The 57,671-nt window shown below is 67.9% G+C and carries 45 protein-coding genes and 1 pseudogene (1 of these 46 running past the window's edge); 27 read left to right on the top strand and 19 right to left on the bottom strand.

The features are described from left to right. The 4 genes from ACP7A3_RS16310 to ACP7A3_RS16295 form a co-directional block, all read right to left on the bottom strand. A protein-coding gene (locus tag ACP7A3_RS16310) for a TonB-dependent receptor family protein (protein WP_426256626.1) crosses the window boundary here: on the bottom strand, positions 1-1,377 show its 5' portion. Its footprint begins 984 nt before the window's first position; only the first 1,377 of its 2,361 coding nucleotides appear in the window; the start codon lies at positions 1,375-1,377; its stop codon lies beyond the left edge, outside the window. A gap of 131 nt (positions 1,378-1,508) precedes the next feature. Next, positions 1,509-1,910: a DUF2946 family protein gene (locus tag ACP7A3_RS16305; protein WP_426256625.1), complete on the bottom strand. Its 402-nt coding sequence runs from the start codon at positions 1,908-1,910 to the stop codon at positions 1,509-1,511. A gap of 72 nt (positions 1,911-1,982) precedes the next feature. Further along, on the bottom strand, positions 1,983-3,182 hold the full coding sequence (locus ACP7A3_RS16300; protein WP_426256624.1) for an FAD-dependent oxidoreductase: 1,200 nt from the start codon (positions 3,180-3,182) through the stop codon (positions 1,983-1,985). Positions 3,183-3,250: 68 nt separating this feature from the next. Continuing rightward, positions 3,251-4,129: a polysaccharide deacetylase family protein gene (locus ACP7A3_RS16295; protein WP_147036123.1), complete on the bottom strand. Its 879-nt coding sequence runs from the start codon at positions 4,127-4,129 to the stop codon at positions 3,251-3,253. A gap of 112 nt (positions 4,130-4,241) precedes the next feature. On the opposite strand from ACP7A3_RS16295, the gene ACP7A3_RS16290 reads away from it, so the two are divergent. The 11 genes from ACP7A3_RS16290 to ACP7A3_RS16240 all read left to right on the top strand — a co-directional run bounded on the left by ACP7A3_RS16290 (position 4,242) and on the right by ACP7A3_RS16240 (position 15,586). Further along, positions 4,242-4,790: a TspO/MBR family protein gene (locus ACP7A3_RS16290; protein ID WP_426256623.1), complete on the top strand. Its 549-nt coding sequence runs from the start codon at positions 4,242-4,244 to the stop codon at positions 4,788-4,790. 47 nt (positions 4,791-4,837) lie between these two features. Continuing rightward, positions 4,838-5,140: a DCC1-like thiol-disulfide oxidoreductase family protein gene (locus tag ACP7A3_RS16285; RefSeq protein ID WP_413243576.1), complete on the top strand. Its 303-nt coding sequence runs from the start codon at positions 4,838-4,840 to the stop codon at positions 5,138-5,140. Then, positions 5,137-5,631, top strand: a complete 495-nt coding sequence (locus ACP7A3_RS16280) for a DUF427 domain-containing protein (RefSeq protein WP_426256622.1) — start codon at positions 5,137-5,139, stop codon at positions 5,629-5,631. The genes ACP7A3_RS16285 and ACP7A3_RS16280 overlap by 4 nt, the downstream gene beginning before the upstream one ends. A 66-nt stretch (positions 5,632-5,697) precedes the next feature. After that, positions 5,698-6,705 carry an adenosine deaminase gene (locus tag ACP7A3_RS16275; RefSeq protein ID WP_426256621.1) on the top strand — a complete coding sequence of 336 codons (1,008 nt, stop codon included), beginning with the start codon at positions 5,698-5,700 and terminating at the stop codon, positions 6,703-6,705. Between the two features lie 154 nt (positions 6,706-6,859). Beyond that, positions 6,860-7,708 carry a TorF family putative porin gene (locus ACP7A3_RS16270; RefSeq protein WP_426256620.1) on the top strand — a complete coding sequence of 283 codons (849 nt, stop codon included), beginning with the start codon at positions 6,860-6,862 and terminating at the stop codon, positions 7,706-7,708. Between the two features lie 110 nt (positions 7,709-7,818). Further along, positions 7,819-7,908, top strand: coding sequence for a K(+)-transporting ATPase subunit F (kdpF, locus tag ACP7A3_RS16265; RefSeq protein WP_017978036.1), 90 nt, complete (start codon positions 7,819-7,821; stop codon positions 7,906-7,908). Between the two features lie 13 nt (positions 7,909-7,921). After that, a complete protein-coding gene (gene kdpA, locus ACP7A3_RS16260) occupies positions 7,922-9,625 on the top strand; it encodes a potassium-transporting ATPase subunit KdpA (RefSeq protein WP_331360466.1) in 1,704 nt (567 codons plus the stop codon). 14 nt (positions 9,626-9,639) lie between these two features. Next, positions 9,640-11,673, top strand: coding sequence for a potassium-transporting ATPase subunit KdpB (gene kdpB / locus ACP7A3_RS16255; RefSeq protein ID WP_017978038.1), 2,034 nt, complete (start codon positions 9,640-9,642; stop codon positions 11,671-11,673). A 12-nt stretch (positions 11,674-11,685) separates the two neighbouring features. Then, the gene (kdpC, locus tag ACP7A3_RS16250) at positions 11,686-12,255 is read left to right on the top strand and encodes a potassium-transporting ATPase subunit KdpC (protein ID WP_426256619.1); all 570 of its coding nucleotides are present in this window, start codon (positions 11,686-11,688) and stop codon (positions 12,253-12,255) included. Further along, positions 12,255-14,918, top strand: coding sequence for a DUF4118 domain-containing protein (locus ACP7A3_RS16245; protein WP_426256618.1), 2,664 nt, complete (start codon positions 12,255-12,257; stop codon positions 14,916-14,918). Before kdpC ends, ACP7A3_RS16245 begins: the two co-directional genes overlap by 1 nt. After that, entirely contained in the window at positions 14,918-15,586 is a 669-nt protein-coding gene (locus ACP7A3_RS16240) for a response regulator transcription factor (RefSeq protein WP_426256617.1), read from the top strand. The genes ACP7A3_RS16245 and ACP7A3_RS16240 overlap by 1 nt, the downstream gene beginning before the upstream one ends. A gap of 114 nt (positions 15,587-15,700) precedes the next feature. Here the strand turns inward: ACP7A3_RS16240 and yghU are convergent, their stop codons facing one another. From yghU to ACP7A3_RS16225, 3 genes are read right to left on the bottom strand one after another with little or no spacing between them, the layout of a single operon-like run. Continuing rightward, on the bottom strand, positions 15,701-16,591 hold the full coding sequence (gene yghU, locus ACP7A3_RS16235; RefSeq protein WP_426256616.1) for a glutathione-dependent disulfide-bond oxidoreductase: 891 nt from the start codon (positions 16,589-16,591) through the stop codon (positions 15,701-15,703). Positions 16,592-16,646: 55 nt separating this feature from the next. Further along, positions 16,647-17,774: a sensor histidine kinase gene (locus ACP7A3_RS16230; protein ID WP_426256615.1), complete on the bottom strand. Its 1,128-nt coding sequence runs from the start codon at positions 17,772-17,774 to the stop codon at positions 16,647-16,649. After that, complete coding sequence (locus tag ACP7A3_RS16225) at positions 17,764-18,984, bottom strand: sigma-54-dependent transcriptional regulator (protein WP_426256614.1); 1,221 nt, start codon at positions 18,982-18,984, stop codon at positions 17,764-17,766. Before ACP7A3_RS16225 ends, ACP7A3_RS16230 begins: the two co-directional genes overlap by 11 nt. Before the next feature lie 129 nt (positions 18,985-19,113). On the opposite strand from ACP7A3_RS16225, the gene ACP7A3_RS16220 reads away from it, so the two are divergent. The 6 genes from ACP7A3_RS16220 to ACP7A3_RS16195 all read left to right on the top strand — a co-directional run bounded on the left by ACP7A3_RS16220 (position 19,114) and on the right by ACP7A3_RS16195 (position 27,287). After that, the gene (locus tag ACP7A3_RS16220) at positions 19,114-20,406 is read left to right on the top strand and encodes an efflux RND transporter periplasmic adaptor subunit (RefSeq protein ID WP_426262754.1); all 1,293 of its coding nucleotides are present in this window, start codon (positions 19,114-19,116) and stop codon (positions 20,404-20,406) included. Between the two features lie 11 nt (positions 20,407-20,417). Continuing rightward, positions 20,418-21,095 carry an ABC transporter ATP-binding protein gene (locus ACP7A3_RS16215; protein ID WP_426256612.1) on the top strand — a complete coding sequence of 226 codons (678 nt, stop codon included), beginning with the start codon at positions 20,418-20,420 and terminating at the stop codon, positions 21,093-21,095. Positions 21,096-21,109: 14 nt separating this feature from the next. Further along, positions 21,110-23,530, top strand: coding sequence for an FtsX-like permease family protein (locus ACP7A3_RS16210; protein WP_426256611.1), 2,421 nt, complete (start codon positions 21,110-21,112; stop codon positions 23,528-23,530). Continuing rightward, positions 23,523-24,770: a TolC family outer membrane protein gene (locus ACP7A3_RS16205; RefSeq protein WP_426256610.1), complete on the top strand. Its 1,248-nt coding sequence runs from the start codon at positions 23,523-23,525 to the stop codon at positions 24,768-24,770. Before ACP7A3_RS16210 ends, ACP7A3_RS16205 begins: the two co-directional genes overlap by 8 nt. A 97-nt stretch (positions 24,771-24,867) precedes the next feature. Then, entirely contained in the window at positions 24,868-26,193 is a 1,326-nt protein-coding gene (locus tag ACP7A3_RS16200; RefSeq protein WP_426256609.1) for an MFS transporter, read from the top strand. Then, positions 26,190-27,287 carry a glycoside hydrolase family 68 protein gene (locus ACP7A3_RS16195; RefSeq protein WP_426256608.1) on the top strand — a complete coding sequence of 366 codons (1,098 nt, stop codon included), beginning with the start codon at positions 26,190-26,192 and terminating at the stop codon, positions 27,285-27,287. Before ACP7A3_RS16200 ends, ACP7A3_RS16195 begins: the two co-directional genes overlap by 4 nt. Before the next feature lie 7 nt (positions 27,288-27,294). On the opposite strand, the gene ACP7A3_RS16190 is transcribed toward ACP7A3_RS16195, so the two are convergent. Then, positions 27,295-28,356 carry a LacI family DNA-binding transcriptional regulator gene (locus ACP7A3_RS16190; protein ID WP_294312108.1) on the bottom strand — a complete coding sequence of 354 codons (1,062 nt, stop codon included), beginning with the start codon at positions 28,354-28,356 and terminating at the stop codon, positions 27,295-27,297. Between the two features lie 97 nt (positions 28,357-28,453). Here ACP7A3_RS16190 and ACP7A3_RS16185 point away from each other — a divergent pair, with 97 nt between their 5' ends. Further along, on the top strand, positions 28,454-31,216 hold the full coding sequence (locus ACP7A3_RS16185; RefSeq protein ID WP_426256607.1) for a Tat pathway signal sequence domain protein: 2,763 nt from the start codon (positions 28,454-28,456) through the stop codon (positions 31,214-31,216). After that, a complete protein-coding gene (locus tag ACP7A3_RS16180) occupies positions 31,213-31,869 on the top strand; it encodes a DUF6250 domain-containing protein (RefSeq protein WP_426256606.1) in 657 nt (218 codons plus the stop codon). Before ACP7A3_RS16185 ends, ACP7A3_RS16180 begins: the two co-directional genes overlap by 4 nt. Positions 31,870-31,909: 40 nt before the next feature. On the opposite strand, the gene ACP7A3_RS16175 is transcribed toward ACP7A3_RS16180, so the two are convergent. Beyond that, the gene (locus ACP7A3_RS16175; protein ID WP_426256605.1) at positions 31,910-35,083 is read right to left on the bottom strand and encodes a TonB-dependent receptor; all 3,174 of its coding nucleotides are present in this window, start codon (positions 35,081-35,083) and stop codon (positions 31,910-31,912) included. Positions 35,084-35,292: 209 nt separating this feature from the next. Between ACP7A3_RS16175 and ACP7A3_RS16170 the strand changes: the two genes are divergently transcribed. Further along, positions 35,293-37,233: a rhamnogalacturonan lyase gene (locus tag ACP7A3_RS16170; RefSeq protein WP_426256678.1), complete on the top strand. Its 1,941-nt coding sequence runs from the start codon at positions 35,293-35,295 to the stop codon at positions 37,231-37,233. Positions 37,234-37,252: 19 nt separating this feature from the next. Here the strand turns inward: ACP7A3_RS16170 and ACP7A3_RS16165 are convergent, their stop codons facing one another. From ACP7A3_RS16165 to ACP7A3_RS16125, 9 genes are all read right to left on the bottom strand, one after another. Continuing rightward, entirely contained in the window at positions 37,253-38,755 is a 1,503-nt protein-coding gene (locus tag ACP7A3_RS16165) for an MFS transporter (protein ID WP_426256604.1), read from the bottom strand. Next, a complete protein-coding gene (locus tag ACP7A3_RS16160; protein ID WP_426256603.1) occupies positions 38,755-39,867 on the bottom strand; it encodes a glycoside hydrolase family 88/105 protein in 1,113 nt (370 codons plus the stop codon). The genes ACP7A3_RS16165 and ACP7A3_RS16160 overlap by 1 nt, the downstream gene beginning before the upstream one ends. A gap of 21 nt (positions 39,868-39,888) precedes the next feature. Continuing rightward, positions 39,889-42,843, bottom strand: a complete 2,955-nt coding sequence (locus ACP7A3_RS16155) for a beta-galactosidase (protein WP_426256602.1) — start codon at positions 42,841-42,843, stop codon at positions 39,889-39,891. Next, positions 42,840-43,157, bottom strand: coding sequence for an L-rhamnose mutarotase (gene rhaM, locus ACP7A3_RS16150; protein WP_063688162.1), 318 nt, complete (start codon positions 43,155-43,157; stop codon positions 42,840-42,842). The genes ACP7A3_RS16155 and rhaM overlap by 4 nt, the downstream gene beginning before the upstream one ends. Further along, on the bottom strand, positions 43,154-44,122 hold the full coding sequence (locus tag ACP7A3_RS16145; RefSeq protein WP_426256601.1) for an alpha/beta hydrolase: 969 nt from the start codon (positions 44,120-44,122) through the stop codon (positions 43,154-43,156). Before ACP7A3_RS16145 ends, rhaM begins: the two co-directional genes overlap by 4 nt. Position 44,123: 1 nt before the next feature. Next, a complete protein-coding gene (locus tag ACP7A3_RS16140) occupies positions 44,124-45,353 on the bottom strand; it encodes a rhamnogalacturonan acetylesterase (protein ID WP_426256600.1) in 1,230 nt (409 codons plus the stop codon). Further along, a complete protein-coding gene (locus tag ACP7A3_RS16135) occupies positions 45,341-46,174 on the bottom strand; it encodes a rhamnogalacturonan acetylesterase (protein WP_426256599.1) in 834 nt (277 codons plus the stop codon). The genes ACP7A3_RS16140 and ACP7A3_RS16135 overlap by 13 nt, the downstream gene beginning before the upstream one ends. A gap of 80 nt (positions 46,175-46,254) precedes the next feature. Next, positions 46,255-47,049: an IclR family transcriptional regulator gene (locus ACP7A3_RS16130; RefSeq protein ID WP_043059125.1), complete on the bottom strand. Its 795-nt coding sequence runs from the start codon at positions 47,047-47,049 to the stop codon at positions 46,255-46,257. A 222-nt stretch (positions 47,050-47,271) separates the two neighbouring features. Next, a complete protein-coding gene (locus tag ACP7A3_RS16125) occupies positions 47,272-48,036 on the bottom strand; it encodes an SDR family NAD(P)-dependent oxidoreductase (RefSeq protein ID WP_426256598.1) in 765 nt (254 codons plus the stop codon). 136 nt (positions 48,037-48,172) lie between these two features. Between ACP7A3_RS16125 and rhmD the strand changes: the two genes are divergently transcribed. The 6 genes from rhmD to kduD all read left to right on the top strand — a co-directional run bounded on the left by rhmD (position 48,173) and on the right by kduD (position 53,666). After that, positions 48,173-49,360, top strand: a complete 1,188-nt coding sequence (gene rhmD, locus ACP7A3_RS16120) for an L-rhamnonate dehydratase (protein WP_017978065.1) — start codon at positions 48,173-48,175, stop codon at positions 49,358-49,360. 11 nt (positions 49,361-49,371) lie between these two features. Next, entirely contained in the window at positions 49,372-50,235 is an 864-nt protein-coding gene (locus ACP7A3_RS16115; protein ID WP_426256597.1) for a fumarylacetoacetate hydrolase family protein, read from the top strand. Next, entirely contained in the window at positions 50,232-50,981 is a 750-nt protein-coding gene (locus ACP7A3_RS16110; RefSeq protein WP_147036079.1) for an SDR family NAD(P)-dependent oxidoreductase, read from the top strand. Before ACP7A3_RS16115 ends, ACP7A3_RS16110 begins: the two co-directional genes overlap by 4 nt. After that, on the top strand, positions 50,981-51,928 hold the full coding sequence (locus tag ACP7A3_RS16105; RefSeq protein ID WP_426256596.1) for an amidohydrolase family protein: 948 nt from the start codon (positions 50,981-50,983) through the stop codon (positions 51,926-51,928). Before ACP7A3_RS16110 ends, ACP7A3_RS16105 begins: the two co-directional genes overlap by 1 nt. Then, entirely contained in the window at positions 51,928-52,770 is an 843-nt protein-coding gene (kduI, locus tag ACP7A3_RS16100; RefSeq protein ID WP_426256595.1) for a 5-dehydro-4-deoxy-D-glucuronate isomerase, read from the top strand. Before ACP7A3_RS16105 ends, kduI begins: the two co-directional genes overlap by 1 nt. A gap of 143 nt (positions 52,771-52,913) precedes the next feature. Beyond that, entirely contained in the window at positions 52,914-53,666 is a 753-nt protein-coding gene (kduD, locus tag ACP7A3_RS16095; RefSeq protein WP_426256594.1) for a 2-dehydro-3-deoxy-D-gluconate 5-dehydrogenase KduD, read from the top strand. Between the two features lie 19 nt (positions 53,667-53,685). Here the strand turns inward: kduD and ACP7A3_RS16090 are convergent, their stop codons facing one another. After that, positions 53,686-55,758, bottom strand: coding sequence for a TonB-dependent siderophore receptor (locus tag ACP7A3_RS16090; RefSeq protein WP_426256593.1), 2,073 nt, complete (start codon positions 55,756-55,758; stop codon positions 53,686-53,688). Positions 55,759-55,946: 188 nt separating this feature from the next. On the opposite strand from ACP7A3_RS16090, the pseudogene ACP7A3_RS16085 reads away from it, so the two are divergent. Continuing rightward, positions 55,947-57,551 (top strand): annotated as a pseudogene (locus ACP7A3_RS16085) (glycoside hydrolase family 3 N-terminal domain-containing protein); the annotation flags it as partial. Between the last annotated feature and the right edge of the window lie 120 nt (positions 57,552-57,671).

Raw genomic sequence — 57,671 nt, 5'->3', positions numbered from 1 at the left:
GAGCGTCGGCGTCAGCCGCAATTCCTCGCGCGCGCGGATGCCGAGGTTGCGCACGTCGCCGAACACGGTCTGCGTCGGCGCGCCGATGCCGTTGCGGCCGGCAGGCGTTTTGTTGAACGAAAAGCTCTGGTTATCGAGATAGCCGTAGAACAGGCCGACGAAGCTGACCGCATCCATGCCGAACAGCCGCCCCCGGTTCGTGACGTCCGAACTGATCGCATAGCTGTCCAGCGTCCCCTTGAAGGGGGTGGCGCCGGTCGGCTGGTTGACGACGCGGCTGTCGAACAGGGCCTGCGTGCGCCACGTCGTCGCCGACGACAGGTCATGCTCCCAGCGCGCGCCGACGATCGTCCGGCGATCGTTGCGGGCGAGATCGCCTTCGGTCGCGGTCTGGGCGATGCGGGTGCCGTTGATCCCGTTCACCAGGACCGAGATCGTGCCGCATCCCGGCGCGGCGGTCGCCGCCTGCTCGCACCCTTGCTGATAGGGGTTGGTGGCGAACTGGTTGAACGACAGCCGTGTCGACAGGCGGAACTCGCCCTCGTTGTAGATGAGCTTGCCGGTCAGCCGGTCGCGATCCGACAGCGCGACGGTCGCGAGCGCGTTGATCGTGCCCGTCTCATAGCCGGTATGGCCCGTCGCACCGTTGGCGCGCACGAAGCTGCCGAACAGCGCATAGTCCTGGTCGGCATTGCCGTGGCCGATCGTCGCATAGGCGTTGAGATAGCCGTAGCTGCCAGCGTCCAGCCCCAGCTCGGCCCCCTGGATGTCGCGGCCGCGGCGCGTGCGGAAGTTGATCGCGCCCTCGATCGCATAATTGCCGTACCGGGCGGACGACGGCCCGCGGACCACGTCGACCGCGCCGTAGGCGTGCGGATCGGTGAGGTCGAAGCGGGCGAGGCCATCGGGCTGGGTGACCGGGAAGTCGTCTTCGAACACCTGAATGTTGCGTGCGCCGAAGCTGTTGCGCGCGTTGGAGCCGCGGATCGACACGCCCACGTCGCGCGGGCCGTTGCCGCCGATCACCGTCACGCCGGGTGAGAGCTTGACGATATCCGCGATGGTGCGCGCCGGCGTGTTGCGGACATCGCGGTCCGAGATGGTGGTGTCGGTCTGGCCCGTGACCTGCGTGGTGAGCGTCAGCGCGCGTCCCGTGACGATGATGTCGCCGGGCGCGGCTTGCGTGTCGATGGGCGTGGAGGCCACCGGCGTCGGCGTGGCGGCGGGCGCCGGTGCGTCGAGCTTGCGCAATTCGGCGTCGATGGCGTCGCGCTGGCGCAGCAATTCGGCGCGGCGCGGGTCGGTGGATTGGGCAGACGCCGACGACGCGGCGAGCGCGACCAGCGAGGCCGCGGCAAGATACTGGAAAGAAGGCACGATGATCCCCTGAAAGCATCAGGCGCCGTGCCGCCCGATGGGCGGCCGGCAGCCGAAACCGCGCGCGATTCGAACGATCGCCTGCGGCACGGGCGAGGGGAACGCCGCGGGGCGTCCCGTCTCGCCATCGATCAGGCGGTGGCGGGTGGCGCGCGCAGCGGGGGGCGGAGGCGGGTGAACTGCCGCGGTGCGGGCGGAACGACGGTCCGGAAGACGGTCGCGACGATGAAGGCGACGACCAGCGCGAGCAGCAGCGGATCGGCGCCGCTCATCGCGGGGGCGTTGAGGCCGGCGAAGGCGCAGGGCTGCTCCGCCTTGCCGTGATCCGGCTTGTCGTCGTGATGCGCCATGCCGGGCATCGCCATGGTCATCGTCACCGGGCCATAGCCCGAGCAGATCTCGAGCGTGATCGCGCCGTTCGACGAGCCCAGCATATAGCCGTTGGGCACGACGATTTTCATCAGCAGCGTCAATGCGATCAGCCAGACGGCCAACCAGCGATGATGCAGGACATGATGGCGTATCGCGCTCACCGGACCGCCCTATCGCCCGATGGTGCCGCCGTCACCTTGCATTTTGGTAGGAGCGCGATGCGGGGTGTGCCGTCAGCCGAACAACGGCTTCAGCGGGTTGCCGATCAGCCCGCTGACCATCGCCGCCTGGATGCGCGTTGCCGGCCACAGCTTGGACAAAGGGCCGACGATCCGGTCGCGGACGAAGGGGAGCGCGTGGCTGTCGGATTGGTAGACGGGGGTGAACAGCGCGGTGAGGGCCTGGTACAGATGCACGTGCCGCCGCCGCATCGCGATCGCCTGGCCCAGCGCCGCGGCCACGTCCGGCGACTGGCGCAACGCCAGCGCGAGCGCATAGGCATCGAGCAGCGCCATGTTCGCGCCTTGTCCCAATTGCGGGCTGGCCGAATGCCAGGCGTCGCCGATGTGGATCATGCCCGCCTCCGCCGGCGTCGGCAGCGTCCGGTGGGCGTAGCGGGCGAAGGTGAGCTGGTCGGGGGAGCGGATCTGATCGAGTAAAGCGGGCGTCGCGGGCCATAAGGCAGAGACCTCCGCCTTCCAGGCATCGAGCCCCGCCGCCTGCCAGTCGGCAAGTCGATCGGCGCGCAGCGACCAGAAGAGCGCGGCCTGCTGGCGCGGGTCGCCCGGAAACCGCCCGATCGGCAGCACGCCGACCATCACGCTCGCCCGCCGATAGCGCTGTTCGAGCGCGGCGGGATCGAAGCCGGCATCGGCGGGCCAGTCGAGCGTTCCCCACAGCGCACCATAAGCGAGCGTGCGGCCGCAGGGCGGCGCCAGCGGCGTCCGCGTGCCGAGCGCGTCGACGATGAGGTCGAACGGGCCGATCCGGCGGCCGCCCTCGAGCAGCAGGACGCGACGGTCGCCGGCGGTCAGGTCGCTGCCGGACACCGCGCAGCCGGTTTCGATCGCGATGCCCGCGGCCGCGACGGCCCGATGCAGCAGTGCGAACAGTGTCGCGCGATGCACGCCGACGCCGAACCCGGCCCGCTTGCCGAGCGCGGCATAGCGGACGGAGAGGACGACGCGGCCGCTGCTTCCCGCCTCGCCATGCAGGCGATCGATGCGGGCACCATGGTCGAGCAGGGCGTCGGCCAGCCCCAATGCGCGCAGGACCGCGAAACCGGTCGGCTGGATCATGAGCCCCGACCCCACGGGGCGGGGCGCATCGAACCGCTCGAACAAGGTGACATGATGGCCGTCGCGATGCAGCAGCAGCGCGGTGGCGAGGCCCGCCGGGCCGCAGCCGGCAATCGCGATGTGAAGACGCCGCATCGCGCCAGCCTAGCCGGACGGTGGCGTCGCGCCATCCTTTTCGATTCTGGTGGGGTGCCGGCCGCGGTTCACACCGCCAGATCGTTTGCCTCGACATGCGCGGCGATTTCGCCGGCGGTGGTCCACCAGATGCGCGGATCGTTCGCGGCCCGGAGGTCGGTTAGCACGCGGGCGAGGGCGGGCGTGCGATGCGCCTGCCCCATGATATACGGGTGGAGCGCGATGCCGAGCACCACGGGGCGGCGGTCGCATTCCGACAGCAATTGCTCGACGGCGGCGCGGATCATGCCGGCGAACGTCTCCGCCTCTTGCCGGCGGGCGATGATCGCGGGGATGTCGTTGATCTCCTGCGAATAGGGGACCGACAGCAGCCCGCCGTGGGCGGTCGACAGCCGCGTCGGCTGGTCGTCGTGCGCCCAGTCGAGCACGTAGCGATAGCCCTGCTGCGCCAGCAGGTCCGGCGTCTGGTCGCTTTCGGAAATCCAGGGGCCGAGCCACCCCGTCGGACGGACGCCCAGCGCGGCGAGCCGATCGGTGACGTCGCCGATCATCGTCGCTTCGCGCCGGCCGGACAGGTCGCCCTGCGCCGTGGCGTTGGTCGCGCCATGCGCCGCAATCTCGTCGCCGCGGTCGCGGCACGCCTCCGCCAGGCCGGGGCAGGCATCGAGCACGTCCGCGTTGACCAGCGCCGTGGTGCGCAGGTCGAGCCGGTCGAAGAGATCGAACAGCCGCCACGCGCCGACGCGATTGCCGTAATCGCGCCAGGCATAGTTCATGACGTCGGGATCGGTCTGCGCCGGGGCCAGCTCGGCACCCAGGCCGCTGCCGAACTGGAACACCTCGTAATTGACGCCCAGATAGATGGCGAGGCGGCCACCATTGGGCCAGTCGTAGACGGGGCGATCGGTGATCGGGCGATAGGCGTAGCGGTCGTGGTGCGAGCTCATCCGCCGGTAACGCGTCGCGGGCGGCTTGGGCCCAAATCGCCGGTCGTCGCATGGGCTGGAACGTCCGCGCGCGTGGCTCGCTGTAGCGGCAGGTCACCACAGGAGGTCAGACGTGGGCACGGATAGCGGACGGACGATTGACACCGGCGGCGGTCGATTGGGTCGCGGTGCGGCGCTGGCGTCGGTCGCCGCCGTGCTGGGGATCAGCGCGCTGGTGGGGCGCCGCAATGCGCCCGACGCGACGCATCCGGGCGTGCGGCGCTGGTATCGCAGGCTCGACAAGCCGGGCTTCACGCCGCCCGATGCCGCCTTTGGCGCGGTGTGGCCGGTGCTGGAAACGGGGCTGGCGGTGGGCGGCTATCGCCTGTTGCGCAGCCCATCGGGGGCAAGCCGCAACGCGGCGGTCGGCCTATGGCTGGTCAATAGCGCGCTGATCGGCGGGTGGACACAGCTGTTCTTTCGCGAGCGGCAGTTGGGTGCGAGCGCGGCGGTGTCGGGCGCGATGGTGGCGACGGGCGCGGCCTATGTCGCCACCGCCGTGCGCGTCGACCGGCCGGCGGCGGCGCTGGCCGTGCCCTTCGTTGGCTGGCTGGGCTTTGCGACGTTGCTGGCCGGGCGGATCTGGCGCGACAATCCGGCGGAGGGGCGATGCGCCGCGTAACCGTATGGCATGACGGCCAGTGTCCGCTGTGCCGGCGCGAGATCGCCATGATGCGCAGGCTGGACCGGCGCGGCCGGATCGACTTCGTCGACGTCGCCGGCCCGGGAACCTGCCCGATCGACCGGAGCGCGATGCTGGCGCGCTTCCACGCGCGTGAGGGCGACGGGCCGTTGCTGTCGGGGGCGGCCGCCTTCGCGGCGATGTGGCGGGCGATCCCGCTGCTGCGCCCGCTGGGCATCGCGGCGCGCAACCCCATCGTTCTGGCGATGCTGGAGCGCGCGTATCGCGGCTTCCTGCGGGTGCGACCGCGCCTGCAACGCTGGCTGCGGCGGCGCGAGGCACGCGCATGAGGCCGTGGCGCGATCCCGTTGGTCCGGGGCAGCACAGCGTCTGGGACTTTCCGCGGCCCGCGGTGGCGGAGGCGAGCGATCGGCACGTCCGGATCGAGCATCGCGGCGTCGTGGTGGCGGACACCCGCGCGCCCGTCCGGACGCTGGAGACCAGCCATCCGCCGAGCTGGTATATCCCGCCCGCGGACATCACGCCCGGCGTGCTGATCCCATCCGACCGGCGCTCCTTCTGCGAATGGAAGGGGCATGCGGTGTACTGGCATGTGCAAGTCGGCGACGTCCGGCTGACCGATGTCGCCTGGAGCTATCCCGATCCGACACGCGGCTTCGCAATCCTGCGCGACCATGTCGCGTTCTACGCCGGGCCGTTCGACCGCTGCCTGGTCGATGGCGAGCAGGTGATCCCGCAGCCGGGCGGCTTCTATGGCGGGTGGATTACGGCGGACCTGGCCGGACCGTTCAAGGGCGTGCCGGGCAGCATGGGCTGGTAGGCCGGGCGCCGCTTGCGGAACGGCGGTTCGCGTTGCAGTTTCGGTCGCCGTGCCTGGAGTGACCGCATGACCGAGGATTTCATCGCCGCCTTGCCCAAGGCCGAGCTGCACCTGCATATCGAGGGCAGTCTGGAGCCCGAGCTGATGTTCGCGCTGGCCAAGCGCAACGGTGTCGCGATCCCCTATGGGTCGGTGGAGGCGGTGCGTGCGGCCTATGCCTTCTCCAACCTGCAGGATTTCCTCGACATCTATTATGCCGGGGCGGACGTGCTGCGCACGCGCACCGACTTCCATGATCTGGCCGCTGCCTATTTCGACCGTGCCGCCGCGGACGGCGTGGTGCATGCCGAGATCATGTTCGATCCGCAGACGCACACCGCGCGCGGCATCCCTTTTGCCGAGGTGATCGAGGGGCTGCTCTCTGCAATGGCGGAGGCGGAAGCGCGGCATGGCATGACCAGCGCGCTGATCATGAGCTTCCTGCGCCATCTGAGCGAGGAGGAGGCGTTTGCGACGTTGGAGGAGGCGACGCCGTGGCTCGACCGGATCACCGCGGTGGGTCTCGATTCGTCCGAAGTCGGCCATCCGCCAGAGAAGTTCGCGCGCGTCTTCGCCGCGGCCCGCGCGAAGGGGCTGAAGCTGGTCGCGCATGCCGGGGAAGAGGGGCCGCCGGAGTATGTCCGCCAAGCGCTCGACCTGCTCGACGTGGACCGGATCGATCATGGCAATCGCTCGCTGGAGGATGCGGCCTTGGTCGCGCGGCTGGCGGACGAGGGGATGACGCTGACGGTGTGCCCGCTGTCGAACCTGAAACTGTGTGTCGTCGACCGGATCGAGGATCACCCGATCGATGCGATGCTGGCGCAGGGGCTGCGCGCGACCATCAATTCGGACGATCCCGCCTATTTCGGCGGCTATGTCGCGGACAATTACCGCGCGGTGGCGGCGGCGCGGGGGCTGGACCGCACGGCGCTGGCGACGCTGGCGCGCAACAGCTTCACCGGATCGTTCCTGCCGCCGGACGCGGTGGCGGCGCATCTGGCGCGGCTGGACGCCTTCGTCGCGGCGGCGTGAGAGGGCGCGCGTAAAAACATACGGAAAACATACGCCCTGACCCGATAATCGCTCTCGAAACCCTACGGATGCACGGCCTAATTGCCTTGCCCGCAGGAGGATCCGGCGCTCGTTCGCGGCGCCCGGATCTTCCGTTCGTGGGAGGTTCGATTTCGTGCGTATCCGTTATTGTTTTGCCGTCGCCCTGCTGCCGATCGCGGCGCCCGCTTATGCCCAGAGCACCGACACCGCGCCGCCGCCGGCCGTCACCGTCAGCGGATCGGCCGCGATCCTGTCCGACTATCGCCTGCGCGGCATCTCGCAGACCGACGAGCATATGGCGGTGCAGGCGGGGCTGACCGTCGCGCACAAGAGCGGCGTCTATGTCGGTGCCTGGGCGTCGAACCTTGCCGGCTGGGGCACGTTCGGCGGCGCCAACATGGAACTGGACCTGATCGGCGGGTACAAGACCAAGATCAGCCCGACCGGCACGCTCGACGTCGGCCTGACCTGGTACATGTACCCGGGCGGCGCGAACAAGACGGACTATGCCGAACCCTATGTGAAGCTGTCGGGCACCACCGGCCCGGTCTCGCTGACCGCGGGCGCGGCCTATGCGCCCAAGCAGCAGGCGATCGGCAAATGGTACGATAACGGCGCCAGTGCGGCGGCCGGCGTCTACGACCATACCGGCGCGAAGAGCGACAATCTGTACGTCTGGGGCGACGGCGCGGCGGCGATCCACGGGACGCCATTCACCGCCAAGGCGCATATCGGCCACAGCTGGGGCATGGACGGCCTCGGCCCCAACGCCACCGCGCCGACGCCGACCGGCGATTATTGGGACTGGTCGCTGGGCGCGGACACCAGCTGGCACAACCTGACGCTGGGCATCGCCTGGATCGATACGAACATTTCGGACCGCGACGCCGCCTATCTGCGGCCGAGCTTCAGCAAGGGACAGGACGGCACCGGTAATATCGCCGGCAGCACCGCGCTCGTCTCGCTCACCGCCGCCTTCTGAACGGGGAGACCTTTCCATGCAGGATATCATCTGGCTGTCGATCATCGGCGGGCTGTCGGCGCTGACGCTGGCCTATGCCCGCCTGTGCGACAAAGCGTGAGGGCGCGACCATGACCATCGACCTGTGGCTCGCCGCCGCCTGCGCGCTCGGCCTGCTCGCCTATCTGGTGGCGGTATTGCTCCGCCCCGAACGCTTCTGAAGGGAGCGCCATCATGACCATCCAGGGTTGGGGCCTGATCCTCGCCTTCGTCGCGGTGCTGCTCGCCCTCGTCAAGCCGGTCGGCCTGTGGCTGTTCGCGCTGTACGAGGGGCGGCGCACGCCGCTCCATGCCGTGCTCGGTCCCGTCGAGCGCGGCTTCTATCGTCTGTCGGGCATCGACCCGGCGGAAGAGCAGGGCTGGCGCCGCTACGCCGTCCATATGCTGCTGTTCAACATCGCGCTGATGCTGTTCACTTATGCCATCTTGCGCTTGCAGGCGGTGCTGCCGCTCAACCCGCTGCATTATGCGGGCGTGGGCGCGGACGGCGCGTTCAACACCGCGATCAGCTTCACCACTAACACCAACTGGCAATGGTATGCGGGCGAATCGACGCTGTCGAACCTCAGCCAGATGCTGGCGCTGACCATCCATAATTTCACGTCGGCAGCGACGGGCATCGCGCTCGCCTTCGCACTGTTCCGCGGCTTCGCGCGGCGGCAGGCGAGTGGCATCGGCAACTTCTGGGCCGACATGACCCGGATCACTTTGTACCTGCTGCTGCCGGCGTGCATCGTCTACACGATCTTCCTGATCGCGAGCGGCGTGCCGCAGACGCTGGCCGGTTCGGTCGACGTGACGACGCTGGAAGGGCTGCGCCAGACGCTGGCGCTGGGCCCGGTCGCCAGCCAGGAAGCGATCAAGATGCTCGGCACCAATGGTGGCGGCTTCTTCAACGCCAATAGCGCGCATCCGTTCGAAAACCCCGGCGCGCTGGTCAATTTCGTGCAGATGGCGTCGATCTTCGTGATCGGCATGGGCCTGACCTGGACGTTCGGCAAGGCGGTGGGCGACACGCGCCAGGGGTGGGCGATCCTGGCGGCAATGATGCTGCTGTTCCTGGCCGGCGTCGGCGTCACCTATTGGCAGGAAGCGGCGGGCAATCCGGTGCTGCACCATCTGGGCGTCGCGGGCGGCAACATGGAGGGCAAGGAGGTGCGCTTCGGCATCGCCGCGTCCGCCCTGTTCTCGGTCGTCACCACGGCGGCGTCGTGCGGCGCGGTCAATGCGATGCACGACAGCTTTACCGCGCTGGGCGGCATGATCCCGCTGATCAACATGCAGCTGGGCGAAGTGGTGGTCGGCGGCGTCGGTGCCGGTATCTATGGCTTCCTGCTGTTCGCGATCCTCGCCGTCTTCGTCGCCGGCCTGATGGTCGGGCGCACGCCCGAATATGTCGGCAAGAAGATCGAGGCGCGCGAGGTGAAGCTCGCGGTGCTGGCGATCGCGGTGCTGCCGCTGGTGATCCTGGGCGGCACCGCGCTGTCCGCGGTCGCGCAGGCGGGCCTCGCCGGGCCGCTCAACAAGGGGCCGCATGGCTTCAGCGAGATCCTGTACGCCTTCACCAGCGCGGTCGGGAACAACGGATCGGCCTTTGCCGGCCTGACCGCCGGTACGCCCTGGTACAACGGCCTGCTGGGCGTCGCGATGTGGATCGGGCGGTTCTTCGTGATCGTGCCGATGCTGGCGATCGCCGGCAGCCTTGCCGCCAAGCGCCACACGCCGGCGGGCGCGGGATCCTTCCCGACCACCGGCGGCCTGTGGGTCGGCCTGCTGGTCGGCATCATCCTGGTGCTGGGCGGCCTCACCTTCCTGCCGAGCCTCGCCCTCGGTCCCATTGCCGATCATCTCGCGATGATCGGTGGCCAGCTTTCGTAAGGGGCGCCACTATCATGGCCCAGACACGCAACGCATCCTTGTTCACCGCAGAGCTGATCGTGCCGGCGATCCGCGATGCCTTCGTCAAACTCGATCCCCGGCAGCTGATCCGTAACCCCGTCATGTTCACCACCGCGGTCGTCGCGGTGCTGCTGACCGTCCTGCTGGCGGTGGGGCAGGACGGCCTGTCGACCGGCTTCAAGCTGCAACTGGTCGTCTGGCTGTGGCTGACGGTGCTGTTCGGCACCTTCGCCGAGGCGCTGGCGGAAGGCCGCGGCAAGGCGCAGGCCGCCAGCTTGCGCGATGCCAAGGCCGAACTGAAGGCCAAACGGCTGATCGGCGTCGGCGACGCCTGGGAGCTGGTGGCCGGCACCCGGCTGAGCGTCGGCGACGTCGTGCTGGTCGAGACGGGCGACCTGATCCCGTCCGACGGCGAGGTGATCCAGGGCGTCGCCTCGGTCAACGAAGCCGCGATCACCGGCGAGAGCGCGCCAGTGATCCGCGAGGCCGGCGGCGATCGATCGGCGGTGACGGCGGGTACGCGCGTCATCTCCGATTCGATCAAGGTGCGCGTCACCGTCGAACCGGGGCAGGGGTTCCTCGATCGCATGATCGCGCTGGTCGAGGGTGCCGAGCGGCAGAAGACGCCGAACGAGATCGCGCTCACCATCCTGCTGACCGGCCTTACGATCATCTTCCTGATCGCGGTCGCGACCATTCCGGGCTTCGCCAGCTATGCCGGCGGGTCGATCCCGGTCGCGATTCTGGCGGCGCTGCTGATCACGCTGATCCCGACGACGATCGCCGCCTTGCTGTCCGCGATCGGCATTGCGGGGATGGACCGGTTGGTCCGCTTCAACGTGCTCGCCAAGTCGGGTCGCGCGGTGGAGGCGGCGGGCGATATCGACGTGCTGCTGCTCGACAAGACCGGGACGATCACGATCGGCGACCGGCAGGCGAGCGAGTTCCGCAGTGTCGGCGGCGCGAGCGCGGAAGACCTTGCCGAAGCCGCGCTGCTCGCCAGCCTGGCGGACGAGACGCCCGAAGGTCGGTCGATCGTCGTGCTGGCGCGCGAACGCTTTGGCCAGACCGCGACGCTTCCTGACCACGCCGAGGTGATCGCCTTTACCGCGCAGACCCGCGTGTCGGGCGTGCGGATCGGCGACACGCTGATCCAGAAGGGCGCGGTCGATTCGATCCTGCGCGCCAATCCGGGCAGCGGAGAGACCGCGGCGGCGACCGAATTGCGCCGCATCACCGACGAGATCGCCCGCGCTGGCGGCACGCCGCTGGCGGTGGCGAAGGACGGCCGCCTGCTCGGCGCGATCTTCCTGAAGGACGTGGTGAAGGCGGGCATCCGCGAACGCTTTGCCGAGCTGCGCCAGATGGGCATCCGCACCGTGATGATCACCGGCGACAATCCGCTGACCGCGGCGGCGATCGCGGCCGAGGCGGGGGTCGACGACTTCCTCGCGCAGGCGACGCCCGAGGACAAGCTGGACCTGATCCGCAAGGAACAGACCGGCGGGCGGTTGGTCGCGATGTGCGGCGACGGCACCAACGACGCGCCGGCGCTGGCGCAGGCGGACGTCGGCGTCGCGATGAACACCGGTACGCAGGCCGCGCGCGAGGCGGGCAACATGGTCGACCTGGACAGCGACCCCACCAAGCTGATCGAGGTCGTCGGCCTGGGCAAGCAGTTGCTGATGACGCGGGGCGCACTGACGACCTTCTCGGTCGCCAATGACGTCGCCAAATATTTCGCGATCATCCCGGCGATGTTCGTCGCGCTCTATCCGGGGCTGGGCGTGCTCAACGTGATGGGGCTGACGACGCCGCAGAGCGCGATCCTGTCGGCGATCATCTTCAACGCGCTGATCATCCCGGCACTGGTGCCGCTGGCGCTGAAGGGCGTGACCTATCGCCCGATGGGGGCGGGGCCGCTGCTGGCACGCAACCTGGCCATCTATGGCCTGGGCGGGCTGCTCGCGCCGTTCATCGGAATCAAGCTGATCGACATCGTCGTCGGTGGCCTCGGACTGGCCTGAGGAGTATAGAATATGGGCAAGGATTTCTCTTCGGCCTTGCGGCCGGCGATCGTGATGACGTTGTTGTTCGCGGCGTTGCTCGGCATCGTTTATCCGCTGGCGATGACCGGCGTCGGCCAGATCGTGTTCCCCCATCAGGCCAACGGCAGCCTGATCGAACAGGGCGGGCGCGTGATCGGGTCGGACGTCGTCGGGCAGGCGTTCACGTCGGACCGTTATTTCCAGACGCGCCCCTCCGCGGCGGGCAAGGGCTATGACGGCATGGCGTCGAGCGGATCGAACCTCGGCCCGGCAAGCAAGGCATTGGCCGATCGCGTCACCGCCGACGTGGCGAAGCGCCGGGCGGAGGGCGTGACGGGGCCGATCCCCGCCGATCTCGTCACCACCAGCGGATCGGGCCTCGACCCCGATCTGTCGCCCGACGCTGCACTGGCGCAGGCCCCCCGTATCGCGCGCGTCCGCGGCCTGCCGGTGGCGCGCATCGAGGCGCTGGTCGCCGCGGCGACCGAGGCCCCCGTGCTGGGTGAACCCCATGTAAATGTGCTTGCACTCAACCGCGCGCTCGACGCATCCCGCAGGTGATGAGCGACGGCCGGCCCGACCCCCAGGCATTGCTGCGTCAGGCGGCGCAGGAGGGTCGCGGCCGCCTGAAGATCTTCCTGGGGGCGGCACCGGGCGTCGGCAAGACGTTCGAGATGCTGTCCGAGGGGAAGGCGCGGGCGCGCGAGGGCGTCGATGTCGTCGTCGGCGTGGTCGAGACGCACGGCCGCGCCGAGACGGACGCGCTGACCCGCGGGTTCGAGATTCTGCCGCGCCTCGCCATCCCCTATGAAGGGCGGACGCTGCACGAGATGGACCTCGATGCGCTGATCGCCCGCGCGCCGCGCCTCGCGCTGGTCGACGAACTTGCGCATACCAATGCGCCGGGCAGCCGCCATCCCAAGCGGCATCAGGATGTCGAGGAACTGCTCGCTGCGGGGATCGATGTCTATTCGACGATCAACATCCAGCATGTCGAAAGCCTCAACGATATCGTCGCGGGCTTCACCCATGTGCGCGTGCGCGAGACGGTGCCCGACAGCGTGCTGGAGGCGGCCGAGATCGAGGTCGTCGACATCCCGCCCGACGAGCTGATCGAGCGGCTGAAGGCGGGCAAGGTCTATCTGCCGCAGGAAGCGACGCGCGCGCTCCAGCATTTCTTCTCCAAATCCAATCTGTCGGCTTTGCGCGAACTGGCGCTGACCCGCGCCGCACAGGCGGTCGACGCGCAGATGCTGGAGCATGTCCGCGCGCTGGGCGTCGGCGGCACCTGGGCGGGGGCGGAGCGGATCGTCGTCGCGATCAACGAACTGGCGGGCGGCGAGGGGCTGGTGCGCGCGGGCAAGCGCGTCGCGGACGGCCTGCGCGGGCCGTGGACGGCACTGTTCATCGAGACGCCGCGCGTCGCCGCGTTCAGCGATGCGCAGCACGCCCGCGTCGCGGCGGCGATGACGCTCGCGACGCAGCTGGGCGCGACGGTCGTGACCGTTCCGGCGGCGGGAGTGGTGGAAGGGATCAAGGCCTATCTGGCCGATGCGCGCGCGACGCAGCTGATCGTCGGCAAGTCGCGCCGGTCGCGCTGGTTCGAACTGCGGCATGGTTCGGTGGTCGACCGGCTGGTGCGCGAAACGCCGGGCGTGACCGTCCACGTGCTGCCGGTCGCGGGTGGTGCGGCAAAGCCCGAACGCCTGCCGCGCCGGCGTGGCGCATGGGGCACGCGGCTGGGCTATGTCGCCACCAGCGCGATGATCGCGGGCGTCACCGGCGCCGGCACCGCGCTGTTCCGCGTGCTGCAGCTCGGCAACGTCGGCATGCTGTACCTGCTGCCGGTGATGGCGGCGGCGAGCCTGTTCGGTCTACGCACCGGCCTGTTCGCGGGGCTGGCATCGAGCCTGGCCTATAACTTTTTCTTCCTGCCACCGACCGGCACGTTCACGATCAGCAATCCCGAAAACGTCATTTCGGTGTTCGTGCTGCTGGGTGTCGCCTTCGTCACCAGCCATCTCGCCGCGCGGGTGCGGGCGCAGGCGGACCTCGCCAGTCAGAGCGCGCGGACCAATGCGGCGCTGACCGGCTTCCTGCGCCAGTTGACCGAACTGGCCGACGATGCGGCGGTGAAGCGCGCCACCTGTCGCGAGATCGCGCATATCCTCGACGTGCATAGCGTGCTGCTCGGTGCGGGCGCCGGCGGTTTGGATGTGCAGGCCGCCGATGCGGAAGGCTATCAGCTCGGCACGCTCGATCTTGCCGCGGCGCAATGGGCGTTCGACAATGCGACGACGACGGGGCGCGGATCGGGCACGCTGACCGCATCGGACTGGGTGTTCCACCCGCTGTCGCACGCCGGGCGGACGCTGGCGGTACTGGGCCTCGCGCGCGACGGCGGCGGCGATCCGGTGCGCGCCGATCAATTGCCGCTGCTGACCAGCCTGATCGACCAGGCGGCGATGGTGCTGGAGCGGTTGCGGCTGGAGGGCGAGATGCGCGATGTCGAGACGATCCGCACCCGCGATCGCCTGCGCGGAGCCTTGCTGTCGTCGGTCAGCCACGACCTGCGCACGCCGCTGACCGCGGTGAAGGCCGCCGCCGCTGAATTGCGCCACGGCGTGACGCCGGATCTGGTCACGACGATCGAGGTCGAGACGCGGCGGCTGGACCGGTTCGTCGCCAATCTGCTCGACATGGCACGGATCGAGGCGGGGGCGCTGACGCTCGCGATCGAGCCGACCGACCTTGCCGATGCGGTGACGGGCGCGGCGCATGACGCGCGCACCGCGCTCGCCGGTCATGCGATCCGGCTGGACGTGCCGCCCGATCTGCCGCTGGTCCGCTGCGACGCGCAATTGCTGCATCATTGCCTGCTCAACCTGCTCGACAATGCCGGGCGCTATGCCGATCCGGGCACCGCGATCCGCATCGTCGGCGCGCATCGTGGCGCAACGTTGCGCCTGTCGGTGGTCGACGAGGGGCCGGGCCTGCCGCCGGGAGCGGAAAGCGCGATCTTCGACACGTTCCGCCGCTTCGACGGATCGGATCGCTCGGCCGGGGGCACGGGCCTGGGCCTCGCCATCGTCAAGGCGTTCGCGGAGGCGATGGGCGTCGGCGTGGAGGCGGCCAATCGTGATGATGGCGCGGGCGCCCGGTTTACGCTGGTCTTCCCGTCCGCGACGATCGTACGCGACGCAATGGTCGAGGGGCAGGTCTGATGGCGCGCGTGCTGGTGGTGGACGACGAACCGGCGATCCGGCGGTTGCTCCGCCAGACGCTGGAGCGCGCCGGCCACGACGTGATCGACGCAGCCGATGCGCGCGCGGCGCTGGCCGCGGTGACGCAGGACGCGCCGGATGCGGTGCTGCTCGACCTGGGGCTGCCGGGGCGGGACGGGCTGGAGCTGGTGCCCGTCATCGCGCGGACGCCGGGGGTCGCGCTGCTGGTCGTCTCCGCGCGCGATACGACCGAGGACAAGGTCGCCGCACTCGATCTCGGCGCGGACGATTACGTCACCAAGCCGTTCGACAGCGAGGAATTGCTCGCCCGGCTGCGCGTCGCGCTCCGGCGGAGCGAGGCGAAGGGCGGCGGCGTGGTGCGTGCGGGCGAGGTGACGATCGATTCCGCCGCGCACCGCGTCGAACGCGCGGGCGCGGAGGTGCATCTGACGCGCAAGGAATATGAGGTGCTGACGCTGCTCGCCGACCATGCCGGGCGCGTCGTGACGCACAAGTTGATTCTGCAGCGCGTGTGGGGCGGCCACGATCCGAAGGTCGAATATCTCCGCATCGTGATCCGCAACCTGCGCCAGAAGCTGGAGGCGCCGCATGCCGTCGGCAGCCTGATCGCGAACGAACAGGGGATTGGCTATCGGCTGATCGGGTAGGCTTTTTCGCCCTCACCCTTCGCCGGCTTTGCCGGCTCTTCCCTCTCCCGTCGGGAGAGGGAGGGAGCGCCGAAGGCGCGGAAGGGTGAGGGTGATGTCAGCCAGTCCTGGATGTCACGCGGCCTCGTGCCCTTCCGCCAACGCACGGTCGATATCCGCTGCGCTGTGGCGTTCGGCGAGGAAGGTGCCGGGCGCGCCGGTCAGGCGGTTGACGATGCGGCCGCGGCGGACGCCTTCGCGTGCGGCGATCGTATCGGTCCAGCGGCGGACGTTCGGATAGTCCTCGACCGACAGGAACTTTTGCGCGCTGTAGATGCCGTCCATCAGACCGCCATACCACGGCCAGGCGGCGATATCGGCGATCGTATAGTCGTCGCCCGCGAGGAAAGCGTTGTCGGCCAGCCGCGTGTCGAGCACGTGCAGCTGACGCTTCGCCTCCATCGCATAGCGGTCGATCGCATATTCGATGCGGAAGGGCGCGTAGGCGTAGAAATGGCCGAAGCCGCCGCCGACGAAGGGCGCGGAGCCCATCTGCCACATCAGCCAGTTGAGCGTTTCGACCCGCGCCGGGCCCGAGGCGGGCAGGAACGCGCCGAAGCTTTCGGCGAGGTGGATCAGGATCGATCCGCTTTCGAACAGGTGCAGCGGCGGATCGCTGCGGCGGTCGAGCAGCGCCGGGATTTTCGAATTGGGGTTGATCGCGACGAAGCCGCTGCCGAATTGGTCGCCCTTGCCGATCTCGATCGGCCAGGCGTCGTATTCCGCACCTGCATGGCCGGCGGCGAGCAGCTCTTCGAGCATGATCGTCACCTTCTGCCCGTTGGGCGTGCCCAGCGAATAGAGTTGCAGGCCATGGTCGCCAGTGGGGAGGTCGCGTTGTTGCGTCGCGCCGGAGATGGGGCGGTTGATGCTGGCGAACTGGCCGCCATTGCCCGGGTTCCATGTCCATACCTCGGGCGGGACGTAGCCGGCGGGCTGGTTGTTGGCACTGGTGTCGTCGGCCATCGATCGGGCTCCTCATGGGTCGGGCGCTGAACGCGCGAAAGGGGGTTTGGCGCCGTCAGGGGATCGTGAGGCGGAAACGGGTCGGCGCATCGGAGGCTAGCGTCAACGTGCCGCCATGCGCCAGCGCGATCTGCCGCGCGAGGCTGAGGCCCACACCGGTGCCGTCCGCCTTGGTGGTATGAAAGGGGCGGAAGATGCGGGCGACGGCGTCTGCGGGAACGCCGGCGCCATTGTCCTCTATCTCGATGGCTAGCGTGTCGTCTGCCGTGATGCGCAGCGCCACCAGCGCCCCGGCGGCGTGCGCGGTGGTGGCCGCTTCGGCGGCGTTCTGTAGCAGCGCCCAGACCGCCTGCACGATCTGGTCGCGATCGAGCGTCCAGGCGTCGGCATCCGCCGTCACAGACAGCGCGACGGCGGGCCAGCGCGTGGCGAACAGGCGCGCGAGATCGTCCGCCAGTTCCCCCACCGGCACCGCACGCCGCGTGGGTTCCGGCAGGCGGGCGATGGCGCGATAGGCTTCGGTGAAGCGCTGCAACCCTTCCGCGCGGCGCGCGAGCGTGTCGAGGATTTCGCGCAGCAACGCCACGTCGACCTGCGGCCGCGCGACCGCGACGGCGCCGCTTTCGGCGAGCGAGGCGATGGGGGCGAGGCCGTTGAGCAATTCGTGCCCCAGCACCTGGATCATCTCCGCACTGGCGCGGGCTTCGGCGGCGCGCTCCTCCTGTTCGATGTCGATCAGCGCGGCGACGTCCTGCCCGTTGGCGACGCGCACGCGGTCGATCCGCCAGCCCCGACCTTCGTGGCGCAGATGAGTGGCGGTGGCATCGGTCAGCGCCGGCGGCACGGGCAGGATACGGTCGTCGGTCGCGAACAGGCGCCGTGCGGCGCGGTTGAGCGCGCGCGCGGCGGTGGCGTCGATCGCCAGCAGCGGCGTCGGCGCGGCGTCGAGCAACAGTCGGAGGACCAGCCCGTCGGCGTCGTCGGTCCGTGCCGGGTCCGGTCGGACTACATCGCGCGGGCGCGCCACGAGCCACCAGTTGAGCGCGGCGAGCCACAGCGCAACCAGCGCTGCGCCAGCGCCCAGGCCCCAGGTGCCTTGCTGCCAGGCGAGCGCCGCGACGATGCCCGCCACGACCAGTCCGAGGCTGAGGGCGATGGGCGAGGGCCCGCGCTTAAAGACCATAGCGCGCCATCCGCCGATACAGCGCGCCGCGGCTGAGGCCGAGCGCCGTCGCCGCCTGCGTGACGTTGTGGCGATGTTCGCGCAGCGCTGCCTCGATCATCGCGCGCTCCGCATCACTGAGCGCGAAATTCGCCTCTGGCGCGGTGGGGACCACATTGTCCGCGATCGGGGCGGCGGGTGCGATGAGCGCGGCATCGAGGATGCCATCGTCCGACAGCAGCACCGCGCGTTCGATCGTCAGCGCGAGGCCGCGGACCTCGTCCGGCCAGACGGCGTTGCGGATCGCCGTGATCGCGGCGTCGGTGAAGCGGACCGGCGGCCGCACGAACCGCTCGGCGGCAAGGCGCGCGAAATGGCGCGCGAGCAGCACCGCATCGTCGTCGCGCGCACCGAGCGGCGGCATCACTACCTCCACCGTCGCCAGCCTGCGTTGCAGTGCGGGGGACAGCGCCGTGACGCTGGACGCGATCGCGATGCAGCGGATGCCGGCCGGCAGCCGCTGGGCAAGCCGATCCTGTGCGAACGCGTCCAGCCCGTCCGGGTGTCGCAAAATCGCGGTGCCTTCGGCCGTATCGAACGACGCCCCGGCGGCAGGATCGCGCAGGTCGATCGTGATCGGCGCCCGCGTGGCCCATGGCGAGGCGGCGTGGATCGCCAGCGCCGCAAGCGTCCGGCCGCTTCCGGCGGGCCCTGTGACGGTGACGCCCGCGGGGGTCGGCGCGATGCGGCGGATCAGCGCGCGCACCCGCTCCATCGCCGCGCTGTCGCCGAGCAGGCGGGCGGGTTCGGCTCCGGCGGACGGCGGCGACGCCGGCGCCGCGGCCGCCCCGCGCAGGATCGCCCCCTCGACGCGGGCGAGCAGGTCAGCGTTGCGCCACGGCTTCATCGCGAAATCGCGCGCGCCAGCCTGCATCGCCGCGACTGCGATGCGGATACCGCTATGCGCGGTCAGCACGATGACGCAGGCGGCCGGATCGTCCGCCATGATCCGGGCGAGGCAGGCGAGACCCTGTTCGCCACTCGATTCCCCCGGCGTGAAGTTGAGATCGAGCAGGATCGCGTCGTAGCGCTGCGTCGCCAGGCGCGACATTGCCTCCTCCGGCCCTTTGGCACCATCCAGCCGATGGCCGGCCATGCGAAAGGCGATGTCCATCGCGCCGAACACCGCCGGATTGTCGTCGATCAGCAGAATCGTCCGTCCGGTTGACACGCTGTCCGACCGTCCATTTCCGGACAGTGCGTCCGCTTGCGAACGGTCGCCGTCCGATGTTTGAGGTAAAAGTCCAGTATTCATAATGGTTTAGGCTTTTCGGCTGTTCGCGGCGACACTGGCGCCATGATGACCGAACCGTCCGAACACGCAACTGCTTCCCCCGGTACGTCGCCGGGTGCCGCGATGGACCGCCGCGTCGATCGGCCCGCACGCCCCTGGTGGCGACGCCGTGGCGCGATTGCCGTCTGCCTCGCGCTGATCGCTGCCATCGCGCTGTGGCGGATCATGCCGGCGAGCGGATCGACCGACGTCGCCGCCACGGACATCGACACCGGCACGATCGAACGCGCGCCCTTCGCCGATTACCTGCCGGTCCGGGCGACCGTGGCGCCGCGCGTCACCACGTTGGTCGGCGTGCTGTCAGGCGGGCAGGTCGAGAAACTGCTGGTCCAGGACGGCGCGATGGTGGCGGAGGGGCAGCCGCTCGCGACCCTCGCCAACCCGACGCTGAAGCTCGACGTGCTGACCCGCGAGGCGCAGATCGCCAGCCAGCTGGGCGGGCTCGCCGGCGAAAATCTCGGCATCGCGCGCAATCGCCTCGATCGTGCCGGACAGATCGCACAGGCGAACTACGACCTCATCAAGGCGCGCCGCGACCTCGGCATCCGCCAGCAGCTGCACGACAAGGGCTTCGTCTCCGATGCCGGCGTGAAGAGCTATGCCGAAGAAGCGGCCTATCAGGAAAAGCGGCTGGCGCAGCTGCAATCAGGCGGCGCCGCGGAGGCGCGGATCACCACGACGCAGGGCGCACGGCTCGACGACACGCGCACGCGGCTGGAGCGCAATCTCGCCGCGGTGCGATCGGGGCTCGACGCGCTGACGGTCCGCGCGCCCGCTGGTGGCCGGCTGACCAACTTTACGCTGCAGCCCGGGCAGACGCTGAAGCCCGGCGACCCCGCGGGTCAGGTCGACAGCGAAGGCTCGTGGAAGCTGGAGGCGGATGTCGATGAATATTACCTCGGCCGCGTCGCGGTCGGTCAGCGCGCCACCGCGAACGGCATGGCGCTGACCGTGTCGAAGGTGCTGCCGGCGGTGAAGGACGGGCGCTTCCGCGTCGAACTGACGTTCGACCGCGCGCCGACAGCCAGCCTGAACCGCGGCCAGACGATCGACACGCGTATCACGCTCGGCAGCACCGCGCCCGCTCTCGTCGCGCCGGTCGGCGGCTGGCTGGAATCGGGTGGCGGTTCGTCCGCCTTCGTGCTCGACGCCGATGGCCGCCATGCCCGCCGTCGCACCATCAAGACCGGCCGCCGCAACCCCGAACAGGTGGAAATCCTGTCCGGCCTGCAACCCGGCGAACGCATCGTCACCACCAACACGTCGTCCGTGAAGGGCGACATCCTCAACATCCGTTGAAAGGGCTCTTCGTGATCCGTCTCGAAAACATCCAGCGCCGCTACGTCTCCGACGAGGTGGAAACCACCGCGCTCGCCGACATCGACCTGCACGTCGCGGCGGGGGAGTTCCTCGCCATCATGGGGCCGTCGGGCTGCGGCAAGTCGACGCTGCTCAACACCTTGGGCACGGTCGATCGGCCGACGGGCGGCCGCTATCTGTTCGGCGATCGCGACCTTGCCGCGTTGGACGAGGTGGAGCTGGCGAAGTTTCGCGGCTCGACCCTCGGCTTCGTGTTCCAGAGCTTCAACCTGATCGACGAGCTGACGATCGAGGAGAATATCGCGCTCGGCCTCGCCTATCGGAAGGATGCAGGCGACCGGAAGGCGCGCGTCGCCGCGGCGATGGACAAGGTCGGCATCGCCCACCGCGCCCGCCACTTCCCGCACCAATTGTCGGGCGGCCAGCAACAGCGCGCCGCCATCGCCCGTGCGATCGTCGGCGATCCCAAGCTGATCCTGGCGGACGAACCGACCGGCAACCTCGATACCGCCAACGGCGAACAGGTGATGGGCATCCTGTCCGCGCTCAACGCCGAGGGCGCGACGATCGTGATGGTGACGCACTCGCCCAGCCACGCCGACATGGCGAAGCGCCGCATCGACATGCTCGACGGCCGCATCGTCGCCAGCGCCATGCGCGCGATCTGAGGGGAGGGGACGCCATGAACCGCTTCGCGCTTTTGTCGCTGTACCGCTCGCTGACCCGGCACAAGCTCTACGCCGCGCTCAACATCGGCGGCCTTGCCGTGGGCATCGCCGTGTTCCTGGTGCTGGGCCTCTACGTCCGGTTCGAGACGGGGTTCGAGAAATGGCTGCCGAACCATGACAAGATCTATCTCGTCGAAACCGTCTGGAACATGAAGGGTAGTGAATATAACGGCCCGACGCCCGAGACGATGGGTGGACTGCTCGACGAGTTGAAGGGCGATTTCCCTGACATCGTCGGCACGCGCTATTCCGGCGGCAAGAACGGCGGCAGCGTGTTGCGCAACGGCGTCGCGACGCGTGAGGATTTGGCGCAGGCCGATCCGACCTTCTTCGATGTGTTCGATATCCCGATGGTGAAGGGCGACGGGCGGCAGGCGCTCGCATCGCCGACCGGCCTGCTGCTCAGCGAAAGCCAGGCGCGCAAATATTTCGGCACCACCGATCCGATCGGCCAGACGATGACGATCGCTGCCGCGGGCGACACGCCCAAGCAATATCGCGTCACCGGCATTTTCCGGGACCTGCCAGCAGCGACCGAGCGGCAGTTCACGATGCTGGTCCAGCTGCCGAAGACAGGTCATCCCGAGCAGTGGACACACTGGGGCAGCACGTCGCTGTCGACCTATCTCCGCTTCGATACGTCGGCGGCGGCGCAGGCGTTCGAACAAAAGATGCCTGCGTTCGTCGAGCGGCATGGCGTGCGGGACATGGGGCCGAAGCCGTCGGAATCGATAGGCCTTGCGATGTATCCGCTGACCAAGGTGCATCTGACCAACGATATCGGCGACGGGCAGCGCCAGACGGTCGTGACGCTGGGCATCGTCGGCGTGCTGACGCTGCTGATCGCGCTGGTCAATTACGTCAATCTCGCCACGGCGCGCGCGGGGCTGCGCGCGCGGGAGGTGGCGATGCGCAAGGTGCTGGGGGGCAGTCGCAGCGCGCTGGTTCGCCAGTTCCTGGGCGAAGCCGTGCTGACCGTTGCGGTGGCGGCACTGGGCGGTTTGATCCTGGCCGAGCTGGGCCTGCCGTTGGTCAATGCGGCGGGCGGCCTGTCGTTGACGATTCCCTATCAGATCGTTGTGCCGGCGCTGGTCGTGCTGGCGATCGTCACCGGGATCGCGGCGGGCTTCTACCCTGCGGTAATGCTGGCACGCTTTCCGGCGGCGGCGGTGCTGGCGTCGTCACGCGCGCCGGGCGGCGGCCGGGCGGGGACGCGGACGCGCGAGGCGCTGGTCGTCTTCCAGTTCGGCCTCGCCATCGCCTTCATGATCGGCACCGCGGTGCTCGTCGCACAGACGCGCTATGTGCGCACCGCCGATATCGGGTTCCGGCGCGACGGCCTGCTGGTGATCCCGTCCCTGTCGAGTGCGCAGATCAGTCCGGGCCAGGCCAACGCCATCGTCGCCGCGATCCGCGCGCTGCCGATGGTCAAGGCGATCGGCCTCTCCAACTTCGCCGTGGGCGGCAGCGGCAGCATGAGCAGCGACAACGTTCCGATCCCCGGGCGGCCGGGAGACGGCCCGATGCTCAACTGGGTCGATGTCGGCCCCGACTTCTTCAAGGCGCATGGCGTCGGCGCGGTGGCGGGGCGCCTGTTCGACAACGCGCATCGCATGGACGACAACAGTCAGCGGCCATCCGGGGCGGCCAAGAACATCATCATCACGATGAAGGCGGTCGGCACACTGGGTTTCCGTTCGGCGGATGAGGCCATCGGGAAGACGGTCGGCGGCGACCGTCCGCGTACGATCATCGGGGTCGTTCCCGATATGCGCTTCCGATCGCCCCGCACGCCGACCGTGGCGACCTATTATTACTACACGACCAAGGCGCCGTCGTTCGTGACCGTCGCGAGCGTGCGGGTGGCAGGCGATCCGCGTGTCGCGCTGGCGCAGGTGAAGGCGATCTGGCAGCGGATGGCGCCGCAGGTGCCCTTCGGCGGCAAGAGCGCGGATGACCGGCTCGATGACTTCTACAAGGCCGACGAGCAGGCGACGCGGCTGTTCGCGATCGGCGCTGGGCTGGCGGTGGTGATCGGTTGCGTCGGTCTGTGGGGGCTTGCCTCGTTCAACACCGCGCGGCGGATCAAGGAGATCGGGATCCGCAAGACGCTGGGCGCGTCGTCGGGCGATATCGTCAAGCTGCTGGTCGGGCAGTTCCTGCGGCCGGTGCTGATTGCCAACCTCGTCGCCTGGCCGATCGCCTTCTTCGCGATGCGGACGTGGCTGGCAGGGTTCGTGGATCGGATCAGCCTGTCGCCGCTGTTCTTCCTCGGCGCGACCTTGCTCGCCGTCGTGATCGCCGTGCTGACCGTGCTGGGGCAGGCGTTGAAGGCGAGCCGCGCGGCGCCGGCATGGGCGTTGCGCCATGACTAAGCGCCTCGTCGCCATCGCGTTGTTGCTGAGTGCCGCGCCCGCCTCTGCCGAGACGCTGCGTGAGGCGATCGCGGCGGCCTATGCCACCAACCCGCAGCTCGCGGCGGCGCGGGCGCGGCAGGAGGCGCTGGCGGAGACGCCTGCACAGGCGCGGGCGCTTGGACGGCCGACGCTGTCCGCGAATGGCGGTGCGGGATACGACCGGCTGGGATATGGCAGTTCCGGCAATGCGTCGGTCGCGGCCGATCTGCCGATCTGGACCGGCGGGCGGGTGCGCGCGGCGGTCCGGGCGGCGCGCGAGGATGTCGCCGCGGGCGCGGAGGGGCTGCGCGATACCGAAGCGGCGATCCTCCAGGGCGTCGTGCTCGCTTATGCCGATCTGCTCTACAATCAGCAGGCGGTCGAGGTGGCGCGCGTCGGCATCGAACGGCTCGACCGGCAGGTGGAGGAGGCGCGCTCGCGCTTCAACCTGGGGCAGGGGACACGCACCGACGTCGCGCAGTTGGAGGCGCAGCGCGCGACGGTCGTCGCCAATCTCGCCGATGCGGAAGGGGCGCTGGCCACCGCCGCCGCAGCCTATCGCGCCGCGGTGGGGCAGGATGCCGGTGCCTTGGTCGCCGACGTGCCGCCGCCCGCCGCTCTGCCCGCCGATCATGGCCAGGCACGCGCGGCGGCTGAGGCGTCGAACCCTCTGCTCCTCCAGCAACGCCGCGTCGTCGCAGGGTCCGCCGCGCGGATCGATGCGGCCCGCGCGGAGGGCGCGCCATCGCTGGACCTGACGGGCGGTTATGGCCGCGGCCTGATCGTCGGCGATGGCCGGACGCGTGGGTATGACGCCGCCGCCTCCGCCGGGCTCAGCCTGCGCATACCGTTGTTGACCGGCGGCCTCGTGCCCTCGCGCATCCGCCAGGCCCAGGCGACCAACCGCGCCGAACGCTTTCAGGCCGAAGCGACACAGCGCGAAACCGTCCGCAGCGTCGATGCGGCCTGGGCGACGTTGAGTGCGGCGCAGGCACGGCTGCGCGCAAACGTCGATGGTCTTGCCGCCGCCGATCTCGCGCTGAAGGGCGTGCGTGCCGAATATGCTGTCGGCCTGCGCACGACGATCGACATTCTCGTCGCCGACCAGAGCTATCGCAGCGCGCAGCTGGCGGTCGCGTCGGCGCGTGCGGATGTGCTGGTGGCACAGGCGGCGCTGCTGCGCGCGATGGGACGGCTGGATGGCAGCGCTTATGGCTGATTACAGCGCATGCAATCGATTGTTGTATTGATCGGCGCAAACCGCTATCGCTGACCCGATGACGCTGCGACGATGGCGTCCGTCAGGGAGAGGCGCCATGCGTATGCCGGAGATGAAGCCGCGACTGTCGGTGCCGCGTATCCTCGAGATGAACTTGGGGTTCCTGGGGCTGCAGTTCAGTTTCGGGCTGCAACAGGGCAATATGGCGCCGATCTACAGCTATCTCGGCGCGTCGGAGGCGTCGCTGCCGCTGCTGCAACTGGCGGGGCCGATGACGGGGTTGCTGGTCCAGCCGCTGATCGGCGCGCTGAGCGACCGGACGGATACGCGCTGGGGCCGGCGGACGCCCTATTTCCTGGTCGGTGCGCTGATGTGCGCGATCGGGCTGTTTTGCATGCCGCTGAGCAGTTCGATCCTGATGGCGGTGTCGCTGCTGTGGATCCTGGATGCCGGCAACAACATCACGATGGAGCCGTATCGCGCCTATGTCTCCGACCGGCTCGATCCTAGTCAGCATCAGATCGGTTTCCTGACGCAATCGGCGTTCACCGGCCTTGCGCAGATGCTCGCCTTCCTGACGCCGTCGCTGCTGGTGTGGGCGGGGATGAACCAGGATTGGGTCGACGCGCACAACATCCCCTATACCGCGCGCATCGCCTTCATGGTCGGCGCGGTGCTGTCGCTGACGACGATCGTCTATTCGGTGCGGCGCGTGCCCGAACTGCCGCTGTCGCTCGCCGAGCGCGCGCGGATCGCGGCGGCGCCCAAGGGCCTGGGGGCGGCGCTGCGCGAGATCGGCACCGCGATCGTCCAGATGCCGCTGGCGATGCGCAAGCTGGCGCTGATGAGCCTGTTCCAATGGTATGCGATGATGGCCTATTGGGCCTATGTCATCTACGCGATCGGCCGGTCGGTCTATGGCACCGCCGACGCGACCTCCAGCGGCTTCCATTCCGCGGTGCTGACCAATGGCGTGATGGCGGCCTGGTATAACGGCATCGCCTGCGTCGCCGCCTTTGCGATGGTGCCGCTCGCCCGCCGGATCGGTGCGGCACGGCTGCATGGCGTCTGCCTGGTGCTGGCGGGCGCGGGGATGATCGCGCTGCCGCATGTCACGACCGCGGCGATGCTGTTCGTGCCGGCGATCGGGATCGGCATCGGCTGGGCGAGCATGATGGGCAATCCCTACGTGATCCTCGCCGGTGCGATCCCGCCCGAACGGACGGGCGTGTACATGGGCATTTTCAACATGATGATCGTCATTCCGATGCTGATCTTCTCCACGACGATGCCGCTGATCTACGGCCCGTGGCTGGGCGGCGATCCGCGCAACGTGCTGACCCTGTGCGGCGTGCTGATGGTCTGCGCGGCGGCGGCGGTCGTCTGGGTCCGCGAACGCCCGGTCGTGGAGGCACGGGCATGAGCGTGTGGCGGCGTGAGGATGCCGCGCGGGCGGTGGCGGATGCGGCGGCGCGGCTGCCGGCAATCCTGGCGAAAGATGTGGTGGCGATCGATCCCGCCCGCGACCTGTGGGACATGTGGCCGATCGCACGCCGCGACGGCACGACCGCGACGATCGACGGGCGGCACTATTGGTTCTTCCTCGCCGTGCCGCACGCGCCCGATCCCGAGGCGCGGCACGATGTCGCGCGCATCCGCCTGTACAGCGTCGGCGCGGACGGCTGGCGCGATCACGGCGACGCCTTTCCCGACGGTTTCACGCCGGGCACGCGCGAATGGTCGGGCAGCGCCTGGCTCGCCGAGGACGATGTGACGCTGACGATGCACTTCACCGCGGCGGGTGTGCGCGGCGGTGGTCCGCGCTTCACGCAGCGCCTGTTCGAAACCGCCGGCCGGCTGGTCGACGGCCGCGTCACCGACTGGAGCGCGCCGGTCGAGACGGTGCGCTCCGACGGCCATTGGTATGCGCCGGCCGAACAGGACGCCGCGATCGACGACCGGATCAAGGGATTCCGCGATCCGGGTTATTTCCTCGACCCCGCGACAGGGCGCGAACACCTGCTGTTCACTGGCTCTGCGGCGGGTGCAACCGACGTGCAGGACGGCGTCGTCGGCCTCGCCACGCGCGACGGCCTCGGCTGGGCAATCGAGGCGCCGCTGGTGGACGCGACCGGCGTCAACAACGAACTGGAACGCCCGCATATCGTCGTGCGCGACGGCCTATATTATCTGTTCTGGTCGACGCAGGCGAAGCGCTTCGCCCCCGGCATCGGCGCGCCGACCGGCCTGTACGGCATGGTCGCCGATCACCTGTGCGGCCCGTGGCGCCCACTCAACGGCAGCGGCCTCGTCGCCGCCAATCCAGTCGAGGAACCGACACAGGCCTATTGCTGGTGGGTGACGGGCGAGGGGGATGTCATCAGCTTCGTCGATTATTGGGGTCTCGACGGTGTGCCGCGCGGCAGCGACGCCGCCTTCCGCCGCGCGCATTTCGGCGGCACCGCTGCGCCGTTCTTTCGATTGGAGCTGAAGGGCGACACCGCGCGGATCGCCTGACCCCTCGTCAGGCGCTGTCGCGCGCGACCAGCACCGGCTCCATCACCAGCGACGGGCGATCTTCGCCCGCGATGCGCGCGAACAGCGCATCGACCATCGCCTCGGCGCCGCGTGGCAGATCCTGCCGCACCGTCGTCAGCCCGATGCGCGCCTGCGCGGCGAAGGGCAGATCGTCGAATCCGGTGACGGCGATCCGTTGCGGTACGGCGGTTCCGCGCCGGTCGAGCACCGCGATCGTCTGCATCGCGATCACGTCGGAGGCGGCGGCGATGCCGTCGATCGCGTCGCCCGCGCGGTCGAGATTCGCGGCGATCTCTGCGGCCATGATGTCGGAGGCGAGGTGCGTGTCGAGCTGCAGCGGTGGCGGCAGCCCCGCGGCCTCCGCGGCGATGCACAGGCCGTGGTGGCGGTCGATCAGCTCGAGCGTCCGCACCTCGCCCATGAAGGCGAGCCGGCGACAGCCGCGCGCGATCAGCCGTTCGCCGACCAGTCGGCCGCCCGCGACATTGTCGACGCCGATCGCGCAATGCGCCTGACCCGGCACGGTGCTGCCCCAGACGACGAGCGGGCGATAGCGGCGCGCGACCTCTTCGATCACCGCGAACTGGTCCGACTGGCCGATCAGTAGCACGCCGTCGAGCGTCCCCGACCGGACGATATCGTCCAGCCAGTCGTCGCTGTCGGGCACGACGCGGGACAGCAGCACGTCATAGCCGCGGGCGGTGATGCCGTCGGCGAGATGGCCGAGCAGCGTCATGAAGAACGGGTCGGACAGATGCTGTCGCCGCTCATGGCCCAGCGGCACCGCGATGCCGATCACGCCGGTGCGCTGCGTGCGCAGCCGGCGCGCCATCAGATTGGGGCGAAAGCCATGTTCGGCGGCGATCGCGGCGATGCGCTGGCGCGTCTGTTCGTTGACGAGTGGGCTGTTGGCGAGCGCGCGGGATACCGTGCCGGGATTGACGCCGGCCAGCCGGGCGATGTCCTTCAGGGTGCGGATCGGGCGCTCAGCCGTGGTCATGGTGACGGCATAGGTCGCGCCGCGGCGGAAATGAAGATGCCACCGCATCTTGCGCCAGAGCGCCCGGCCGGAAATGGCTTTGACCGCAGCCGTCAAATAGTATCATATGATGAAAAGCTGTCCTATATTTGAGAGGGTGCCGGACATGGCCGACTGGAGCCGCAGGACGTTCCTGCTTTCGACGACGGCCGCGACCGCGGCAAGCGTGATGGGGACGGAGGCGGTCGCCGCCGCCGATACCGTCGTGAAGGCGACAGGCGCGACCGGGGGCAATGCCGGCTGGCTCGACGGCGCCCCACCCGCAGCGCATGAGGGCATGACCTGGGGCCAGCCCTGGCCGCGCGGCACGCGAATGGCCGATGCATACCGCGTCCGCGCAGGCGGTGCGACGCAATCCGTGCAGAGCTGGCCGCTGGCATGGTGGCCCGATGGCTCGATCAAATGGACTGGCCATGCGGTGCCGGCCGACGCCGCGCTGGGAGCCGACCTGCGGGTCGAGGCGGGCAGAGCCGGCAATGCGGGCCCGGCGGTGCGCGTGGCCGAGCGGGGTGACGCGATCGAGGTCGCGGTGGGTGACACGAGCTGGACGATCGGCCGCAGCGGCGCGGCGATCATCCGCAGCGCGACCAGCGGCGGGCGTGAGGTGCTGCGCAACGTGGCACTCACCGCATCGGCGCAGGATGATTCCGACGACGATGCCGAGGCCGCCCCGCGGCGGTTGCGCTACGCCAGCCGCATCGAGCATGCCGTGGTCGAACAGACCGGGCCGATCCGGGCGGTGGTGCGCGTCGAAGGCCAGCATGAGGGCGAGGGCGAGCGGTGGCTGCCCTTCTCACTGCGGCTCTACTTCCATGCGGGCTCGGCGTCGGTGCGGGTGGTGCATAGCCTGATCTTCGACGGCGATCCCGCCAGGCGCTTCGTCCGGGGACTGGGTGTCACCGGTGAGGCGCCGCTGCGTGATGCGCTCTACGATCGTCACATCCGCTTCGCCGGACAGGATGGCGGCCTGTGGGCGGAAGCGGTGCGGCCGCTCACCGGCTTGCGTCGCGATCCCGGCAAGGCGTTCCGCACCGCCCAGACCGAGGGCCGCGCCGTACCGCCGATCGGCCAGATGGCGGCGGCGGTGCGCGACAAGCTCGACTATATCCCGGCCTGGGGGGAATTCCGCCTGCGCCAGCCGAATGCGGACGGCTTCGCGATCACCAAACGGACCGGACCGGGCCATGGCTGGGTTGACGTGGATGGCGGCCAGCGCGCCGCGGGTCTCGGCTATATCGGCGGGGCGAGCGGCGGCGTTGCCTTTGCCATGCACGATTTCTGGCAGCGCTGCCCGGTGGGCCTCGACGTTGCCGGTGCGGATGGCGACGGGGCGCGCTTCACGCTCTGGTATCACGCGCCCGACGCGCCGGCGATGGATTTGCGTTTCTATCACGGCACGATGGGCATGGCGGATTACGCGCACCAGAATCTGGGGCTCGACGTCACCTACGAGGATTACGAGCCGGGCTGGGGCGATGCGTCGGGCATCGCGCGGACCAGCGAGTTCCGGCTATGGGCGCTGCCCGCCACGCCGAGCCGTACGCGCCTTGCGCAGATGGCGGTGCAGGTCGCCCGCCCGCCGCGCATCGTCGCTGCCAATGCCGCGGTGCATGACGCCCATGTCTTCGGCATCTGGGGGTCTGCCACGCCGCCCGGGCCGGGCGTGCGCGGCGGCATCGAGACCCGCGCGGCGCGCGAATTGGACTTCTACATCGGCCAGATCGAGCAGCGTCGCTGGTACGGCTTCTGGAACTATGGCGACGTCATGCACAGCTATGACGACGACCGGCACGTCTGGCGTTACGACATCGGCGGTTTCGCCTGGGACAACAGCGAGCTGTCGAGCGACCTCTGGCTCTGGTACGCCTATCTGCGCACCGGCCGCGCCGACGTGTTCCGCATGGCGGAGGCGATGACGCGCCACACGGGCGAGGTCGACGTCTATCACACCGGCCGCTTCAAGGGCTTCGGCACGCGCCATGGCGTGCAGCATTGGGGCGACAGTTCGAAACAGCCGCGTATCTCCAACGCCGCCTATCGCCGCATCTTCTATTACCTCGCCGCCGACGAACGCTGCGGCGACCTGATGCACGCGCTGATCGACAGCGACCGGATGCTCGCCAACGTTGACATCATGCGCAAGGTCGGCGCGCATCTGCCCAATGACGGCGCCACGGTGGGGACGGGGGCGGTCGTCTCCGAAAAACCGTTGCCGGCGGGGCAGGTGTTCATGTCGTTCGGCACGATCTGGGGGCCGCTGGTCGCCGCCTGGATGACCGAATGGGAACGGACGCGCGACACGCGCTGGCGCGACCGGATCGTCGCGGGCATGCGCACGCTGCCGACGCTGCCGAAGCAATGGTTCGCGGGCGGCGCGGCGTTCGACCTTGCCACCGGGCGGTTCGTGGGCGGCGGCGATACCGTCAGCATGAGCCATCTCAACGGCGTGTTCGGGGTGTTCGAAACGATGGCCGAGCTGCTCGAGCTGGTCGACGTGCCTGCCTATCGCGCCGCGTGGATCGACTATTGCGCGTATTATAACGCGCCCGAAGCCGCGTTCCGCGCGAAGACCGGTGATCCCGGCAAGGGGCGGGCGCTGACGCAGGCGCATTCGCGCTTCACCGCGTATGCGGCGGTGGCGACGAAGGACACGGCGCTCGCCCGGCGCGCCTGGGCGGAATTTACCGGCGTGGGCGACCGGGCTGGCCGCGATCAGACGAAGGGCACACGGCGCATCTTGCCGCCTGCGGTGCTGAAGCCGGTCGATGAGCTCGCCGACGTCTCGACCAACGATGCGGCGCAATGGGGGCTGTCGGCGACCGCCAATCTGGTGCTGCTCGCGCCGCTGATGGACGGCGGCAGCCTGTGACGGTGCGCGCGCTGCTGCTCGCCGCGGTGGTGGTCGCGGCGCCGGCGGCGAACGCGCGCGAAACCCTGTCGCACTGGCGGATCGAGGCGGAGCCGGGCGCCACGGTCACGCTGCGGCGCGGCGGGGTGATCGATATCGACGCGGCGGACGGCGTGACGCTCTGGTATGCTCGCCCGCTAACGGGACCGGTCGCGATCGATTACGACGTGATGGCGGTACAGGCGGGCGGCCCGCACGATGCGGTCAGCGACGTCAACGCCTTCTGGATGGCGCAGGACCCGGCGGTGCCCGGCGGATCGGTGCTTGTGCGACCGCGCAACGGCGCGTTCGCGGAATACGATACGCTCAAGACTTATTATGTCGGCATCGGCGGTAATCGGAACACGACGACGCGCATGCGGCGCTATGTCGGCCGAACGGGGGATCGGCCGCTGCTGCCCGAACACGATCGCAGCGACGCCGCCGCGATGCTGGTGCCCAACCGCTGGATGCATATCCGCCTGATCGCGAAAGGGCAGGAGATCGCCGTGGAGCGCGATGGCGTGCGGCTGTTCACGATGCACGACGCCGCGCCCTATACGCGCGGCTGGTTCGGCTTGCGCACGACCCGCAGCCATTTGCGGATCCGGAACGTACGGTTCTCGCGGCTATAGGAAAAGGGCCGGATCGTCTGGCGATCCGGCCCGTGCCTTGTCAGAACTTGAGCTGGAACCCCGCAAAGAAGCGCTGGCCCGGGTAATAGACTTCCACGGTGCCGATGTTCTTAATGTAGCTCTGTGAATATTCCTTGTTGATGTTTTGCATTTCCATGAACAGGCTGTAGTGCCACTGCGGGAAGCGGAAGGTGATCTTACCGTCCAGATAGCCCTCGCCCTTACGATAGATCGGGTTGTTGCTGTTCACGCTGTTGACCGCCTCGACCAGCCAGTCGGAGCGATAGTTATAGCTGAGCCGCGCGTTGAGCCATCCCTTGTCGTAGAAGACGCTGGCGTTGTACGTCCACTTTGACAGGCCGGGATATTCGTCGAGCGGTTGACCGGTCGCACTATTGGTCAGGTTGGTCCGGATCGCGCGGGCGAAGGTGACATTCCCGGAGGCGCCGAGGCCGTCGAACGGCGCCGGCAGGAACGTGAACGCGGTCTGTGCGCTCGCTTCGATACCGTCGAGCAAGGCACCGAAGCCATTGATCGGCTGGCGCACGGTGTAGGTGATGCCGTCACCGAACAGGTCGACACCGCTGCGGGTGACGTTCGGTACGACGAAGCTCTTTTCGTACTTCTTGTAATAGCCGATGCTCACCAGCGTGTCGCGGTTCGGATACCAAGCGAGGTTCGCTTCCCAGGCATCGGCGCGATAGGGCTTGAGCGCGGGATTGCCAGCAGTGCAGATGTCGTCGGCCGCAGCGACGGTCGCATCATCGAGGCAGTTGATGTTGGGCACGAGGTCCAGCGGCTTCGGCCGCGCCAGATTCTTCGCCCAGTTTGCCCGCAACACGAGCGTAGGCGTGATCTCGAGCGCTGCGTTGAACGCGGGCAGGACATCGAAGTAACTGTTCGTGAGCGACAATTGCTGGGCGCGAAGGAAGACGGTTTCGGTGCCGCCCGTCGCCGTGAAGCGGGTGACACGGGCGATATTGGTGCCCGTGCCCTGATCGCGTGTGTAGGTGTAGCGTGCGCCGGCGTTGCCGGTCAGGCGCATGCCCAAAACCCGGGTGTCGAAATTCGCCTGCACGTAACCGGAGGCGATCTTCTCGTTGATCTTCGCCTGTGGGATCTGGGGAAGCCCGTCCGACTGGAACAGCAAATCCTGATCGAAGCCGGACAGATCGTACAACTGGCCGATCAGTTGCGGGGTGAAGTTTGCGAACGCGATCCGATCAGGAATGCCGCTTGGTGCCCCCTTCAGTCCGCTGAACAGCGGCGCGCCGCCGCTGGTCGCACCGAGCGACGTCAGCAGCGCGGCATATTCCGCTTGCGTCAGCTGAACGTTGTAGCCGCCGCCGCCGATAGTGCCGGTCGGCGTTATGCGATTGGTGACCGTCGGCACGATGCTGGTCGTGTACGACACGTTGGCGCTGGTCTGGTACACCGGCGTGCTGGTCCCGCCCCCCGACAAAATCCGCGACCCGCCTCCGTTGTAAAGCAGATAGTCCTGATTGCGGAACTGGCCGCCATACTGGATATTCTTCAGTGGACCGGCTTCGACCAGCCAATCGACGTCGAGCTTCAGCTGGTCTTCGCTGTTGCTGGAGAATGTCGGACGATATTGGACGGTCGGTCCGAGCACCGTCGACGTCGTGCCGATCCCGTTACCGGGACGCGTGAAGTTGGTGTAGATGCTGGGATCGGCCGGATTGATCGAGCTCGGATATGTGAAGACCGGAATGCCGAGGCTGTTGCGCGTATCGACCTGGACACTCGAAATGCCGGTCGACAGCGAAATCAGGTTTGTCTGGCCGTTGGTGTCCGCCGTCGAGTGCGACACGAGACCCTTCACCTTGACACGGTCGAAGTCCCAATCGAAGCCGCCGAGATAGTAGCGTGACTGCTGATTGTACTGGAAGTCGCGGCGCTGGACGCCAAGGATGTTGCTGGAGCCGCTATAATTCGGGGCGGTTGCGCTGCCGATATTCACGGGGTTCGCCGCCGTGGTGTAGCTCGTCACGATGTGATTGGCATTGACCGTAGCGCTGCTCTGCTGAACCTGCGGGCGCGACGTGCCACCATTGAGGCCCGCTGGTAGCTGGGCATCGAGGGGGAAGCGCTGAAAACGTCCAAGGTCGAGCGCGTAGTTGGTGTCGAACAACCGCTGGTCGCGATTGTTGATCACCGCCTCGCCAAACACGCGGAAGTTGGGCGCCACTTCATATTGGACCGTCAGGTCGGCGGACAGGCGCTTGTCGCGGCGGACGAGGTTACGATAGCGCGGACCATTGGGCGCCCAATCGAAGAACTGCGTTTCGCATGCCAGCCGCCGGGCCGTCGCATTCGACGCGTTCTGGCCGCCGACGCCTGCGCAACTCGCATAGGTGTTGAAGTTGGAATAGAGCGGATCGGCGACGGTCTTCTGATCGGAGTGATCGAAGTCGGCGAGGCGGGTCCAGCCAGTGTTGCTGGCATAATCCTGGCGGGTCGACTTGTCATCGTAGGTTGCGTTGAACAGGACGCCGAGGCCGTCGATCAGGAACTTCGGCGTGCCCAGGATCACCGTGGCGCGCGGACGCCAGTCCTGCGTCAGGTCGAGGTGCTGTTCGGAGAAGACGACTGTTCCCAGCGGCTTCCTCAATTCAAGCGGCTTGCGCGTCTCGATCGACACCGTGCCGCCCAAGCCACCTTCCGTCAGGCTCGCCTGATAGCCCTTGTAGACGTCGATCGACTTGACCAGTTCGGTGGCGAGTTCGCGGAAGTCGCCAGCGCGCGAGCCCAGAGCCGATGCCTGGCTGACGCCATTGACTTCGACGCGGTTGAGGTCGGGTTCGACGCCGCGGATCGACACCTGCGTGCCTTCGCCGAAGTCGCGGCTCAGCTGCACACCAGTGACACGCGCCAGGCTGTCGCCGACGTTCTTGTCGGGGAAGCTGGCGATGTCGTCGGCGACGATCGAGTCGACGACGGTGCCGGCGTTGCGCTTGCGCTGGATCGCCGATTGCAGGGAGGCGCGCGTGCCGACGACGACGATGTCGCCCGGTGCCTTTTCGTCGAGGTCTTGCTTGGGGGCGTCGGGCTGGGCCTGCGCGGTCGTGGGCGCGGTCTGTGCCAGCGCGGGCATGCCCGCGATCAGGCCGAACGCTAGGGCGCTCCACGCCGAGGTGCGCAGCATGGCGCGGGCACCGGACCCCGAAACCGTGAATGCAGTGGAACCCGTCATGTCATCCTCCCTCATGCGTCCATGCCTGCCCCCGATCTGCGCGGGTTGGCGGCGGTGGAGCCCCATTCTCGATTGCCTGTGTAACTAACCACAATGTGGAATGCAATCGTATAGATTGGAATTTCGAAAAAGGGTGCTATCACTGTCGCAAGCCGCACCGACGAGGCGGCGCAGGGGTAAGCGGCGCGATGCGTCTGGAGAGGAATGCGATGGGACGGCAGGCATTACGGAGCGGAATCGCGGGCTGGGTCTTGCTGGCAACGGGCGTGGCGGCGTCCGTGCAGGCGCGGGCGGAAGGGCCGGCACGGCAGGCGGAACGGCTCGATCGCGGTGTCGTCGCGGTGCCGGCGGAGGGTGGTGGCGTGCTGGTCGACTGGCGGTCGCTGTCGTCCGATCCCAAAGGCGTCGGGTTCGACGTCTATCGCGACGGACGTAAGGTGACCTCCGCACCCGTCACGCAATCGACCAACTTCCGCGATCCCGACGGCACGCCCGTCAGCCGCTATGCGGTGCGGATGATCACGCCGGGCACTGCGGGCGCGATGACGCCGGCGGTGCCGGTCTGGGCCAAGGGCTATTGGTCGATTCCGCTCGATCCCCCTGCGGGCGGGACGACGCCGGATGGCGAGGCGTATAGCTATACGGCGAACGACGTCGGCATGGGCGACCTGGACGGCGACGGTCAGCCCGATCTGGTCCTGAAATGGGACCCGACCAACAGCCATGACAACAGCCAGGGTGGCTACACCGGTCCAGTTTACCTGGACGGCTATACGCTGGGCGGCAAACGGCTGTGGCGGATCGACCTGGGTCGCAACATCCGAGCCGGCGCGCATTACACGCAATTCCTGGTGCAAGATTTCGACGGCGATGGCCGCGCCGAAGTGGCGATGAAGACCGCCGACGGCACGGTCGATGGCCTGGGCACGGTGATTGGCGATGCGAAGGCCGACTGGCGCCAGCATGACGGCGAGGTGCCGCAGGCGGACAAGACCGGCGCGCATGTCACCGCCGACGGGCGGATGGTCGCGAAGCTCGCCGGGCGTATTCTGACCGGGCCGGAATATCTGACCGTCTTCGACGGGCGTACCGGCAAGGCGCTGGCCACCGCGCCTTATGATCCGCCGCGCGGCCCCCGCAGCGATCCGGGCTTTGCCGAGATGGCAAAGCTGTGGGGCGATGCGTACGGCAACCGCGTCGACCGGTTTCTGGCGGGCGTCGCCTATCTCGACGGGCGGCACCCGAGCATGATCTTCGGACGCGGCTATTATGCGCGCACCGCGATCGCGGCATGGGACTATCGCGACGGCAAGCTGACTGAGCGGTGGCTGTTCGACACGAACCAGCCGGGCAACGCGGATTACGCCGATCGCGGCAATCACCAGTTGAGCATCGCCGACGTCAACGGCGACGGGCGTGACGAGGTGATCTACGGGTCGATGGCGGTGGATGCCGATGGCAAGGGGCTGTGGACGCAGCCGCTCTACCACGGCGATACGATGCACGTCGGCGACCTCGATCCATCGCGGCCGGGGCTGGAGAAGTTCGGGGTGCACGAGCAGATCGCGCATAATGGCGGCATCGGATCGGCCTTGCTGGATGCGCGGACCGGCGAAATCCTGTGGACCAAGCCCGCCAAGACCGACACCGGCCGCGGGCTCAGCGCCGATATCGACCCCCGGTATGTCGGCGAGGAGATGTGGGGGGCGAACCAGCCCGACCTCTACGACGTGCATGGCACAGCGATCGGGCCGCATCCCAGGCAGACCAACTTCGCGATCTGGTGGGACGGCGATCTGCTGCGCGAACTGCTCGACGGCACGACCATCAGCAAGTGGAACTGGAAGACGGGCAAGGCCGAGCCGCTGTTGATGGCGGAAGGCGCCGCGTCGAACAACGGCACCAAGGCAACGCCTGCCCTCCAGGCCGACCTGATCGGTGACTGGCGCGAGGAGGTGGTGTGGCGGAGCGCCGACAATCGCGAGCTGCGAATCTATACGACGCCGTGGCCGACGACGCACCGGATCACCACGCTATTGCAGGACCCGGTCTACCGCGCCGGGATCGCGTGGCAGAACACGGCGTATAACCAGCCGCCGCACACCGGCTTCTACCTCGGCATGACCAAGGCGTCCGACACGCCCGAGTGAGGGGACGGGCGCAGCCCGGTCAGAGGACCGGGTTGCGGCCCCACAATCGGTCGTAGCGCCAGCCCGACAGGTCCTCGACGATCGCGCCGCTCTGCGGGGTGGCGGGCATGGTAGCGCCGGCGCGCAGCCGTTCGATCTCGTCCATCAGCACGGCATGGGTGGTGGGATCGAGGCGGAAGCGCAGCGACACCCATAGGCCGAAGGCGAGGATGGCGAGCGTGCCGCCGATCATCACCGCGACGATCGCGTGGACGGTGACCGATGACTGGCTGGTCGCGCCGGCGACAAAGCCCGACAGCTGCAGGATCTGCCCGACCGCGATCAGCGCGATCGCCTGCGACATCTTGCGCACGAAGGTCATGACGCCGGCGAAGGCGCCCTCGCGGCGGCGGCCGGTGACGATCTCGTCGACGTCGGCCATGAAATTGTAGGTAGCCCAGGGGATGTAGTTGAGCGCACCGCGGCCTAATCCGGCGAAGACGACCGGGATCGCGAAGATCCAGCCGCTGGCGCCATGGCCGCTCCACCACAGCCCCAGGAAGATCAGCACGCCGATCGCGAAGCTCACGCCCGCGATACGATAGGCGAGCGCGGGCGACGCCCGCAGCGCGAAGTTGATCGCCAGCAGGACCGCGACCGTCTGCACCGCATAGGTGAGGCCGGCGAGGTTCGACACCGCCAGCGTCGTGCCGCCCAATGCGAAGACGACGAAATAGGCAAAGGCGGCGTTGAAGATATCCTGGCTGATATAGCCGCCCAGATACATGCCCAGGTGCAGGCGGAACGCGCGGATGCGCAGCGTCGAGAACAGGTTGCGATAGAGATCGCGGATCGCGGCGGTCGGCGTCATCTTTTCGCGGGCGAGAGCCGCGGTCTCCGCCGAACGCGGGCGTTCCCAGCTGAACAGGTACAGCAGCGTCGCGGCGCCCATGAACAGCACGGCAAACAGGATACCCATGTAGAGGTAGGTGTCGGGCGAATCCTTGCCGAGATGCTCGATCAGCCGGCCGGGTAGGATCGCGGCGAGGATCGCGGAGATCTGCCCGCACATGATGCGCCAGCCGGCGAACTTCGCCTTGCTGCGGTAATCGCTCGCCATTTCGGCGGCGAGCGTTTCGTAGGGGATGATTTCGAGCGCATAGACCAGCTCGAACAGGATGTAGGTGACGAGGTAATACCAGAAGGTCTGGCCCGACACCCACATGATCGCGAACGAGGGTAGGAGCGGGATGGCGGCGAGGATGAAGGCACGCCGCCGCCCGAACCTGCGTCCCGCCCAGGTGTCGCCGAACCGATCGGAGATATAGCCGATGGTCGGGCTCGCCACCGCGTCGAGCACGCGGGCGATGCCGAAGATCAGCGTCGCCTGCGCTGCCGACAGGCCGCAGAAGGTGGTGTAGAAGAACAGCACCCAGGTGCTGATGACCGCCATCGACCCGGCGCCGAGGATGTCGTTCGATCCATAAGCCGCGAAATTATACCAGCGGACCGGACGGGCGGGGGCGATGGCGGCCTGGGTCATCAAATGTACGTCCGCAGGAATTCGCCGAGCGCGCAGATCGCCAGGCTCTGGCCATAGGGCATCGAGGTGAGGGCGATGTCTTTGTAGAATTGCATCGTGTCGCCCATCGCGGTGCCGAAGCTGACCTGCTTCAGCTCGCCCGTCTCGTCGATATTCGCCAGCACGGCGCGGATCGCCTTGATCCCGACCGCTTCATACTGGCGCGGCAGGTATCCCTTCCGCACCGCCTTCAGGATGCCATAGGCGAAGCCGGCGGTGGCGGAGGCCTCCAGATAGCTGGTCGGATCGACGATCAGCGTGTGCCATAACCCGCTTTCGTCCTGATGTTCGGCCAGCGTCTTCACCTGTGCCGCCAGCGTGTCGATCAGGAAGGTGCGGAAGGCGTCGCCCGGCGGCAGGTCGAGCATCTCGATGATTTCGGGGATCGCGATCGTGACCCAGCAATTACCGCGCGCCCACAAGGCACCCGCGAAATTGTGTCGGCCGTCGAAGGTCCAGCCGTGATACCAGAGGCCGGTCTGGCGATCGAACAGGTACTTGATGTGGATCAGGAACTGGCGCTTGGCCTCCTCGATATAGTGCGGGCGGTCCAGGATCTGGCCGATGCGGGCTAAGGGCAGCACGCTCATCATCAGCGTGTCGTCCCACATCTCCTGCGGGTTCTCGTCGTTGAAGACGATGTGCTGGAAGCCGCCCTCCTCGGTCTTGGGCAGGCCATCGTCGGCCATCAGCCATTCGGCCCAGATGTCGAGATAGGGCAGATACGTCTGGTCGCCGGTCTGCTCGTACAGGTTGGCGAGCGTCAGGAAGGGCGACATGGTGTTGATGTTCTTGGTCGGCGTGCCGGCGGCGAAGCGGTCCTCGAACCATTTCAGCATCACGTCCCAGGCGGCCTGATCGCCGGTCTGTTCCCAATAGCGGTACAGGCCGAACAGGCCGATGCCGTGGGTCCATTCCCAGTCGTTCCACCCCTTGGTGTCGATGACGCGGCCGTCCTCCAGGCGGAGCAGGAACTCGCCGGTCTCGTCCTTGATGTTGACGAGGTTGTCGATCAGCTTGGCGATCTGCGACGTCACCTCGGCGCGGGGGATATCGTGATTGAGGGCTGCCACGGGAAAGGGTCTCCGTAAGGATCAGGGGGTTGGATAGAGGTCGCGATAGGCGGGGGCAGCCACGTCAGTGACCGCGACGCCACCGCGTGCGTGATGGAGGGTGACGAGCTTGACCGGCTCGATCGCGTTGCCGGGCGCGCCGTCGCTGGTAACGGCGAGCGCCAGCGTATTGCGGCCACGATGGTGCAGGATGCCGTCCGGGATCGGGAAGACGCGTTGCGGGCCGACGTTCGCGACGAACTGGCCCATGTTCCAGCCGTTGACGAAGATCAGCACGCGGTAGCGACCGGGCGAGCGCGGCGTCTTGGGATCGCCGATCTGGATGCCGATCGTCGCGTCTTCGCCCTTGGGCACGGACAGGTCGAAGGCGGTGCGATACCAGCTGGTGCCGGTATAAGGCTTGGCGTCGGCGAGCTTGCGCGCTGCCCATGCGCCGTCGGGAAAGCCCGGCAGGGTCCAGCCCATGCGCTCGCCGTACAGGCCTCCGTTGTTGCTGGGACCGCGGGTGACATCCTTCAGGTCTTCGCCGCCCGCGCGGCCCTGGATTTTCCACGCGATCGGCACGGCGAAGCTGTCGCCACCCGGCCGCGCGAGCGAGACGGAGATCAGCCCGCGCGGTTCCTTGTGCGCATCGTCGACGTCGAGGTCCCAGTTGTGGCCGTTCACCCGCACCATCGCCGCCAGCACATGCTCGCCGGGGGCCTGCGCTTCGGGCGGCAGGGGGAATTCGGCGACGCCGGTGGTGATCGGTCGAGGCAGGCCGCCCGCCAGCTCGTGCTGGCCGACCAGCTGGCCGTCGAGGAACAGCTGGAGCATGCCGGCACCGCCCGCGCCGTAATGGACGGTCACGGTCTGGGCGTCCGCAGAGCCGGTGAAGCGCCCGCGATACCAGACGTCGCCGTCATGGAAGCCATAGGAGTCTGCGCCGAGATTGGGCTGCCCGGTCGGCGGGCGGATGGTCGCGACGTTGCGTGCAGAGCCTGCGGTGGCCCAGGCGGAATCGTCGAAGTCGCGGCGGGCTTCCGGCGAACCCTCGGCATAGCGCCATGTTGCGGTGGTCAGGTCCGGCAGTGCAAGCGGCTGCGGTGCGGGCAGGGGGCGTCTGGCGATCAGGCTGCTGCTGACCGAGTGGGTGACGGGCACCGCTTGTCCGTTCCAGCGGACCGAGCGGATCGGTCCCCAGACCTCTAGCGGAGTGGCGGTTTCGGTATCCCCTGTCAGGTCCAGCGTCGCGCCCCGCACGGTGGCGTGGCGGACGAGTGCGGGGCCGCGTTCCAGCAGGCCGTCCTGCCGGAAGAAGCTCTGTCCCGCCGCAATGTCGCCGATCAGCAGCAGCAGCGGCGCACGCCCGCCGCCCTCGATCCGCACGCGAGCGAGGCCGTTGTGCGTGTAGGTCAGGCGCAGGTCGCCCTTCGCGGCGTCGAACGCATTCACGACCCCGCCTTCAACCACCGTGACCTTGGGCGCGCTCGTGTAGCGCAGCACGGTCTCGCCGGGTTCGCCCGCCCGGCCGTAAAACAGCGCAATATCCTCCGCGCCGTGGCGGATCGTCGTCTGCAATTCGGAGGTCGAATAGACCAGCCGCTGCCGCTCGAGGTTCACCCCGGCGACCAGCAGCTTGGCGTCGCGCCCATGGAGTTCGCTGGCGAAGCTGTAGCGGCCGTCGGGCAGGTCGGCGGTGATGGTGAAGTGCGCATCGCCGGTCGCGTTGGACGGCTTGGGCGCGACGAACAGCAGGCGTGCGTCGGTGTCGGGATTGCGGTCGTGATAGACCTGCACCGCATCGCTGCCGGTGATCGTGACCGGCGGCGCCTTCTCCAGCCGGGCGAGGTCGGGCACGGCAGCCAGGAACTGGCCGATCTGCTTCAGCTCCAGCGCCTTGGGCCGCAGGTTGCGCGCCTCGTCGATCGCCGACCCGTAATCGTAGGAGGTATAGACCACCGGCGCGGGCAGCCAGCCCCAGCTGGTGCCGCCATAGCCCATATAGATGCTCTGGATGGCGATGCCGTTGGCGATGTTGGTGCCGTAGAAGACGCGTTGATAGCCGCTGCCGCGTTGGATCGCGTTGCACGGATACATGCCGTTCGACCCCCAATAATCGAACCAGCCGCCGCCGAACTCGGCGATGAAGCCGGGCGTGTTCGGCGAGGCGCTGGCGCCGCCCTTTGCGCCGCCGGGACCGTAGAGACCCCAGTCGGGGGCGGGGGCACCCTTCGTCGGCTTGTTGTCGACGCCGCACACGCCGCCGGGATAGCCGTCGAAGGCGTAGAGCTCCTGTGGCCCCGGCACGGTCAGCGGCACATCGGAGCTCTTGGGCACCCAATAGCCGTTGCGGCCCTGGTCATTGTGGAACATCGGCACGGTGATCCCGTCGGCGCGGGCCTTGTCGTACAGATGCTGCATGTAGCGGCCCTGGGCGGGGGTGGTCAGCGCCAGTTCGTTCTCGATCTGGTGCAGGATGACGCTGCCGCCGCGCCCCAGTTGGTGGCGTGCGATAATCGGGTTGATCCGGTCGAGCCATTCGTCGACCGCCGCGAGATATTCGGGATCGTCGGTGCGTGCCTTGCCCGGCTGATTGACCAGCCAGCCCGGAAAACCGCCGCGCGACAGCTCGGCATTCACATAGGGCCCGGCGCGGGTAATGACGTAGAGTCCCTCCTCCTGCGCCATGGTCAGCAGCCGGTCGATGTCGCGAATGCCGCTGAAATCGTTCACGCCCTTTTTCGGGCTGTGAAATCCCCAGTCGATATAGATCGCGACGGTGTTGAAGCCGCTGGCCTTCATCTTCTGCAGGATGTCGCGCCACAGATCGGGCGAGGGCAGCCGGAAGGGGTGAAATTCGCTCGACCAGATCAGCGTCGGCTTGCCGTCGATGCGCAGCGAGCGACTGTCGAAGGTGACGCGCGGCACCTCGGTCGCGGGCGCGGCCTGCGGCGCGGCGGCACCGGCCAGCAGCAGGGCGGCGGTGAGGCTCATGCGAAGTGGAACATCGGCGTCAGCGGCGCTTCGACCGGGCGGTTGCCCGGCTGCACCTCCATCAGGTCGGCCATATAATCCCACCAGCGCTGCATCACCGGCTTAGCAGGCAGAGCGTCGCGCTTGTCGTCGGGGTGGAGGCGCAGGACGGCGAAGAGCGCGTTCGTCTCTTCATCGAGGAAGATCGAATAATCGTAGATACCTGCCTCGCGCAGAGCCTCGGCGAGGTCGGGCCAGATCGCGTCGTGGCGGCGGCGATATTCCTCCGCCATGCCGGGCTTCAGCATCATGCGGAATGCGATCGGCTGGCTCATGCGTCTTCTCCGGGAATGTTGAGGCCATGGCGGTGCGCGAAGGTCGCGAAGCGCGCGAGCCACGGGTGGGGTTTGCCGTCGGCGCCGATCAGGCGCGGGCCGTGGCCGCCGGTTTCGACGATATGGAGTTCGGCCGGGCGGGGGAGGGCATGAACCGCCTGGAACATTGCGATGCTGTTGGCGACCGGCACGACCGGGTCGTCGGCGGCATGGCCAAGGAAGGTCGGCGGCATGTCGGCGGGCAGGTTCAGCTCGGCGGAGTAGCGTGCGGCGGTCGCTGCATCGGGGTTGCGTCCGAGCAATTCGCGCTTCGACTGACCATGGGCGAAGGGTTGCGTCATGGTGATGACCGGGAAGAACAGGCCGACGGTCTTGATCGTCGTCGGCTGGCTGTCCGCCGCGTCGATCGGATTATATGTCTTCAGCGCCGACTGGGACGCTAGTCGCGCTGCGAGATGTCCACCGGCCGAAAAGCCCATCGCCGCGATGTTCGTCGGATCAATGCCCCATTCCTGTGCGCGCGAGCGGATCACCCGCAGCGCGCGCTGGGCGTCCTGCAAGGGCGCATCGGGACCGGCCGCCCAATTGTCGTGGGGCAGGCGATAGAGCAGGTCGAACGCTGTGACGCCCTGCGCCGCAAGCCAGCGCGCTACTGCGGACGGCTCGCGCCCCACCGCAACGCGGGCATAGCCGCCGCCGGGGATCAGCAGCACTGCCGCGCCGGTCGGCTTCGTCGCGGGGCAGACGGTCAGCATCGGCGTTGCCACATGCGGCCAGGCGATATTGTCGGCCGGGCCTTCGGGGGCGCGCAACACGAACGTGTCGGCGACCGGCGGCGTCGGCATGCCCGGCGGCGTCGCGGGCCAAATCGGGAAGCGGCTGACGGCGGGGGCGGCGAGCGCCACGCGCGGCGTTGCGGCGAGCGACAGGCCAGCGGCGATCAGGGTGCGGCGGTCCAATGGCATGTCAGTTTCCTGCCGGGCGTTGCGTGCTGTGCGCGCCGCTGGCGGCGAGGCGAAAGGCCTCGGGCGCAGGCGGCTGGGTGGGATCGAGCGGGGTCAGGTCGCAGCGCACCAGGCGGGCGAGCGCGGGCACCTGTCGCCGCGCGGCATCGGCGACGATATGCGCGAGCACCCAGGCGCCATAATTGTCGTGATGCGTCGCGTCGCGACCGTCGTCGTTGAACGCGAGCGGCGCGCGCGTCCGTCCCAGCGCCTCGTAGAAACGGATCGAGGCGGCGTTGAGGTCGATGACCGGCGTCTGCGTTTCCGCCCCGACGGCGCGGACCGCGGCGGCGTAATCGGCGAGCGTCGGGCGGATATGGCCGTCGGCGGCCCACATCCGCCGCTCGGGCGAGGTGACGAGCACCGGGGTGACTCCGCGCCGGCGCAGCTCGGCGATATAGGTGCGCAGATAGTCGCGATAGGTCGTTGCCGCATCGGCATAGGTCTGCGGCCACTGCGCTTTCTGGTCGTTGTGGCCGAACTGGATCATTGCGATGTCGCCGGGTTTCGCGCTCGCCAGCACCTTGTCGAGCCGCAGTTCGGTCAGGAAGGATTTCAGCGTTTCGCCCGATTCCGCATGGTTGGCGACGGCGATCTCGGGTGCCAGGAATGCGGGGAGCATCTGGCCCCAGCTCGCCGCGGGTTCGGCGGGCTGATCGGTGACGGTGGAATCGCCGAGCAGGAACAGCGTCGGTACGTCGACGGGCGCGATCGATACGGTGCGCAGGCCGGGCGCGTGGCCCAGCACTTCGAGCGTCAGCCGGTCGTCCCAGTTGAGGGCGCCGAGCTCGCGGGGCTTCAGACGCACCGTACTGCCGCCGGGTGCGTTGGCGGGCGGCGGTGCCAGCTGGGGGTTGCGGACGTTCACGATAAACCGCCGCGTGACGATTTCGCCGGGACGCGTGCGGACCGCGTCGAGCATCAGGCGGCGGTTCTCCGCCTTGATCGTCGTATCGGTCGCGCGGGCGGGATCGCCCAGCGTGACCGTCACCGCATAATTGCCCGGTGCCGCCGCAATCGAGAAGAGATGGGGATCGGCCTCATAGCCGAACCCGTCGGCATAGGCCCGGCCGGGCGCGACACGGATCGCGGCGGGATCGCGGGTCGTGCCGACTAAGACATAGGTGCGCGCAGGCATGGCGGCGGGCGCAACCACCGCCACCGCAGCCGCCAAGGCGGTCAGAGCGTACACGACGGGCCGCCCGCGGGCGTATCGCGGCGCAGGGCCGGACGGTCCTTCAGGATATGGCCCGCGATCGGCAGGCCGGTCGCGGCGAGACCGCCCGCGACCAGATCGGCGATGCGGCGCGCGCCCAGCTCGCTGAAGTGCGTGTCGTCGTCGACTGCGTCCTTATAGCCGGGCAGCCCCTCACCCTTGGCGTAATGGAGGTAATAGCGTTTCGACCCGTCCGGCCCCAGCGCGTCGATCCAGCGTTCGGACAGCGCGGCAAGGTCGATCAGCGGCACTTTGGTTTCGTCCGCGACGCGTTTGGCGGCGGCGGAATAGGCGGGGAAGCTCGGGACGACATGGCCGTCCTTGAAGGCGCGGCGCGTCACCGGGGTGATCAGCACCGGCTGCGCATGCGCCATGCGCGCGACCGCGATGAAATGCTTCAGGTTCGCTTCGTAATCGGGAATCGGCGTGTAGCGTTCGGGCTTGGCCTGGTTTGCGTCGTTATGGCCGAACTGGATCAGCAGCGTGTCGCCCGGCTTCAGCGTCCGCGCGATCGCGTCGAGCCGTCCTTCCGCCATGAAGCTCTTGGTGCTGCGACCCGCCTGGGCGCGATCGTCGATCGTCACCTCGGGCCCGACCGCGCAGCGCAATAGGCTGCCCCAGCCCGACAGCGGATATTGCTGCGCAGTGTAATCCTTGGCGGTCGAATCGCCGGCGATGACGATACGCATCGGGCTTGCCTGATCCTGCGCCGCGGCGCTGGCCGCCAGCGGCAGCAGGATCGCGGCGATCCCGAGCAGTGGCTTCACCGTCGCCATATGCACCCATCCTCCTGTCACCCACGGCTCTTGTCGGCCGTGATGCAGGGTATGGAAGACTATCCCATATAGTGCAAGCGGTGATTGGTATTTGAGAAGGGTCAGCCCTGTGCCGGGTCGCGCCAGCCGAGGTCGCGACTGATCGCATGCGCGGTGCCGAGCACCTCGTCGGTCAGCGTCGTCATGCGATCGTCGGACATATATTGCGCGGCGCTCGACACGCTGATCGCGGCAACGATGCGGCCGCTGGCATCGCGGATCGGGGCGGCGACGCAGCGGATCTGGTCTTCGTTTTCCTCAAGGTCGAACGCGCAGCCGCGACCGACATAGCCCCGCATGCGCGACAGCCACAGGTCGTAATCGGCCGTGTTATGATCGGCCTCGAAATGCGGCTGCCACTGCCGCTCGGGATCGTCGAGCATCAGCGCCTTGCCGAGGCCGGTCGACGTCATCGGCTGGCGGTCGCCGACGCGGCTGCTGATCTCGACGCGGCGGCGGCCGGGGATCTTGTCGAGATACAGGGCGCGGTCATGGTCGCGGACGCCGAGATGCACCGTATCCTCCGACGCGGCCGCGAGTGCCTCGATATGGTCGCGCGCGATCTGGACGACGTCGGCCTGCTGCTGCGCGAGGAAGCCCAGTTCGAGCAGCTTCGGCCCCAGGCGATAGCCCTGGCGCGGCGTGAAGGTGAGGAAGCGGCGGTCGATCAATGCGCTGGCGAGGCGGTGCGTCGTGCTGCGCGTCAGGCCGAGCCGGCTGGCGAGTTCGGCGAGCGCGATCGGGCGATCGGCGACCGCATCGATCAGGTCGAGCCCCCGCAACAGCGTCTGGCTGCCGGAGGGAGCCTTTGCCTCGCTGGGATCGGCTGTTGCGGCCTTGGCGGCGGAAGCGGGCATGGTCGAGCTCTCCTGCGACGCGAGCGACCTGCGTCCTCGTGCCATAATATGGGACTATTTGCCCGGCGCATGGGGCGCTGTCGAGCGATAAAACGCCGGGTCTGTCGCCAATCAGCGGCCAAAACGGACGGCGTGCGGACCATGCGCCTGCGCACGTCGCCGGATCCGCGGTGCGAACTCGGCGACGTGCACAGGCGGCGTGATGGTGGGGTAGGGTTGCGCCTATTGCAGGTTCACGAAGGCGCCGCCATCGACCAGCAACGCCGCGCCGGTGACGTAGCGCGCCAGGTCGGACGCGAGGAAAACGGCGGGCCCCGCCATATCCTCCGGCACGCCCAGCCGACCAAGCGGCACGCGCCCTTCCATATATGTGCGCTTCTCCTCGTCGGCGAGGTCGTCCTTGTTGATCTCGGTCAGGATGGTGCCGGGCAGCAGCGAATTGCAGCGGATATTGTGCCGGCCCAGCGCGATGGCGGCGGACTGCATCAGCGAATGGAGCCCCGCCTTGGTCGGGGTGTAATGCGTCTGGAATTCGCCCCCGACGAGCGCTGAAATGGAGGAGACGGCGATGATCGATCCGCCATGGCCTTGGTCGACCATCTGCCGCGCCGCCGCCTGGCACATATAATAGCCGCCGTGCAGGTTGACGCGCATCGTGCGTTCGAACGTCTCGACCGGCATGTCGAGGAAGCTGTGGAAGGGGCAGATGCCGGCATTCGACACCATCACGTCGACCTTGCCGAACGCCTGCACCGCCTGCGCAATGAAGTCGGTCGCGGTGGCGGGATCGGCGACGTCGCCCTGAATCGCGACGCCGCGCTGGCCGGCCGCTTCGATCCCGGCGAGGCACTGCGCCGCGCCGTCCGTGTCGCGCGCAAAGTTGATCGCGACGTCCGCGCCATGCTGCGCTGCGCCGATCGCGATGGCGCGGCCGATGCCGGTGGAGGCGCCGGTGACCACCACCGTCTTGCCTTCGAGCAGTTTCATCGCATTCCTCTCCGTCGATCCATTGTGCTGTAGTCCCGGTACCATTTCGGCCAAAGAGCCGATTGACGCCCGGAGTCTCACTAGCTAGTATCCTATCCCATAAAGTGAGAAAGTAAACCGGGCAGAGGGGCTTGCCGTGGCGTTGTCGAAGATCAAGCATGTCCGCGCCTTTGTCGCGCGGGGGGCGGGGGCGGATTACCACGACCAGGGCGCAGGCCATTGGATCGACGATCACATCGCCACGCCGATGAGCCGCTATCCCGAATATCGCCAGTCGCGGCAGAGCTTCGGCATCAATGTGCTCGGCACTTTGGTGGTCGAAATCGAGGCGGAAGACGGCACGATCGGCTTCGCGGTTACGACCGGGGGCGAGCCCGCCGCCTATATCGTCGAAAAGCATCTCGCTCGCTTCCTCGAAGGCCGCAGCCCGCACGAGGTCGAGAAGATCTGGGACCAGATGTATTTCTCGACCCAATATTACGGCCGCAAGGGGCTGGTCGTGAACGCCATCTCCGGCGTCGACCTGGCGCTATGGGATTTGCTCGGCAAGCTGCGCGGTGAGCCGGTCTATCACATGCTGGGCGGCGCGGTGCGCGACGAACTGCAATTCTACGCCACCGGCGCGCGGCCCGATGTGGCCAAGGAACTGGGCTTCATCGGCGGCAAGCTGCCGCTCCATCACGGTCCCGCCGAAGGGCTGGAGGGGATGGAGAAGAATATCGCGCTGCTCGCCGATATGCGCGCCAAGTGCGGCGACGATTTCTGGCTGATGTATGATTGCTGGATGGCGCTCGACCTGGATTACGCCACCCGGCTCGCGCACCGGGCCTGGAACGAATGCGGGCTGAAGTGGATCGAGGAGGCGCTCAGCCCCGACGACTATTGGGCCTATGCCGAGCTGCGCAAGAAGGCGCCGCCGGGCCTGCTCGTCACCACCGGCGAGCATGAGGCGACCCGCTGGGGTTTCCGCATGCTGATCGACATGGGCTGTTGCGACATCATCCAGCCCGACGTGGGCTGGTGCGGCGGCGTCACCGAACTGATCAAGATCGCCAATTATGCCGACAGCCGCGGGGTGATGATGATCCCGCACGGATCGAGCGTGTACAGCTATCATTTCGTCATCACCCGGCACAATTCGCCCTTCGCCGAATTCCTGATGATGCACCCCGGCCCGACCGAAGTGGTGCCGATGTTCGCGCCGCAATTGCTGGGCGAGCCGGTGCCGCAGAACGGCCGCATCCGCGCGAGCGCGCTCGACAAGCCCGGCTTCGGCGTCGAGCTGAACGCCGACGTGCCGCTGCATCGCCCCTATACGCACTGAGGATTTGTCCCATGAAGCTCTGTCGTTATGGCACCCGCGGTGCCGAAAAGCCCGGCCTGATCGATGTGGACGGCCGGATCCGCGATCTGTCGGGCGTGATCGCCGATGTGACGCCCGCCGACGTCACGTCCGAGGCGCTGGCGCGTCTCGCCGCACTCGATCCCGCCAGCTTGCCGCTGGTCGAGGGAAGCCCGCGTTACGGCGTGCCCGTCGCCGGCATCGGCAAATTTATTGCGATCGGCCTCAACTATGCCGATCACGCCAAGGAAGCGGGCCTGGAACCGCCGCCCGAGCCGATCTTCTTCACCAAGGCGATCTCGTGCCTGACCGGGCCGAACGATCCGGTGATGATCCCCAGGGATTCGCAAAAGACCGACTGGGAAGTCGAGCTGGGCATCGTCATCGGCAAGACCTGCCGCTACGTCGAACAGGCGGATGCGCTCGATCATGTCGCGGGTTATGTGCTGGCCAACGACGTGTCGGAGCGCGCGTTCCAGAAGGAACTCGGCAGCCAGTGGGACAAGGGCAAGGGCTGCGACACGTTCGGCCCGGTGGGTCCTTGGCTGGTGACGGCGGACGAAGTCGGCGACTGCCAAACGCTGGACATGTTCCTCGACGTCAACGGCAAGCGGATGCAGACCGGCAATACGGCGACGATGATCTTCCCGGTCGCCGAATGTATCGCCTATGTCAGTCGCTTCATCACGTTGCATCCGGGCGACCTGCTCATCACCGGCACGCCGCCGGGCGTGGGCGAGGGGCAGAAGCCCGACAAGATCTTCCTGAAGGCGGGCGATACGATGCACCTCGGCATCACCGGCCTCGGCGAACAGCGCCAGACCTGCGTCCCCTTCGCGATGGAGCTGCCCGCGTGACCAGCTATGCAGGCCGCTTCGCCGGCCGCACCGCGATCGTCACCGGCGGCGCGTCGGGCCTCGGCTGCGCGGTCGCCAAGCGGATCGTCGAGGAAGGCGGCAGCGTCGCCTTGTGGGACGTCGATGCCGATCGCCTCGCCGAGACCCAGGCGGCAATCGGGGCGACGCATATCGAGGCGTTCGACGTGTCCGATGCCGCCGCGGTCGCCCGCGCGACCGATGCCACGGTTGCGGCGTTGGGGAAGGTCGACATCCTCGTCTGTTCGGCGGGGATCACGGGCGCGACCGCATCGGTCGATCAATATCCGATCGACAGCTGGCTGCGCGTCGTCGACATCAACCTGAACGGCCTGTTCTATTGCTGCCGCGCGGTGGTGCCGCATCTCGTCGCCAACGGTTACGGCCGGATCGTGAACGTGGCGTCCGTCGCGGGCAAGGAAGGCAACCCCAACGCCTCGGCCTATTCGGCCACGAAGGCGGGCGTGATCGGCCTCACCAAATCCTTGGGCAAGGAACTGGCGGGCAAGGGCGTGATCGCCAACGCGTTGACCCCGGCGACGTTCGAGAGCCCGATCCTCGCGCAGCTGCCGCAGAGCCAGGTCGATTATATGCGCGGCAAGATCCCGATGGGGCGGCTGGGCGAAGTCGCGGAAAGCGCGGCGATGGTCTGTTTCATGGCCAGCGAGGAATGCAGCTTCACCACCGCGTCGACCTTCGACACGTCGGGCGGGCGGACGACCTACTGATGACGTATGCGGGCGGCGAGGCGGCGATTCCGTTCGTCGACGCGCACATCCATCTGTGGGACCTCGCGCGGCTGCGCTATCCGTGGCTGACCCCGCCCTTCGCCGACGATGGCCCGAACGGATCGGTCGAGCCGATCGCGAGCACCTATCAGCCCGCGGATTACCGGCGCGAGATGGCGCAGTGGAACGTCGTCGGGGCGGTGCATGTCGATGCCGGTGCCGCTCCCGCAGACGCGCTCGCCGAGACCGAATGGCTGGAGGGGCTGGCGGCGGCGGATGGGCTGCCGACCGGCATTGTCGCCTTCGCGGCGCTTGACGATCCCGAGGTGGAGACGGTGCTTGCCGCCCATGCACGCCACCCGCGGGTGCGCGGCATCCGCCATATCGTCAACTGGCACGCCGATCCGCAGCGCAGCTATACCTCGCGTGACGTGACGCAGGACGATGCGTGGCAGCGCGGTTTTGCGGCGCTGGCGCGGCATGGCTTGTCGTTCGACCTGCAATGCTATCCGGGGCAAATGTCGGCGATGGCGGCGCTCGCCGCGCGGCATCCGGAGGTGCCGGTGATCGTCAACCATGCCGGCATGGCGGTGTTGAGCGACGCCGAGGGCTACGGTGACTGGCGTCGCGGCCTGACTGCGCTGGCCGCGTGTCCTCAGGTGGCGGTGAAGCTGTCCGGTTTCGGATTCGCCCGGCGCGACCGGGATGCGGCGTTCGTGCGCGACACGGTGCGCACCGTCATCGACCTGTTCGGCCCGGAGCGGGCGATGTTTGCGAGCGACCTGCCGACCGACCGCCTGTTCGGCAGTATCGACGCGCAGATGGAGGCGTGCCATGCCGCCGTCATCGATCTGGGCGATAGCGACCGCCGTGCGCTGTTCGCCGGCAACGCCAATCGCATCTATCGGCTTGGCCTCGACCTGCCGCTTACCAAGGATAATCACTGATGTACGACCGGACCTATTACGCGACGCATCCGGACATGATGGAGTGCGTGTCGAACGACGAGTTGCGCGACCGCTATCTGATCCAGGGGCTGTTCCGTGACGGCGAGTGCGTGCTGAACTACACGCACGCCGAACGCTTCGTGATCGGCGGCGTCGCGGTGGCGAGCGGGAGCGTGAAGCTGCCCGACCAGACCGAGCCGGCATCGGCGGCGGGCCATCCCTTCCTCGAACGCCGCGAGATGGCGATCGTCAACGTCGGCAAGGTCGACGGGACCGTGACGGTCGATGGCGAGACGTTCGAGCTCGGCAACAAGGACTGCCTCTACGTCACGATGGGCGCGAAGGACGTGGCATTCTCGGGTGACGGCGCGCGTTTCTACCTCGCCTCGTGCCCGGCGCATCAGGCCTATACGACGCGCAAACTCGGCATCGCCGACGCCAATGCGCTCGAGCGCGGCAGCCTGGCGGAATCGAACGAGCGCACGATCTTCCAGCTCGTCATCCCCGGCATCTGCGACAGCGCGCAGCTGGTGATGGGCCTCACCGTGCTGAAGCCCGGCAGCGTGTGGAACACGATGCCCCCGCACATCCACGAGCGCCGCAGCGAGATCTATTTCTACTTCGAGCTCGATAATGTCGACACCGACCGCGTCATGCACTTCATGGGTGAGGGCGAGGCCACCCGCCACATCGTGATGCAGAACGAGGAAGCGGTGATCAGCCCGCCCTGGTCGATCCACATGGGGGCGGGCACCAAGGCCTATGCCTTCATCTGGGCGATGGCGGGCGAGAACCAGGATTATACCGACATGACCGTGCTGGATATCTGCCAGCTGGCGTAAGCCGATCCTCCCTCCCCTGACAGGGGAGGGTCGGGGAGGGGTGGCGTGCTCGCGGTACGGACGGGCGAGCACTGTCGGCCACCGTATCCCCGGACCCCACCCACCCCCGGCCCCTCCCTTCCAGGGAGGGGAGGAGCCAAGCAATGAACCCCTTCGATCTTTCGGGCCGCGTCGCGGTCGTGACCGGCGCGAACACCGGCATCGGGCAGGCGATCGCGATCGCGCTCGCGCAAGCGGGCGCCGATGTCGCGCTGGTCGGGCGCACCCCGGCCGAGGACACTGCACAGGCGATCCGCGACCTTGGCCGCCGGGCGCTGATCGTGTCGGCGGACCTGTCGAGCATCGAGCCGGTACAGCGCATCGTCGACGAGACGGTGGTGGGGCTGGGCGGGCTCGACATTCTGGTCAACAATGCCGGCATCATCCGCCGCGCCGATGCGGTCGACTTCACCGAAGCGGATTGGGACGCGGTGGTCGACACCAATCTGAAGTCGGTGTTCTTCCTCTGCCAGGCGGCCGGGCGCCACATGATCGCAAAGGGCGGGGGGCGGATCATCAACATCGCCTCGATGCTGACCTTCCAGGGCGGCATCCGCGTGCCGAGCTATACCGCATCGAAGTCGGGGATCGGCGGCCTGACCAAGCTGCTCGCCAACGAATGGGCGAAGCATGAGCTGAGCGTGAACGCGATCGCGCCGGGATACATCGCGACCAACAACACCGCCGCGCTGCAAGCCGACGAAGCGCGCAATGCCGCGATCCTCGATCGCATCCCGGCGGGCCGCTGGGGCGATGCCGCCGACCTCGGCGGCGCGGCGGTGTTCCTCGCCAGTGACGCTGCGGCCTATGTCCAGGGCCATATCCTCGCCGTCGATGGCGGGTGGCTGGCGCGCTAGGTCGCGCCAGCCGATATCGTCAGATGCCGTAGCGCAGCGACAACATCACGTTGCGCGGCGCGTTGGCGAAACAATCGCCGCGGACCAGGCATGAGGCGTAGCCCCGCCGGTCGAACAGGTTGGTCGCGTTGAGCGACAGCCGCCACCGCTCGCGCGTGATCTCGGCGAGGGCATCGACCATCGCGCGGGCTGGCGTGACGATCGACCAATTGGCGTCGCTCGTGACCTGCCGGCCGGCATAGCGCACGCCCGCGCCCAGCCGCAGCGTGCCGAGCGCGGCGTCGAAGCTCTTCGTCGTCCAGGCCGATGCGATGGTGCGTGGGAAATATCCCGCTGCTTCCTCGTCGCCGGTGATCGTGTTGTGGCCATAGGCGAGCGACAGGTCGAACCGACCCGGCAGGCTGTGCGTCGCTTCGACCTCGAACCCCTTGGTCGTCAGTTCGCCGGTCTGCGTGATGCGCATGCCGGGACCGGTGATCGGGCGGCCGTTTTCCTTGATGCGGAAGGCGGTGGCGGTGACCATCGTGTTCGGGCCGGGCTGCCACTTGGCGCCCGCTTCGAATTGCGTGCCGGTCTGCGGACGGAACGGCCTGCCATCGCTGGTCGTCCCTGCGATCGGCTGGAAGCTCTCGGTATAGCTGAAGAAGGGCGAAATGTTGGCCGCGACCTCGCCGATGATGCCGGCGCGGAAGGTGGTGGCGCTGTCCGATGTGCGGGTCGCGCCGCTGTGACCGATCACATGGTCGCGGCGGACACCGAGGACGAGCGACACGCGATCGTAGAAGCGCAACTGATCCTGCGCATACAGGCCCAACTGGGACTGGGTCGTGCGCGAATAGGGGTCGGTGGCGACCGGCGTCGCGAGCGTGGCATAGTCGATATCGTACAGGTCGATCGTCTGGTAGTCATAGGCGGACGTGATGCCGACCTTGTTCCAGCTGTAATCGACCCCTGCGAGCAATGTGTGCTCGATATGCGCGCCGGTGTTGAAGCGGGCCTGCACGTTATTGTCCGTGGACAAGACGTTCAGCCGCCCGAGCTGCGAGCCTGCGTAAACGCCGATCAGACGGCCGTCGCTGCCCGGCACGTATGGATCCGTCGGGTTCGAATAACTGTCGGGATAATGGGTGTTATAGGTGAGGTGGCTGTCGATGTAGCGCGCCTTCAAGCTCAGTTTCACCGCATCGCTGAACCGGTGGGTCAGCAGCCCCGACCCCTGCCACATGCGTCCGTCATACCGATCCCAGCCGGGCTTGCCGACGAAGAGATAGGGATCGAGAGGCGGCCGCCCGCGATTGTCGCGCACCGTGCCGACGATCGGCAGGAAGTTGAGCGTCGATCCGGTCTTGTCCTGCTGGTAGAGGCCGAGCAGCGTCACGTCGGTGCGCGCATCCGGGCGCCAGGTGACCGAAGGGGCGATCATGATCCGGTCGTCGGGAACGTGATCGACATAGGTGCCCGAATCGCGAACCCGCGCGACGATGCGCCCCGCCAGCTTGTCGCCGGCTGCAAGGTTGAGGTCGGCCAGCACCTCCTTGCGATCGAAGCTGCCATAGGTCAGCTGCACCTCGCCCGTGTTCGTGAACACCGGCGTCTTCGACACGAGATTGACGAGCCCGCCGATCGATCCCTGTCCGAACAGGACCGAGGCGGGGCCGCGCACCACCTCGACCCGCGAGAAATTGTACGGGTCCGACGCGATATTGACGTAATAGCTGTAGATGTCGCGCATGCCGTCACGAAACTGGAGCGCGCTGACGCCGCGGATCGTGAACGTGTCGACGCGCGTGTCGCGGCCATACGGGTCGGTCAGCACGCCCGCCGCATAGCGCATCGTATCGGCAACGCTGATCGCGCCCTGCGACAGATAGGTCTCGCTCGGGATGACCGTGACCGGCTGCGGCACCTCGATCGCCGGCGTGTCGGTCTTGGTCGACGCCTGCGCTACGGTCACGCGGCCCTCGACGAGGATATCCCCGCCCGACTGCCCATCGGCAACCTTGCGCTGGGCGTCGGTGGTATCGTCGGTGGCGGCGGCGCCCGGTGTCAATGCGACCAGCGCAGTTCCGGCGAGCAATGCGAAAGCTGACATGAAATCCCCTTTGGTAACGGCGGGGCCAATATCGCTATTGCGAATCGCATGCAATTGTCTCGAAAGGTAGCTGGGTGCCACTGCTGGCAATGGTTTTGTGATAGCGAAACCATGCGGCGCGGACCTAAGCGGTTGACGGCGCTCGCCTTTGCCCGGCAAGTCAGCCCGACAGGATCAGGAGAGGTTGAATGGCGTTTTCCCGCAGCGTGGCGATGATCGTTGCTGCCAGCGCTCTGGCGGCCGGCATGGTGACAGGAGAGGGGCTGGCGCAGCAGGCGGCTTCTGCCGGCGTCGCGCATCCCGAGCTGTGGCCGACGCTGCCGATGAAGCTGAAACGCGATCCGAAGGTCGAGGCGCGGGTCGACGCGATCCTGAAGCGGATGAGCGTGGAGGATAAGGTCGGCCAGCTGATCCAGGTCGATATCGCCTCGATCACGCCCAAGGACCTCGAGACGTACAAACTCGGTTCGGTCCTCAACGGCGGCAATTCTGCGCCCAACGGCGATGAATTCGCCCCTGCCGCGGAATGGTTGAAGCTGTTCGACGCATTCTACGACGCTTCGGTGAAGCGCAGCGATGGGCGGCCGGTCGTGCCGATCATCTGGGGCACCGACGCGGTGCATGGTGACAACAATATCGTCGGCGCGACGCTGTTCCCGCACAATATCGGCCTTGGCGCGACGCGTGACCCTGCGCTGATCCGGCGTATCGGCGCGGCGACCGCGGCGGAAACCGCGGCAACCGGCATCGACTGGAGCTTTGCGCCGACGGTGGCGGTGGTGCAGGACGACCGCTGGGGTCGGACCTACGAAAGCTATTCTGAAGAGCCAGAGATCGTTCAGACTTATGCCGGACAGATGGTCGAAGGGCTGCAGGGCGCGGTCGGTCAGGACTTCATGACGCCCGGCCATGTCATTTCCTCGGTGAAGCATTTCCTGGGCGATGGCGGCACCGGCGGCCGCGATCAGGGCGATACGCGCGTCAGCGAACAGGTGCTGCGCGACGTGCATGCTGCGGGTTACAAAAGCGGCCTCGCCGCGGGCGCGCTGACCGTGATGCCGAGCTTTTCCAGCTGGAACGGCGTCAAGATGACCGGCAATAAAAGCCTGCTCACCGACGTGCTGAAGCAGCGCATGGGCTTCGACGGCTTCGCGATCGGGGACTGGAACGCGCACGGCCAGGTGCCGGGGTGCAGCAACGAGGATTGCCCGGCAGCGATCAATGCGGGCCTCGACATGTTCATGTATTCCGGCCCGAAGTGGAAGGAGCTGTACGCGAACACGCTGCGCGAGGCGAAGGACGGGACGATCCCGGCCGCGCGGCTGGACGATGCGGTACGGCGGATCCTGCGGGTGAAGATGCTGGCGGGCACGTTCGATGCCGGGCGCCCGTCGTCGCGGCCGATGGCGGGCAAGTTCGACCCGCTGGGTTCACCCGAGCATCGCGCGATCGCGCGTCAGGCGGTGCGTGAATCGCTGGTGCTGCTCAAGAACAACGGCGGCGTGCTGCCGCTGAAACCCAGTGCCAATATCCTCGTCGCCGGGCGCGGCGCGGACAATATCGGCCAGCAGTCGGGCGGTTGGTCGATCACCTGGCAGGGCACGGGCGTCACCAATGCCGCCTTCCCGAACGGCCAGTCGATCTGGAGTGGCATTGATCAGGCGGTGCGGGCGGGCGGCGGCAAGGCGACGCTGGCGGTCGATGGCGCGTATACGACCAAGCCCGATGCTGCGATCGTCGTGTTCGGCGAAACGCCCTACGCCGAATTTACCGGCGACCGCCCGACGCTGGAATCCCACATTTCCCAAGTAAGGCGCTGATTTCGCTGTCCTGACCATTATATTTCCTATATAAAACATGGTGTTGAAGGCTGCGAGGGGCGCGTTTCATGGATCACCCAGAGGGTGCGGGCT

The organism is Sphingomonas sp. DC5200-1 (assembly GCF_049897245.1).
Lineage (GTDB): Bacteria > Pseudomonadota > Alphaproteobacteria > Sphingomonadales > Sphingomonadaceae > Sphingomonas > Sphingomonas aquatilis.
This window is presented reverse-complemented; position numbering and strand designations above follow the sequence as displayed.

Bases quoted from the DNA above. Each gene is read 5' to 3' on its own strand.
- kdpA (WP_331360466.1), top strand. From the start codon at position 7,922: ATGACCATCCAGGGTTGGGGCCTGATCCTCGCCTTCGTCGCGGTGCTG.
- ACP7A3_RS16300 (WP_426256624.1), bottom strand. From the start codon at position 3,182: ATGCGGCGTCTTCACATCGCGATTGCCGGCTGCGGCCCGGCGGGCCTC.
- ACP7A3_RS16220 (WP_426262754.1), top strand. From the start codon at position 19,114: ATGACCGAACCGTCCGAACACGCAACTGCTTCCCCCGGTACGTCGCCG.
- ACP7A3_RS16145 (WP_426256601.1), bottom strand. From the start codon at position 44,122: ATGCCATTGGACCGCCGCACCCTGATCGCCGCTGGCCTGTCGCTCGCC.
- rhaM (WP_063688162.1), bottom strand. From the start codon at position 43,157: ATGAGCCAGCCGATCGCATTCCGCATGATGCTGAAGCCCGGCATGGCG.
- kduI (WP_426256595.1), top strand. From the start codon at position 51,928: ATGTACGACCGGACCTATTACGCGACGCATCCGGACATGATGGAGTGC.
- ACP7A3_RS16185 (WP_426256607.1), top strand. From the start codon at position 28,454: ATGGCCGACTGGAGCCGCAGGACGTTCCTGCTTTCGACGACGGCCGCG.
- ACP7A3_RS16130 (WP_043059125.1), bottom strand. From the start codon at position 47,049: ATGCCCGCTTCCGCCGCCAAGGCCGCAACAGCCGATCCCAGCGAGGCA.
- ACP7A3_RS16195 (WP_426256608.1), top strand. From the start codon at position 26,190: ATGAGCGTGTGGCGGCGTGAGGATGCCGCGCGGGCGGTGGCGGATGCG.
- ACP7A3_RS16200 (WP_426256609.1), top strand. From the start codon at position 24,868: ATGCGTATGCCGGAGATGAAGCCGCGACTGTCGGTGCCGCGTATCCTC.
- kdpF (WP_017978036.1), top strand. From the start codon at position 7,819: ATGACCATCGACCTGTGGCTCGCCGCCGCCTGCGCGCTCGGCCTGCTC.
- ACP7A3_RS16205 (WP_426256610.1), top strand. From the start codon at position 23,523: ATGACTAAGCGCCTCGTCGCCATCGCGTTGTTGCTGAGTGCCGCGCCC.
- ACP7A3_RS16165 (WP_426256604.1), bottom strand. From the start codon at position 38,755: ATGACCCAGGCCGCCATCGCCCCCGCCCGTCCGGTCCGCTGGTATAAT.
- ACP7A3_RS16210 (WP_426256611.1), top strand. From the start codon at position 21,110: ATGAACCGCTTCGCGCTTTTGTCGCTGTACCGCTCGCTGACCCGGCAC.
- ACP7A3_RS16190 (WP_294312108.1), bottom strand. From the start codon at position 28,356: ATGCGGTGGCATCTTCATTTCCGCCGCGGCGCGACCTATGCCGTCACC.
- yghU (WP_426256616.1), bottom strand. From the start codon at position 16,591: ATGGCCGACGACACCAGTGCCAACAACCAGCCCGCCGGCTACGTCCCG.
- ACP7A3_RS16245 (WP_426256618.1), top strand. From the start codon at position 12,255: ATGAGCGACGGCCGGCCCGACCCCCAGGCATTGCTGCGTCAGGCGGCG.
- kdpC (WP_426256619.1), top strand. From the start codon at position 11,686: ATGGGCAAGGATTTCTCTTCGGCCTTGCGGCCGGCGATCGTGATGACG.
- ACP7A3_RS16155 (WP_426256602.1), bottom strand. From the start codon at position 42,843: ATGAGCCTCACCGCCGCCCTGCTGCTGGCCGGTGCCGCCGCGCCGCAG.
- kduD (WP_426256594.1), top strand. From the start codon at position 52,914: ATGAACCCCTTCGATCTTTCGGGCCGCGTCGCGGTCGTGACCGGCGCG.
- ACP7A3_RS16090 (WP_426256593.1), bottom strand. From the start codon at position 55,758: ATGTCAGCTTTCGCATTGCTCGCCGGAACTGCGCTGGTCGCATTGACA.
- ACP7A3_RS16230 (WP_426256615.1), bottom strand. From the start codon at position 17,774: ATGGTCTTTAAGCGCGGGCCCTCGCCCATCGCCCTCAGCCTCGGACTG.
- ACP7A3_RS16240 (WP_426256617.1), top strand. From the start codon at position 14,918: ATGGCGCGCGTGCTGGTGGTGGACGACGAACCGGCGATCCGGCGGTTG.
- ACP7A3_RS16285 (WP_413243576.1), top strand. From the start codon at position 4,838: ATGATGCGCAGGCTGGACCGGCGCGGCCGGATCGACTTCGTCGACGTC.
- ACP7A3_RS16280 (WP_426256622.1), top strand. From the start codon at position 5,137: ATGAGGCCGTGGCGCGATCCCGTTGGTCCGGGGCAGCACAGCGTCTGG.
- ACP7A3_RS16115 (WP_426256597.1), top strand. From the start codon at position 49,372: ATGAAGCTCTGTCGTTATGGCACCCGCGGTGCCGAAAAGCCCGGCCTG.
- kdpB (WP_017978038.1), top strand. From the start codon at position 9,640: ATGGCCCAGACACGCAACGCATCCTTGTTCACCGCAGAGCTGATCGTG.
- ACP7A3_RS16275 (WP_426256621.1), top strand. From the start codon at position 5,698: ATGACCGAGGATTTCATCGCCGCCTTGCCCAAGGCCGAGCTGCACCTG.
- ACP7A3_RS16175 (WP_426256605.1), bottom strand. From the start codon at position 35,083: ATGACGGGTTCCACTGCATTCACGGTTTCGGGGTCCGGTGCCCGCGCC.
- ACP7A3_RS16125 (WP_426256598.1), bottom strand. From the start codon at position 48,036: ATGAAACTGCTCGAAGGCAAGACGGTGGTGGTCACCGGCGCCTCCACC.
- ACP7A3_RS16170 (WP_426256678.1), top strand. From the start codon at position 35,293: ATGGGACGGCAGGCATTACGGAGCGGAATCGCGGGCTGGGTCTTGCTG.
- ACP7A3_RS16105 (WP_426256596.1), top strand. From the start codon at position 50,981: ATGACGTATGCGGGCGGCGAGGCGGCGATTCCGTTCGTCGACGCGCAC.
- ACP7A3_RS16295 (WP_147036123.1), bottom strand. From the start codon at position 4,129: ATGAGCTCGCACCACGACCGCTACGCCTATCGCCCGATCACCGATCGC.